Annotated in this window: 56 protein-coding genes and 3 pseudogenes (2 of these 59 cut by a window edge); 16 read left to right on the forward strand and 43 right to left on the reverse strand. The window is 71.8% G+C overall.

What is annotated here, in order from left to right; translation table 11 throughout:
* From ACYVMZ_RS16680 to ACYVMZ_RS16695, 4 genes are all read right to left on the reverse strand, one after another.
* Positions 1-328: the 5' portion of a hypothetical protein gene (locus tag ACYVMZ_RS16680; RefSeq protein WP_461080242.1), read on the reverse strand. 152 nt of this gene lie to the left of the window's left edge; the window shows 328 of its 480 coding nt (coding positions 1-328); it begins with the start codon at positions 326-328; its stop codon lies beyond the left edge, outside the window.
* 114 nt (positions 329-442) lie between these two features.
* The gene (locus ACYVMZ_RS16685; protein WP_461080244.1) at positions 443-1,150 is read right to left on the reverse strand and encodes a TIGR03943 family putative permease subunit; all 708 of its coding nucleotides are present in this window, start codon (positions 1,148-1,150) and stop codon (positions 443-445) included.
* Positions 1,147-2,163, reverse strand: a complete 1,017-nt coding sequence (locus ACYVMZ_RS16690; RefSeq protein WP_461080246.1) for a permease — start codon at positions 2,161-2,163, stop codon at positions 1,147-1,149. Before ACYVMZ_RS16690 ends, ACYVMZ_RS16685 begins: the two co-directional genes overlap by 4 nt.
* A gap of 439 nt (positions 2,164-2,602) precedes the next feature.
* Positions 2,603-4,483 (reverse strand): S9 family peptidase, encoded by a 1,881-nt coding sequence (locus tag ACYVMZ_RS16695; protein WP_461080248.1) that lies wholly within the window; start codon positions 4,481-4,483, stop codon positions 2,603-2,605.
* A 190-nt stretch (positions 4,484-4,673) separates the two neighbouring features.
* On the opposite strand from ACYVMZ_RS16695, the gene ACYVMZ_RS16700 reads away from it, so the two are divergent.
* The gene (locus tag ACYVMZ_RS16700; RefSeq protein ID WP_461080250.1) at positions 4,674-5,471 is read left to right on the forward strand and encodes an SURF1 family protein; all 798 of its coding nucleotides are present in this window, start codon (positions 4,674-4,676) and stop codon (positions 5,469-5,471) included.
* 89 nt (positions 5,472-5,560) lie between these two features.
* On the opposite strand, the gene ACYVMZ_RS16705 is transcribed toward ACYVMZ_RS16700, so the two are convergent.
* The 4 genes from ACYVMZ_RS16705 to ACYVMZ_RS16720 form a co-directional block, all read right to left on the reverse strand.
* Entirely contained in the window at positions 5,561-6,613 is a 1,053-nt protein-coding gene (locus ACYVMZ_RS16705) for a hypothetical protein (protein ID WP_461080252.1), read from the reverse strand.
* Positions 6,614-6,759: 146 nt separating this feature from the next.
* Entirely contained in the window at positions 6,760-7,443 is a 684-nt protein-coding gene (locus tag ACYVMZ_RS16710; RefSeq protein WP_461080254.1) for a SigE family RNA polymerase sigma factor, read from the reverse strand.
* A 404-nt stretch (positions 7,444-7,847) separates the two neighbouring features.
* Positions 7,848-8,918 carry an aspartate-semialdehyde dehydrogenase gene (locus tag ACYVMZ_RS16715; protein ID WP_461080256.1) on the reverse strand — a complete coding sequence of 357 codons (1,071 nt, stop codon included), beginning with the start codon at positions 8,916-8,918 and terminating at the stop codon, positions 7,848-7,850.
* Positions 8,918-10,195 (reverse strand): aspartate kinase, encoded by a 1,278-nt coding sequence (locus tag ACYVMZ_RS16720; protein WP_461080258.1) that lies wholly within the window; start codon positions 10,193-10,195, stop codon positions 8,918-8,920. Before ACYVMZ_RS16720 ends, ACYVMZ_RS16715 begins: the two co-directional genes overlap by 1 nt.
* Before the next feature lie 259 nt (positions 10,196-10,454).
* Between ACYVMZ_RS16720 and ACYVMZ_RS16725 the strand changes: the two genes are divergently transcribed.
* Positions 10,455-11,156, forward strand: coding sequence for a response regulator transcription factor (locus ACYVMZ_RS16725; protein ID WP_461080260.1), 702 nt, complete (start codon positions 10,455-10,457; stop codon positions 11,154-11,156).
* Positions 11,153-12,514: a HAMP domain-containing sensor histidine kinase gene (locus ACYVMZ_RS16730; protein ID WP_461080262.1), complete on the forward strand. Its 1,362-nt coding sequence runs from the start codon at positions 11,153-11,155 to the stop codon at positions 12,512-12,514. The genes ACYVMZ_RS16725 and ACYVMZ_RS16730 overlap by 4 nt, the downstream gene beginning before the upstream one ends.
* A 12-nt stretch (positions 12,515-12,526) precedes the next feature.
* Here the strand turns inward: ACYVMZ_RS16730 and ACYVMZ_RS16735 are convergent, their stop codons facing one another.
* From ACYVMZ_RS16735 to ACYVMZ_RS16780, 10 genes and pseudogenes are all read right to left on the reverse strand, one after another.
* A complete protein-coding gene (locus ACYVMZ_RS16735; protein ID WP_461080264.1) occupies positions 12,527-13,066 on the reverse strand; it encodes an SgcJ/EcaC family oxidoreductase in 540 nt (179 codons plus the stop codon).
* Between the two features lie 173 nt (positions 13,067-13,239).
* A complete protein-coding gene (locus ACYVMZ_RS16740) occupies positions 13,240-13,818 on the reverse strand; it encodes a Uma2 family endonuclease (RefSeq protein ID WP_461080266.1) in 579 nt (192 codons plus the stop codon).
* Between the two features lie 50 nt (positions 13,819-13,868).
* Positions 13,869-14,864: a hypothetical protein gene (locus ACYVMZ_RS16745; protein ID WP_461080268.1), complete on the reverse strand. Its 996-nt coding sequence runs from the start codon at positions 14,862-14,864 to the stop codon at positions 13,869-13,871.
* Positions 14,865-15,116: 252 nt separating this feature from the next.
* Positions 15,117-15,317, reverse strand: coding sequence for a DUF397 domain-containing protein (locus ACYVMZ_RS16750; protein WP_461080270.1), 201 nt, complete (start codon positions 15,315-15,317; stop codon positions 15,117-15,119).
* On the reverse strand, positions 15,310-15,561 hold the full coding sequence (locus tag ACYVMZ_RS16755; RefSeq protein ID WP_461080554.1) for a Scr1 family TA system antitoxin-like transcriptional regulator: 252 nt from the start codon (positions 15,559-15,561) through the stop codon (positions 15,310-15,312). Before ACYVMZ_RS16755 ends, ACYVMZ_RS16750 begins: the two co-directional genes overlap by 8 nt.
* An 18-nt stretch (positions 15,562-15,579) precedes the next feature.
* Positions 15,580-15,912: a helix-turn-helix domain-containing protein gene (locus ACYVMZ_RS16760; protein ID WP_461080272.1), complete on the reverse strand. Its 333-nt coding sequence runs from the start codon at positions 15,910-15,912 to the stop codon at positions 15,580-15,582.
* Positions 15,909-16,305: pseudogene (locus tag ACYVMZ_RS16765) on the reverse strand (type II toxin-antitoxin system RelE/ParE family toxin). Before ACYVMZ_RS16765 ends, ACYVMZ_RS16760 begins: the two are co-directional and overlap by 4 nt.
* Before the next feature lie 94 nt (positions 16,306-16,399).
* Positions 16,400-17,059: a DUF5063 domain-containing protein gene (locus ACYVMZ_RS16770; protein ID WP_461080274.1), complete on the reverse strand. Its 660-nt coding sequence runs from the start codon at positions 17,057-17,059 to the stop codon at positions 16,400-16,402.
* Positions 17,052-17,651, reverse strand: a complete 600-nt coding sequence (gene recR / locus ACYVMZ_RS16775) for a recombination mediator RecR (RefSeq protein ID WP_461080276.1) — start codon at positions 17,649-17,651, stop codon at positions 17,052-17,054. The genes ACYVMZ_RS16770 and recR overlap by 8 nt, the downstream gene beginning before the upstream one ends.
* A gap of 59 nt (positions 17,652-17,710) precedes the next feature.
* Positions 17,711-18,052 carry a YbaB/EbfC family nucleoid-associated protein gene (locus ACYVMZ_RS16780; RefSeq protein ID WP_461080278.1) on the reverse strand — a complete coding sequence of 114 codons (342 nt, stop codon included), beginning with the start codon at positions 18,050-18,052 and terminating at the stop codon, positions 17,711-17,713.
* 308 nt (positions 18,053-18,360) lie between these two features.
* Here ACYVMZ_RS16780 and ACYVMZ_RS16785 point away from each other — a divergent pair, with 308 nt between their 5' ends.
* Positions 18,361-19,110, forward strand: a complete 750-nt coding sequence (locus ACYVMZ_RS16785; protein WP_461080280.1) for an SLATT domain-containing protein — start codon at positions 18,361-18,363, stop codon at positions 19,108-19,110.
* Between the two features lie 93 nt (positions 19,111-19,203).
* On the opposite strand, the gene ACYVMZ_RS16790 is transcribed toward ACYVMZ_RS16785, so the two are convergent.
* Both ACYVMZ_RS16790 and ACYVMZ_RS16795 read right to left on the reverse strand, forming a co-directional pair.
* Entirely contained in the window at positions 19,204-20,805 is a 1,602-nt protein-coding gene (locus ACYVMZ_RS16790; protein WP_461080282.1) for a PstS family phosphate ABC transporter substrate-binding protein, read from the reverse strand.
* 193 nt (positions 20,806-20,998) lie between these two features.
* Entirely contained in the window at positions 20,999-22,957 is a 1,959-nt protein-coding gene (locus tag ACYVMZ_RS16795; protein WP_461080284.1) for a serine/threonine-protein kinase, read from the reverse strand.
* 235 nt (positions 22,958-23,192) lie between these two features.
* Between ACYVMZ_RS16795 and ACYVMZ_RS16800 the strand changes: the two genes are divergently transcribed.
* Entirely contained in the window at positions 23,193-23,324 is a 132-nt protein-coding gene (locus ACYVMZ_RS16800) for a hypothetical protein (RefSeq protein ID WP_461080286.1), read from the forward strand.
* A gap of 79 nt (positions 23,325-23,403) precedes the next feature.
* Here the strand turns inward: ACYVMZ_RS16800 and ACYVMZ_RS16805 are convergent, their stop codons facing one another.
* Together ACYVMZ_RS16805 and ACYVMZ_RS16810 are read right to left on the reverse strand one after the other, a co-directional pair.
* Positions 23,404-23,961: a DUF6415 family natural product biosynthesis protein gene (locus ACYVMZ_RS16805; protein ID WP_461080288.1), complete on the reverse strand. Its 558-nt coding sequence runs from the start codon at positions 23,959-23,961 to the stop codon at positions 23,404-23,406.
* Positions 23,958-24,168, reverse strand: a pseudogene (locus ACYVMZ_RS16810) (hypothetical protein). The gene ACYVMZ_RS16805 and the pseudogene ACYVMZ_RS16810 overlap by 4 nt, the downstream one beginning before the upstream one ends.
* 169 nt (positions 24,169-24,337) lie before the next feature.
* Here ACYVMZ_RS16810 and ACYVMZ_RS16815 point away from each other — a divergent pair.
* The 3 genes and pseudogenes from ACYVMZ_RS16815 to ACYVMZ_RS16825 all read left to right on the forward strand — a co-directional run bounded on the left by ACYVMZ_RS16815 (position 24,338) and on the right by ACYVMZ_RS16825 (position 27,021).
* A pseudogene (locus tag ACYVMZ_RS16815) lies at positions 24,338-25,098 on the forward strand (DUF6879 family protein).
* Positions 25,088-25,945, forward strand: coding sequence for a helix-turn-helix domain-containing protein (locus ACYVMZ_RS16820; protein WP_461080290.1), 858 nt, complete (start codon positions 25,088-25,090; stop codon positions 25,943-25,945). Before ACYVMZ_RS16815 ends, ACYVMZ_RS16820 begins: the two are co-directional and overlap by 11 nt.
* A 404-nt stretch (positions 25,946-26,349) precedes the next feature.
* Entirely contained in the window at positions 26,350-27,021 is a 672-nt protein-coding gene (locus tag ACYVMZ_RS16825) for a DUF4352 domain-containing protein (RefSeq protein ID WP_461080292.1), read from the forward strand.
* Positions 27,022-27,234: 213 nt separating this feature from the next.
* Here the strand turns inward: ACYVMZ_RS16825 and ACYVMZ_RS16830 are convergent, their stop codons facing one another.
* Positions 27,235-27,693 carry a MarR family winged helix-turn-helix transcriptional regulator gene (locus ACYVMZ_RS16830; protein ID WP_461080294.1) on the reverse strand — a complete coding sequence of 153 codons (459 nt, stop codon included), beginning with the start codon at positions 27,691-27,693 and terminating at the stop codon, positions 27,235-27,237.
* On the reverse strand, positions 27,690-28,322 hold the full coding sequence (locus ACYVMZ_RS16835; protein WP_461080296.1) for a type 1 glutamine amidotransferase family protein: 633 nt from the start codon (positions 28,320-28,322) through the stop codon (positions 27,690-27,692). Before ACYVMZ_RS16835 ends, ACYVMZ_RS16830 begins: the two co-directional genes overlap by 4 nt.
* 154 nt (positions 28,323-28,476) lie before the next feature.
* Here ACYVMZ_RS16835 and ACYVMZ_RS16840 point away from each other — a divergent pair, with 154 nt between their 5' ends.
* The 3 genes from ACYVMZ_RS16840 (at position 28,477) to ACYVMZ_RS16850 (ending at position 31,439) form a co-directional block, all read left to right on the forward strand.
* On the forward strand, positions 28,477-29,838 hold the full coding sequence (locus ACYVMZ_RS16840) for an aminotransferase class III-fold pyridoxal phosphate-dependent enzyme (protein WP_461080298.1): 1,362 nt from the start codon (positions 28,477-28,479) through the stop codon (positions 29,836-29,838).
* Between the two features lie 128 nt (positions 29,839-29,966).
* Entirely contained in the window at positions 29,967-30,671 is a 705-nt protein-coding gene (locus tag ACYVMZ_RS16845; protein ID WP_461080301.1) for a GntR family transcriptional regulator, read from the forward strand.
* Between the two features lie 117 nt (positions 30,672-30,788).
* Entirely contained in the window at positions 30,789-31,439 is a 651-nt protein-coding gene (locus tag ACYVMZ_RS16850; protein ID WP_461080303.1) for a hypothetical protein, read from the forward strand.
* A gap of 85 nt (positions 31,440-31,524) precedes the next feature.
* Here the strand turns inward: ACYVMZ_RS16850 and ACYVMZ_RS16855 are convergent, their stop codons facing one another.
* Complete coding sequence (locus ACYVMZ_RS16855) at positions 31,525-32,808, reverse strand: adenylosuccinate synthase (RefSeq protein ID WP_461080305.1); 1,284 nt, start codon at positions 32,806-32,808, stop codon at positions 31,525-31,527.
* A 190-nt stretch (positions 32,809-32,998) separates the two neighbouring features.
* Here ACYVMZ_RS16855 and ACYVMZ_RS16860 point away from each other — a divergent pair, with 190 nt between their 5' ends.
* On the forward strand, positions 32,999-33,862 hold the full coding sequence (locus tag ACYVMZ_RS16860; RefSeq protein ID WP_461080307.1) for a diacylglycerol kinase family protein: 864 nt from the start codon (positions 32,999-33,001) through the stop codon (positions 33,860-33,862).
* 46 nt (positions 33,863-33,908) lie between these two features.
* Here the strand turns inward: ACYVMZ_RS16860 and ACYVMZ_RS16865 are convergent, their stop codons facing one another.
* On the reverse strand, positions 33,909-34,415 hold the full coding sequence (locus ACYVMZ_RS16865) for a GbsR/MarR family transcriptional regulator (protein WP_461080309.1): 507 nt from the start codon (positions 34,413-34,415) through the stop codon (positions 33,909-33,911).
* Between the two features lie 103 nt (positions 34,416-34,518).
* Here ACYVMZ_RS16865 and ACYVMZ_RS16870 point away from each other — a divergent pair, with 103 nt between their 5' ends.
* Together ACYVMZ_RS16870 and ACYVMZ_RS16875 are read left to right on the forward strand one after the other, a co-directional pair.
* The gene (locus ACYVMZ_RS16870; protein WP_461080311.1) at positions 34,519-35,448 is read left to right on the forward strand and encodes an ABC transporter ATP-binding protein; all 930 of its coding nucleotides are present in this window, start codon (positions 34,519-34,521) and stop codon (positions 35,446-35,448) included.
* Entirely contained in the window at positions 35,445-37,049 is a 1,605-nt protein-coding gene (locus tag ACYVMZ_RS16875; RefSeq protein ID WP_461080313.1) for an ABC transporter permease, read from the forward strand. The genes ACYVMZ_RS16870 and ACYVMZ_RS16875 overlap by 4 nt, the downstream gene beginning before the upstream one ends.
* A gap of 11 nt (positions 37,050-37,060) precedes the next feature.
* Here ACYVMZ_RS16875 and ACYVMZ_RS16880 read toward each other — a convergent pair whose 3' ends face one another.
* From ACYVMZ_RS16880 to ACYVMZ_RS16905, 6 genes are all read right to left on the reverse strand, one after another.
* A complete protein-coding gene (locus ACYVMZ_RS16880) occupies positions 37,061-37,657 on the reverse strand; it encodes a Uma2 family endonuclease (RefSeq protein WP_461080315.1) in 597 nt (198 codons plus the stop codon).
* An 88-nt stretch (positions 37,658-37,745) separates the two neighbouring features.
* On the reverse strand, positions 37,746-38,966 hold the full coding sequence (locus tag ACYVMZ_RS16885) for a cytochrome P450 (RefSeq protein ID WP_461080317.1): 1,221 nt from the start codon (positions 38,964-38,966) through the stop codon (positions 37,746-37,748).
* A gap of 38 nt (positions 38,967-39,004) precedes the next feature.
* Entirely contained in the window at positions 39,005-39,670 is a 666-nt protein-coding gene (locus ACYVMZ_RS16890; protein ID WP_461080319.1) for a response regulator, read from the reverse strand.
* A complete protein-coding gene (locus ACYVMZ_RS16895) occupies positions 39,667-41,007 on the reverse strand; it encodes a sensor histidine kinase (protein WP_461080321.1) in 1,341 nt (446 codons plus the stop codon). Before ACYVMZ_RS16895 ends, ACYVMZ_RS16890 begins: the two co-directional genes overlap by 4 nt.
* A 100-nt stretch (positions 41,008-41,107) precedes the next feature.
* On the reverse strand, positions 41,108-41,239 hold the full coding sequence (locus tag ACYVMZ_RS16900; RefSeq protein WP_461080323.1) for a hypothetical protein: 132 nt from the start codon (positions 41,237-41,239) through the stop codon (positions 41,108-41,110).
* The gene (locus ACYVMZ_RS16905) at positions 41,233-42,099 is read right to left on the reverse strand and encodes an alpha/beta hydrolase (protein WP_461080325.1); all 867 of its coding nucleotides are present in this window, start codon (positions 42,097-42,099) and stop codon (positions 41,233-41,235) included. Before ACYVMZ_RS16905 ends, ACYVMZ_RS16900 begins: the two co-directional genes overlap by 7 nt.
* A 227-nt stretch (positions 42,100-42,326) precedes the next feature.
* Here ACYVMZ_RS16905 and ACYVMZ_RS16910 point away from each other — a divergent pair, with 227 nt between their 5' ends.
* A complete protein-coding gene (locus tag ACYVMZ_RS16910) occupies positions 42,327-42,944 on the forward strand; it encodes a TetR/AcrR family transcriptional regulator (RefSeq protein ID WP_461080327.1) in 618 nt (205 codons plus the stop codon).
* 3 nt (positions 42,945-42,947) lie between these two features.
* Here the strand turns inward: ACYVMZ_RS16910 and kynU are convergent, their stop codons facing one another.
* From kynU to ACYVMZ_RS16965, 11 genes are all read right to left on the reverse strand, one after another.
* Positions 42,948-44,132 (reverse strand): kynureninase, encoded by a 1,185-nt coding sequence (kynU, locus tag ACYVMZ_RS16915; protein ID WP_461080329.1) that lies wholly within the window; start codon positions 44,130-44,132, stop codon positions 42,948-42,950.
* A complete protein-coding gene (locus ACYVMZ_RS16920) occupies positions 44,125-44,964 on the reverse strand; it encodes a tryptophan 2,3-dioxygenase family protein (protein WP_461080331.1) in 840 nt (279 codons plus the stop codon). Before ACYVMZ_RS16920 ends, kynU begins: the two co-directional genes overlap by 8 nt.
* 142 nt (positions 44,965-45,106) lie before the next feature.
* A complete protein-coding gene (locus tag ACYVMZ_RS16925; protein WP_461080333.1) occupies positions 45,107-45,520 on the reverse strand; it encodes a DUF3151 domain-containing protein in 414 nt (137 codons plus the stop codon).
* 93 nt (positions 45,521-45,613) lie between these two features.
* A complete protein-coding gene (locus ACYVMZ_RS16930; protein WP_461080335.1) occupies positions 45,614-47,119 on the reverse strand; it encodes an MFS transporter in 1,506 nt (501 codons plus the stop codon).
* Between the two features lie 99 nt (positions 47,120-47,218).
* Entirely contained in the window at positions 47,219-48,241 is a 1,023-nt protein-coding gene (gene fbaA, locus ACYVMZ_RS16935) for a class II fructose-bisphosphate aldolase (protein ID WP_461080337.1), read from the reverse strand.
* A gap of 147 nt (positions 48,242-48,388) precedes the next feature.
* Complete coding sequence (gene pyrE, locus ACYVMZ_RS16940) at positions 48,389-48,961, reverse strand: orotate phosphoribosyltransferase (protein WP_461080339.1); 573 nt, start codon at positions 48,959-48,961, stop codon at positions 48,389-48,391.
* A 10-nt stretch (positions 48,962-48,971) separates the two neighbouring features.
* Entirely contained in the window at positions 48,972-49,769 is a 798-nt protein-coding gene (locus tag ACYVMZ_RS16945) for an aldose epimerase family protein (RefSeq protein WP_461080341.1), read from the reverse strand.
* Positions 49,770-49,818: 49 nt separating this feature from the next.
* Positions 49,819-50,763, reverse strand: coding sequence for an SRPBCC domain-containing protein (locus ACYVMZ_RS16950; RefSeq protein ID WP_461080343.1), 945 nt, complete (start codon positions 50,761-50,763; stop codon positions 49,819-49,821).
* Between the two features lie 181 nt (positions 50,764-50,944).
* Positions 50,945-52,600 (reverse strand): polyamine aminopropyltransferase, encoded by a 1,656-nt coding sequence (locus ACYVMZ_RS16955; RefSeq protein ID WP_461080345.1) that lies wholly within the window; start codon positions 52,598-52,600, stop codon positions 50,945-50,947.
* A gap of 77 nt (positions 52,601-52,677) precedes the next feature.
* Positions 52,678-53,196 carry a DUF2617 family protein gene (locus ACYVMZ_RS16960; RefSeq protein WP_461080347.1) on the reverse strand — a complete coding sequence of 173 codons (519 nt, stop codon included), beginning with the start codon at positions 53,194-53,196 and terminating at the stop codon, positions 52,678-52,680.
* Between the two features lie 437 nt (positions 53,197-53,633).
* Positions 53,634-53,912, reverse strand: a complete 279-nt coding sequence (locus tag ACYVMZ_RS16965) for a hypothetical protein (RefSeq protein ID WP_461080349.1) — start codon at positions 53,910-53,912, stop codon at positions 53,634-53,636.
* A 127-nt stretch (positions 53,913-54,039) separates the two neighbouring features.
* On the opposite strand from ACYVMZ_RS16965, the gene ACYVMZ_RS16970 reads away from it, so the two are divergent.
* On the forward strand, positions 54,040-54,889 hold the 5' portion of the coding sequence (locus tag ACYVMZ_RS16970; protein WP_461080351.1) for a pyridoxal phosphate-dependent aminotransferase. The gene runs 344 nt beyond the window's last position; only the first 850 of its 1,194 coding nucleotides appear in the window; the start codon lies at positions 54,040-54,042; the stop codon falls past the right edge of the window.

The raw sequence follows: 54,889 nt of genomic DNA on the forward strand, positions 1-54,889 counted from the left end.
GGCGTCGGTCATGCATGCGTTCCGCGAGCTTGCTCGGCTCCTCCGTGCCGCCGGCCGGCCGGTCGGGTGCCGCCGGGGTCGCGGGAGCCGCCGGGGCGGCGGCCGGGTCGAAGCGCTGCCAGGCGCCGTCCCGCGGACCCCAGAGGGCGACCGTCAGCTCGTCCCCGCGGGCCCGCACCGTCTGCGCCATCTCCCCGAGCGCGTACAGCACGGCAGAGCGGTGCGGCGACTGGGCGGCCACGCGCCAGGAGTCCGAGGACGGTGGGCGGACCATGGCGACCCAGCGTGGTTCGCCGGGCGGCTGCGGGCTCTGCGGACGTGTCTCCACTGCACTCACCCCTTTGGACGCGGCACCGCAGATGGGCGCGGCACCGCAGACCTTAACTGACGGGCCGTCAGATCTCCAGAGGGGCGCTGTGGTTGCTGACCCCGGTGCCGTGCGTCAGCTGTTCCAGGTCTCGTCGTACGGATCACGCGGTGTGGGGACGGGCCTGGCCTCCGTGACCCGGAGGTAGGGGATCGGGCCGTTGTTGACCGGGTCGGTGGCCCGCCGGGGGGTGTAGGTGCCGGTGACCTCCAGCCAGGTGTCCGGTTGCAGGACCGGCGGGATCGCGCCGGTCAGGGCGATCTTGACCGGCTGGGCGTCGGCGGCACAGCAGTTGAGGGCCATGCGGACCAGGTAGGGGGCGCCGGAGCGGTCCAGGGCGACGAAGCCGGTGACCTTGACGGTGCGGTCGCGCAGGGAGCGGCCGTGGTCGTAGACCGCGCGGCCCGCGTAGTCGGCCACGCCGAGGCGGAGCGGGCCGGTGGCGGGCAGGTCGGGGAAACCGAACGGCTTCTGCAGGGCCGTACCCGTGTGGGTCGCGCTGTAGGAGCCGAGGGCCGGTGGGGCGACCAGGATGAGGGCGAAGACGGGGAGGGCGAGGAGCCAGGAGACGCGGGGTTCGTGGTGGTGGTGGCCGCCGCCGGGCGGGCGACGGCGCTCGTACCACACCGTCGCCAGCGCCGTCGCGATCAGCACCGCGCCCGCCAGCAGGAGCAGCGGGCGCAGACCCGCCTTGACGTAGCGCAGGTACAGGTCGGTCAGGCCCGCGTGCAGCACGGTGGCCCCGAGCAGGAACAGCAGGGCCGCCTGCGCCTGCCGGTTCACAGCAGCACCGCCCCGGTCAGGGCCGACACCACGACGGCCAGGGCGAAGGTCGCCGGGGCGAAGCGCAGCGCGAAGGCGCGGCCGAAGGTGCCCGCCTGCATGGCGAAGAGTTTCAGGTCGATCATGGGGCCCACCACCAGGAAGGTCAGCCGTGCCGTCAGCGAGAACTGGGTGAGCGACGCCGCCACGAACGCGTCCGCCTCCGAGCAGATCGACAGGAGGACGGCGAGGACCGCCAGGGCCAGGACCGACAGCACCGGGTGGTCGGCGGTCGCGCGCAGCCAGTCGGCCGGCACGACCGCCTTGAGCGTGGCAGCGGCCATCGCGCCGACCACCAGGAACCCGCCCGCGTGCAGCACGTCGTGCCGGACCGAGCCCCAGAACGCCGCGCCCCTGCCCTGCCCTTCGTACGACGTCCGGGCCGGTGGCCGCAGCCAGTCGGTGCGGCCCAGGCGGTGCCACAGCCAGCCCATCGCGCACGCCACCAGCAGGCTCGCGACGAAGCGGGCGAGGACCATCTCCGGGTTGCGGGGGAAGGCGACGGCCGTCGCCGTCAGCACGATCGGGTTGATCGCGGGCGCGGACAGCAGGAACGCCAGCGCCGCGGCCGGGGTCACGCCCCGGCGCACCAGCGCCCCGGCCACGGGCACGGACGCGCACTCGCAGCCCGGCAGCACCGCGCCCGCCGCCCCCGCGACCGGCACCGCCAGGACCGGACGCTTCGGCAGGGCGCGGGCGAAGAAGGACGGCGGTACGAACACCGCGATCGCCGCCGACAGCAGAACTCCGAGCACCAGGAACGGCAGGGCCTGCACCAGCACGGCGACGAACACCGTCATCCAGCTCTGCATCACCGGCGCGGACAGCGCCCGGCGCACCGGGTCCTGCAGCATCACCGCCGTCAGCAGCACCAGGGTGAGCAGGAGGGGCGAGTTGAGGTGGCGGCCGTCCTCCGCCCGCCGCGGCTCCCCGCGCTCGCCGGTCCCCTGCGGGGGTGCTTTGGTGGTGGCCACGGGCGGGGTCCTCCGGTGGTGCGCGGGGCGGGGTCGCTGGGTTCCCTCCCCTCCCCTACGGCCGGAACGGCACGGCCGTTCAACGCGGCGGTGCTCTCTTCTGGAACCAGCCGTCACGGTGCGGCAGTCTCCTCCCTCGTGGGGAGCGTTCCGCATCAGAGTCTGCCGGGTGATCCGGCCACGCACATGGGGCGCCGGCGGCGGGAGCGGGCGGGGGCGTGAACGCCGGGTGTCGTGCGCGGCGTCGCAGGGTGCCCGGCGCTGCTGCCGGCGGGGGTGGGTGCGCCACCCAGCGCAGCGGGGTGCCTCCCCCCGAGCTCTCGGCTCCGCTCGAGCAGGGGGGATCCCCGTCGCCCCGGCGGCACGACCGCCCGCAGCCAGGCGGGCACAGCCCCCCGCACCCGCACCCGCACCCGCACCCGCACCCGCACCCGCAGCCTCAGCCCGCCGCGCCCTTGAGGTGTCTCTCCGCGAAGTCCAGTTCCAGCCTCACCTGCTTGATCCGCTCGTCCACGACCAGCGAACCGTGCCCGGCGTCATAGCGGTACACCTCGTGGACCGCGCCCCGGGCCTCCAGCCGTTTGACGTAGTTCTCGATCTGGCGGATCGGGCAGCGCGGGTCGTTGACGCCGGCCGAGATGTAGACCGGGGCCTTCACCTGGTCGACGTACGTGATCGGCGACGACGCCTCGAAGCGTTCCGGGACCTCCTCCGGGGTGCCGCCGAGCAGCGTGCGGTCCATCGCCTTCAGCGCTTCCATCTCGTCGTGGTACGCCGTGACGTAGTCGGCCACGGGAACCGCCGCGATCCCCAGCGTCCACGCGTCCGGCTGCGTGCCGAGCCCGAGGAGCGTGAGGTAGCCGCCCCAGGAACCGCCGGTCAGGATCAGGCGGTCGGGGTCCGCCAGCCCCGAGGTGATCGCCCAGTCGCGGACCGCCGCGATGTCCTCCAGCTCGATGAGGCCGACGCGGTGCTTCAGCGCGTCGGTCCAGGCGCGGCCGTAGCCCGTCGAGCCGCGGTAGTTGACCCGCACCACCGCGTACCCGTGGTCCACCCACGCCGCCGGGCCCGCCGCGAACGAGTCGCTGTCGTGCCAGGTCGGCCCACCGTGGATGTCGAAGACCGTCGGGAGCGGGCCGGTCGCGCCCGCCGGCTTCTGGACGAGCGCGTGGATGCGCCCGCCGGGCCCCTCCACCCACACGTCCTCCACCGGCACCGACCCCGGCGACTTCATCCCCGGCGGATCCAGGACGACCCCGCCCGCCGTCGAGCGCACCGCCGACGGCTCCGCGGCCGACGACCACAGGTACTCCACGCTGCCGTCGGGGCGGGCCGTCGCGCCGGACACCGTGCCCGGCGGGGTCGGGATGCTCACCAGCTCCCGCCGCGCCAGGTCGTACCGGAACAGCTCACTGCGCGCTTCGAAGCTGTGCGCGATCAGCAGGCCCGAACCGTCCGGACACCACTCGGCGCTCACGTCCCCGGGCAGTTCCAGGGCCAGGTCCGTCTCCTCCCCGGACGCCACGTCCCAGACCAGCGGCTCCCAGCGGCCGCGCCGCTGGTGGCCGATCAGCAGACGCGTGTCCCCGTCGACCGGCGCGAAGCCCAGCACCTCCAGGCCCAGCTCCCGCGTGCCCCCCTTGGTGTCGTCGAGCTCGGCGACCGGCGTGCCGTCGGGGCGCAGGACGCGCAGCGCGGAGTGCATCGCGTCGCCGTGCTCGGTGTGCTCTATGGCGATCAGTGAGCCGTCGTGGGAGAGGTCGCCGACGCCCGCCGACTCGCGGTGCCGGTAGATCTCCACCGGGGGCTCGCCGGTCCGCACCAGATGGATGGTCGTCCCGTCCTCGTCCGTGGAGCGGCCCACCACCGCCGTACGCCCGTCCCTGCCCAGTGCCAGGCCCGCCGGGTACGACGGGTCCAGGCCGGGTGCCGCGAGCTCGTCCTCGCCGCCCTGGAACGGCTGGCGGCGCCACACGCCGAACTCGTCGCCGTCCTTGTCGTCGAACCACCAGATCCACTGGCCGTCCGGGGAGAGCACGCCGTCCGTCGTGCCGTTCGGCCGGTCCGTCACCTGGCGCTGCTCGCCCGTCGACCGGTCCCAGGCGTACAGCTCGTACGTCCCCGTCGCGTTCGACACGAACAGAGAGCGGTCGGGTGCGTCCTGCGCCCAGTCCGGAAGGGAGACTCTCGGCGCCCGGAAGCGCTTCTCCCAGTCCGGCATCTCCTCGACCTGCTCCATGTGCCCACCTTGCTCGTCCTGGTCCCGCCGGTCCGGCTGCTCCCGCTGATCCCGTGCGTCGGACCCGTTGCGCTCAGTCATGGCCCCATACTGCCCGCCCCGTCCGACAATGCGCCGGTGAGGTCCTCAGCCTGTGGACAACCTCCACGGATCCCCCCACTCCTGCAGGTCAGGAAGTCGAGATCCGGTACTCCCCCAGCCCTGCCGACCGGCGCGAGACACGGCCACCCCGCGGCCGGGCGCCCCGCCGCGGCACCGTACCGTGGAGGGCGTGTACCGGTTTCTGCTGACGCCCCGCTGGTGGGGGATCAACGTCTTCGTGCTGCTCGCCATCCCCTTCTGCGTCTTCATGGGGTCCTGGCAGCTGGGCCGGTTCGAGGACCGGGTGCAGGAGGACCGCAGCGCGAGCGAGCAGGCCGCGTCGGCCCGCGGGGAGGCGGCCCGTCCGCTGGCTCAGCTGCTGCCCGTGGACAAGGCGACGTCCGGCAGGCAGACCACCGCGACCGGCCGGTACGGCAAGCAGCTGCTCGTGCCGGACCGGGAGCTGGACGGCAAGCAGGGCTACTACGTCCTGACGCTGCTGCGCACCAGCTCCGGCAAGGCGCTGCCCGTCGTGCGGGGCTGGCTGCCCGGCACGCCCGACCCGGCGAAGGCGCCCGCGCCGCCGACCGGTCAGGTCACGGTGACCGGGGCCCTGCAGGCGTCCGAGACGCCGGGCGAGAACGGCGTCACCGCGCGCGGCGGGCTGCCGGCCGGGCAGACCGCGGCGATCAGCGCGGCGTCGCTGGTGAACCTCGTGCCGTACGACGTGTACGACGCGTGGGTCACGCTCAACCAGGGCGACTCGGGGATGAAGGCGGTACCGGCGACCGCGCCGCAGAACACCGGGCTGGACCTGAAGGCGTTCCAGAACCTGGGCTACACCGCCGAGTGGTTCGCCTTCGTCGGATTCGTGATCTTCATGTGGTTCCGGTTGCTGCGGCGCGAGGTCGAGTTCGCGCGGGACGCGGAGCTGGGATTGGCTCCTCAGGAGGAGGACCGGCAGCAGCCCAGCCCGTCCGGGGTGTGAGGCCGAGGCCGTCCAGGCCGCTCGCCGGGGCCCCGGCGTCGGGACTCCGCGTCGGACTCCGCGTCGGGACTCCGCGTGGGGACTCCGCGTCAGGCCCCCGGAAGCAGCCCCGTCCAGTACACGGTTCCCGCACACGCGTTGGACACCGTGACCGTCGCCGAGCCCGCGCCCGTCTCCGGTGTGTACGTCACCGCCACGCTCCCGTCGACCGTGCCGTCCTCCCGGACCAGCTGGGGGGCCGTGCCCGAGTCGCCCTCGGTCGTGGTGCCGCCGGTCGTGGTGCCCGGGTCCGCGGTGGGGGTCGGGTCGGGGGTGGGCTCACCGCCGCCCGTGCCGCCCCCGGTGGTGCCGCCGGTGGTGGGGCAGGTTTCGGTGGGCACCCAGGCGAACTTCACCTCGTACGCAGCGCCCGGCGCGAGCACGAGCTGGGCGGACTCCAGCGACGGGTCGGGCAGCCCGGCGGCCGCGTCCCCGGCCACATGCCGGGCCGAGCCGACCTTCGCGGGGTCGGCCGCGCCCTGCGGGAGCGCGCTCACCCCGCCGGGGCCGGTGACCGTACAGCCGGCGGCGGAGACGTTGGTGACCCGGAAGGAGCCGTAGACCGCTCCCGTGGAGTCGGGGGCGGCGCTGCCGGCGACCGCGGGGCCGAGCTGCGCGGCCGTGCACACGGGCACACCGGCCGTGCTGCTGGACGAGGGTCCGGTGCCCTGGGACGTGCCTGTGCCGGCGGTCCCGGTGCCCGTGCCCTTGTCGTTCTCCTTCTTCTCGTCCTTGTCCTTGCCCTCGGGCTTGCCCGCGGTGCCGCCGGAGGTGCTCTCGCCGCCGTCCGGGTCCTTGCCCTGGCCGGTGCCGCCCTGGGCCTGCGAGGCGTGGCCGACGGCGGACGGGTTGGCGTCGGAACCGCCGACGTCGGAGACGTGCAGGAGCGCGGGGATCGCCGTGCCGACGAAGAGGGCGGCGGCGGCCATGCCGACGGCGGCCTGCCGTTTGCGCGCCCGTCGGGCGGGCACCGCCCGCCGCAGATACTCCAGGGTGCCGTCGCGCGGCTCCACTTCCTGCACCGCGTGGTGCAGCATCGTGCGCAGGTCCAGCTCGTCCGATTCGAGCCCGTTCGGGCCCTGGTCGTCGGGGCCGTGGTTCACAGTTCCGTTCCCAGCGTGCGATTGGTTCGGCTCTTGTCCGTCCGGCCTCGGCCGCTCCGGCCCTCGCCCGGGCGGCTTCGTCGGCTCGTGCCACTCGAAGGGTTCGTGGCGGTCGCGTCCGTCGCGCCGCGCATCGTTGCCGTCGCTCATGCCGGCGCCCCCATGGCCAGCCTGAGCGCCGCGATCCCGCGCGAGCCGTACGCCTTGACCGAGCCCAGCGATATGCCGAGCGTCTCGGCGACCTGCGCCTCGGTCATGTCCGCGAAGTAGCGCAGGACCAGCACCTCGCGCTGGCGGCGCTGCAGGCCCTTCATCGCCTTGATGAGGGAGTCGCGCTCCAGCTGGTCGTAGGCGCCTTCCTCGGCGCTGGCCATGTCGGGCATGGGCTTGGACAGCAGCTTCAGGCCGAGGATGCGGCGGCGCAGCGCCGAGCGCGAGAGGTTGACGACCGTCTGACGCAGATACGCCAGGGTCTTCTCGGGGTCACGGACGCGTTTGCGTGCCGAGTGGACACGGATGAAGGCCTCCTGGACGACGTCCTCGCAGGAGGCCGTGTCGTCGAGGAGGAGCGCGGCGAGACCCAGCAGCGAGCGGTAGTGCGCGCGGTAGGTCTCGGTGAGGTGGTCGACGGTGGTGCCGGCCGCCGTGGTGTCGTCGGCGCACTCGGCGCCGTCGCGCTGGTTCGGTATGCGGGCCGGCCGCGCTGCGGGCACGGGCGCGATCACCGGCATGCCACCGGGCGTACCGGGCATGCGGGGTCGAAGAGCCGCCGGGCGGGGCCGTAGGGCCGTGCCGCGCGCTGCCACAGTGAAGTCGAGAACCTCTGCCACGCCTGTTGGACACGCGTCCCCCCGTCAGGGTTGTACGTGCCGGGCGTCACGTTCGCGCCGACCGTCGCCGTCGACGGTCTGACCGCGTCAGGCAGCACAACCGACGGTGCATCAAATGCCCTCATGCGTCCCGCTCTTCCCCTATGTCCAGATGTGAACGGACGTCCCCACGCCCGGTTCGCGGCGTCCCCACGCCGCATGAACGCGCTCCCACGCCCCAAAGGGCGCTCGCAAAGACGCTCCCCGCCCTCCGCGCGGTTGCGGAGGGCGGGGAGGAAATCCTCTGAGGCCGAAGGGCCGGGTACAACGGGTACAAGTAGTCCGGACCATCGACGCGCTCACATGTCGTGCATCCTACAAACATTTACTGCGTCGGCCGGGAGTTTTCCGTCACACGTGACGTCTCACGACAACTCCGCCGCCACCAGTTCGGCGATCTGCGCGGTGTTGAGCGCGGCCCCCTTGCGCAGGTTGTCCCCGCACACGAAGAGCTCCAGCGCCGTCGGGTCGTCCAGCGCGCGCCGTACCCGGCCGACCCACGTCGGGTCGGTGCCGACCACGTCGGCGGGTGTGGGGAACTCTCCGGCCGCCGGGTTGTCGAACAGGACGACACCGGGCGCGGTGGCGAGGATCTCGCGGGCCTTGTCGACGGTGACCTCGTCCTCGAAGCGGGCGTGCACGGTCAGCGCGTGCGCGGTGACCACCGGCACCCGTACGCAGGTCACCGCCACGGGCAGGGCGGGCAGGCCGAGGATCTTGCGGGACTCGTCCCGCACCTTCATCTCCTCCGACGACCAGCCGTCCTCGCGCGGCGACCCGGCCCACGGTACGACGTTCAGCGCGACCGGCTCCGGGAACGGCCCGGTGTTGTCCCCGACGGCCCGCCGTACGTCTCCGGGGCTGGTCCCCAGCTCCGTACCGGCGACCAGGGACAGCTGCTGGCGCAGTGTCTCCACACCGGCGCGCCCGGCCCCGCTCACCGCCTGGTACGAGGAGACGACCAGCTCGCGCAGCCCGAACTCGGCGTGCAGCGCGCCCAGCGCCACGATCATGGACAGTGTCGTGCAGTTGGGGTTGGCGATGATCCCGCGCGGCCGCATCCGTACGGCGTGCGGGTTGACCTCGGGCACGACGAGCGGCACGTCCTCGTCCATCCGGAACGTGCCGGAGTTGTCGACCACCACCACGCCCTTGGCGGCGGCGACGGGCGCCCACCGCGCGGCGAGCTCGTCGGGTACGTCGAACATCGCGACGTCGACCCCGTCGAAGGCCTCCTCGGTGAGCGCGACCACCTCGACCTGCTCGCCGCGCAGGGCCAGCTTGCGGCCGGCCGAGCGCGGCGAGGCGATCAGCCGGATCTCGCCCCAGATGTCCGCCCGCTGGGACAGGATCTGGAGCATGACCGTGCCGACGGCCCCGGTCGCACCCACGACCGCGAGCGTCGGCCTGCCGGTGCGCCCGGCCTCTCCGGTCATCAGCGTCCGGTGCCTCCGTAGACGACGGCCTCGTCGCTGTCGGAGTCCAGGCCGAAGGCGGAGTGGACGGCGCGGACGGCCTCGGGCACGTCGTCGGCCCGGGTGACGACCGAGATGCGGATCTCGGAGGTCGAGATCAGCTCGATGTTGACGCCGGCGTCGGACAGCGCGGTGAAGAAGTCGGCGGTGACACCCGGGTTGGTCTTCATCCCGGCGCCGACCAGCGAGATCTTCCCGATCTGGTCGTCGTAGCGCAGCGACTCGAAGCCGATGCCCGCCTTGTTCTTCTCCAGCGCGTCGATGGCCTTGCGGCCCTCGGTCTTCGGCAGCGTGAAGGAGATGTCCGTCAGGCCCGTGGAGGCGGCGGACACGTTCTGCACGATCATGTCGAGGTTGATCCCCGCGTCGGCGACCGTGCGGAAGATCGAGGCTGCCTCGCCCGGCTTGTCCGGCACGCCGACGACCGTGATCTTGGCCTCGGAGGTGTCGTGCGCGACACCGGAGATGATGGCCTGCTCCACCTGCTTGTCCCCTTGCTGAATCGGCTCGCTGCTGACCCACGTGCCCCGCAGCCCACTGAAGGAGGAGCGGACGTGGATCGGGATGTTGTACCGGCGGGCGTACTCCACACACCGGTGGAGCAGCACCTTCGACCCGGACGAGGCCAGCTCCAGCATGTCCTCGAAGGAGATCCAGTCGATCTTCCGGGCCTTCTTCACCACACGCGGGTCGGCGGTGAACACGCCGTCGACGTCGGTGTAGATCTCGCACACCTCGGCGTCGAGGGCCGCCGCGAGGGCGACAGCCGTCGTGTCCGAGCCGCCGCGGCCGAGGGTGGTGATGTCCTTGGTGTCCTGGCTGACGCCCTGGAATCCGGCGACGATGGCGATGTTGCCCTCGTCCAGCGAGTCCCGGATCCGGCCCGGCGTGACGTCGATGATCCGGGCTTTGTTGTGGACCGAGTCGGTGATGACACCTGCCTGGCTGCCGGTGAAGGACTGGGCCGAGTGGCCCAGGTTTTTGATCGCCATCGCCAGCAGGGCCATGGAGATCCGCTCTCCGGCGGTCAGCAGCATGTCGAGCTCGCGCCCGGCAGGCATCGGGGAAACCTGCTCGGCGAGATCGATCAGCTCGTCCGTCGTGTCGCCCATCGCGGAAACCACCGCCACCACCTGGTGGCCGTTCTTCTTGGCTTCCACGATCCGCTTGGCGACGCGCTTGATGCCTTCGGCATCGGCTACGGAGGAGCCTCCGTACTTCTGCACGACAAGGCCCACGTGCGCTCCTCGCTCAGTCCGTGTCTTTCCGCCCGTACGCATATGTACTGCGGTCGGCTCAGTCTAACGAGCGTCCGAAAAACCCTTCCGCGGTATCGCATGGTGAGATCTCCCGGCCGCTCGCCCAGACGTCTCCTGCCCAAGCGGGCGCACGCCACGCGAAAAGTGCCCCGCATCACAACCGCGGCCCCGGTGCGACCTGCGAAAACGAGACAACAGCGATAGGTGTGAATTAATATTCAAGCACTATCGTGCGGCTGTGCGCGTACTTCTGGTGGAAGACGATGAACCGGTCGCCGAGTCCCTCCGTCGCGGCCTGAAGCGGTACGGCTTCGAGGTCGAGTGGGTCACCACCGGCCAGGCGGCCCTCGCCCATGACGGCCCCTACGAGGTCGTCCTGCTGGACCTGGGTCTGCCCGACACCGACGGGCTGGACGTCTGCAAGGCGCTGCGGGAGCGCAGTGACGTGCCGATCATCGTGATCAGCGCCCGCAGCGAGGAGACGGACCGGGTGGTCGGCCTGGAGCTCGGCGCCGACGACTACGTCTCCAAGCCGTTCGGCGTGCGGGAGGTCATCGCCCGGATACGTGCGGTGATGCGGCGCATGCAGCCGCGCACGGCCGCGCCGGGCGCCCCGGAGAACGGCCCCGACCACTACGGCACGCGCCTGACCATCGACCGCAAGGCGGCCCGGGTACGGCTGGACGGCGAGGAGGTGAACCTCGCGCCCAAGGAGTACGACCTGCTGGCCTTCCTCACCGAGGAGCCCGGGGCGCTGATGTCGCGTGAGCAGATCATGGAAGCGGTCTGGGACGCGAACTGGTTCGGGCCGACGAAGACGCTGGACGTGCACGTGGCCGCGCTGCGCCGGAAGCTGAAGGGCGCGATCACCATCGAGGCGGTGCGCGGTGTCGGCTTCCGCCTGGAGATCGTCCGCGCCGACGGCGGCGACCCGTCATGATCCGCCAGCTCGTCCGCAGCTACGTCCTGCTCGTCGCGGTCGCCATCGCCCTGTTCACCGTGCCGGTGGCCTTCACCCTCACCAACCAGCTGCGGGGCGACACCAGGGCGGCCGTCCTGCGCGAGGCCGACGCCATGGCCCTGCTGCTGGGCAACGGCCGCGCCGACTCCTGCCGGGCCCTGGAGGAGATGGCCTGGGCCTACGAGGACCAGATCCAGGTGACCCCCGTCCAGGACTGCACACCGGCCCTGCCGCCCCCCGCGCGGGACGCGGCACTGGCCAGGGCCCTCCAGCGCGGGCAGCCCACGGTCGACTGGGGCTCCGACTTCATCTGGGGAGACCACCTGGTCGTCACGGTCCCCGCCCACCAGCAGGCCGCGGCCGGCGACAACGAAAAGGGCCCCGTCGTCGGCGCCGTACGCATCCGGTACTCGACCGGCGAGATGACCTCCCGCCTGTGGCAGATCTGGGGCTTCCGGGCGGTCCTCGCCGTGCTCGTCCTCGGGGTGGCCGCCCTGCTCGGTGTGGTCGCGGCCCGCCGCATCACGCGCCCGCTGCGTCAGCTCAACGACGTGGCGAGCAAGTTCAGCGAGGGCGATCTGACCGCCCGCTCCCCCGTGACCGGCCCGCCGGAGACCCAGACGCTGGCACGCACCCTCAACCAGGCCGGCGAACGCCTCGACACGCTCATCGCGTCCCAGCGGATCTTCGTGGCGGACGCGTCCCACCAGCTGAGGACCCCGCTGACGGCGTTGCGCCTGTCCCTGGACAACATCGCGGACGGCGTGGACGACGAGTTCGTCCGCGAGGACGTGGAGCAGGCCACCTCCGAGGTGGTCCGGATGAGCCGCCTGGTCAGCGGCCTGCTCGTGCTGGCCCGGGCCGAGGCCAAGGTGTCGGTCGCGGAGCCGCTCCCGCTGACGGACATCGTGCGGGAGCGGCTCGCGGTGTGGAGACCGGCCGCCGACGAGCGCGGAGTCACCATCGCGCTCGGGGGGAGTGCCGACGGCCGGCCGCTCGTGCTGGCCAGCCCCGGTCATCTGGATCAGGTGCTGGACAACGTGCTCTCCAACGCCCTGGAGGTCTCACCGGACGGTGGGACGATCACGGTCCGGGTGGAACCCAGGGGTGGCAAGGTGGCGATTTCCGTCCTGGACGAGGGCCCCGGCATGTCGGACGCCGAGAAGTCCCGCGCCTTCGACCGCTTCTGGCGCGGCCAGGGCCTGACCGGGAAGTCCGGTTCCGGCCTCGGCCTCGCCGTCGTCAAGCAGTTGGTGACCGACGACGGCGGGACCGTGACCCTCAAGGACGCGCCCGGGGGCGGGTTGTGCGTGACGATCACCCTGCGGGCGGGCTGACGGAGCTGAGGGTCAGCTCTCCGGCATCTTCGAGGAGTGGTGGTTGACGATCAGCCACTTGCCGTTGGCCTGCTTCTCGTACGCGTAGGTGTAGCGGGCCTTGACGGTGCTCTTGTTGCCCGTCTTGGGGTCGGTGAGCGCGAACTCGTATACCCCGGTGTCGATGACGGTGTCCTCGGCCAGGACGTTGACGCGCGAGTCGATCTTCGTGCCGAACGGCTTGTTCTGCAGGAAGTGCTCGAAGTAGTCGACGATCTCTGCTCTGTTGGTGCGGACCTGGTTGGAGACGGTGGGCAGCAGCACCGCGTCGCTCGCGTACAGGTCGGCCACCTTCTGCGGGTCACCGGTCTGCAGCGCGGCGTTCCAGTTGTCGAACAGCCCGAGGACCTGCGCCTTGGTCGCCATCGTGGCCGACCTCTTCTCCGCCTTGGCGGTGGGCTCGGCCCCGGCGACACCGACACCGGCGGCGAAGGTGCCGGCGGCGACGGCGGCGGCGACGGTGACGAGGGCGGCGCGCTTGCCTATGGACGGGCCTGCGGTACGACGGGTCATCGCTGTCTCCAGTGCGAGTGAGGGGAGTTGCTTCCTCCGGTTGCTCCGGGGAGGAAGTGACTCCAGACTCGCGGGACAGCGGTTAGGGGCCGTCCAATGGACGTACAGCCCGCGTCAAGGACTGATGCAAACCACGGAAAGTAGCCTTCCGTTCACTTTCCGCTCTTTCCCTCTCAGTCGACGAACTCCTTCAGCGGCTCGGTGTCGAGGGTGATGTTCACGGGGTCGGGGAGCTGGACGGTGTCGCCGAAGGGCCTGTTCACCTGCTGGCGGTAACGGCCGTCCTCGGGATCGGTGAAGACGGTCACCGTGCCGTCCTCCCGGTCGATGAGGAGGTAGACGGGGACACCCGCGGCCGCGTAACCGTCAGGCTTCTCGACGCGGTCGCGCTGAGCAGCATCGGAGTCCCACGAAGTGACCTCCACCGCCATCAAGGCCCGGGAGGTCTCCGACCACTCACCGTGTCCTTTCAAGGCGCCCGCGGGGAGCAGAACTCCGTCCGCCCGCGCTCGCCCCTTGCGGTAACGCTCCGTCTTGAGCCCGCGCTCCCCGTGCAGCCACAGGTCAGGGCGGTGCTGCATACACTGCCTCTGAAGCCAGGCGACGATCTCACTGTGGTTGCCGTCCGGCACGGGCTTGACCACGACCTTCCCGTTGATGAACTCCAGCCGCACGGTCTCCGGGGCATGGCGTTCCAGTTCCTCGAACTCCTCGACGGTCATCTGCGGCCGGTGCTCGGTCCTGGGGGTCATGGCGTCGCCTCCTCGACTCCATGGTGCCCTGACCGGCACGTCCTGCACGCTCACAGCAGCCCCGCCGCACGGCGGAGTGCGTTGACCTTCTCCGTCACGTCGATGACCTCGTCCGCGCCGGGCAGGCCGCCGCCGTCGCGCGGGCCGGGCAGGAACGTCTCCGGCACGTACGCGTGGACCGGTCCTTCCGCCTCGATCTCCGCCAAGCACTCACGGCACAGTCCGCCCACAATCTGGGCCGTCCGCTCGTCCGCGTCGCACAGTCCGCAGGCCATGACCACGCGGGTCACCTGGGCACGGCGTGCGGCCTTCTGCCGGACCTTGGCCTTCTTCGGGGGCATCTTGTTCTCCAATCGGTTGCGGGCGAATCCGCCCGGGTTGGCCACGGCCGACGGGAGCCCGTCGGTCAGAGCCCTGGTGATGTCGCCGGGGGTCGCGCCACGGGACAGCCACTCGGCGACGAGGGGTTCGAGGGAACGGCAGTCGCTGTCGGACAGGGGCATGCGGGGGTCTGCGCCACGGACCTCGGCAAGGGTCAGGTAGGCGGTGCTGTGCCGGTCGTCCGGCTCGGGCTCATCGGGCTCGGGTGCGGGTTCCTCGGCCTGCTCAGCACGGGCCAGGCCCGGCATGTGGTCCTCGGTCACGTCCCTGCCGTGCCGCTCCCGCGCGAACTCCTCCCACCACTCCGCAGACCTGCGCGTACGCGACCAGTACGTGCGCGTCACCCACCGCATCGAGTTGTCCTCGACGGTGATGTGCTCCTTGATCCAGCGCAGGTGGCCGGCGAGGGTGATGCGGCCCATCGAGGTGCGCACGGCCTGCTGGCCGTAGCGGGGATGCTCGGCCGCGATCGCCTTGTAGCCCATCGCGTGGCCCTCTTCGAGGTGGTCCACGAAGACGGCGATCTCGCGGTCACGAGGGCTCAGATGTGCGAAGTCCGGGTCCGCGTGCGGGTCTTCGTCACCCGCGAAGCGTTTGCCGTAGCCCGTTTTGGCCATCGGGTGGGACGGGGACGGCAGGGCGGGGCTAGGGTAGGAGCAAGCCACGATCGAACCTCTTCTTCGATCCGTAGGTCCAGGCCCCGGAGCCGGTGTTGGCGCACCGACCGGGGCCGATCTTTTGCCGCGAACCTAGAGCGGCTTTACGTTCCGACGCAAGCCGATCACGGAACGTCACTCATTCGGAGTACGCCGCCTCAACTCACGTACAGACAGGGTTGGTTGGGTTGGTTTTCAACCATCCCAAAAAACCAGAAACCCATGGGAGAGGCTCGAAGCCCGAAGCTCGGGCCCCGGGACTCAAGCTCCGGGCCGACCTGCGGAAACTTCGGCGAGAAAGGCCGTCCAGGCGGACGCAGTGAGGTGGAGCCGGGGCCCTGCGGGGACCTTGGAGTCGCGGACGTGGACGGTGGTGCGGGGGGCGGCGAGGGCGACCTCGACGCAGGCGCCGCCCTCGTCGTCGCTGTAGCTCGACTTGAACCACTTCAGCTGGTCACTCACGGCTGTCCACCATCCGCTCGACTCGGCTGACAACCCCCGGATCGGCCGAAAGCTCGCTGGCGAACTGCCCCTCCATGAAGGCGAAACGCTCGCGGTCACGGGTCTCCAGCAGCACCATGGGGCCCATGAGCGCGGCGGGGATGGCCCGCTCGAAGGGGAGCACTTGCAACACGACGTTCCGCAACTGCCCCACCTCCAGCAGGTGGCGCAGTTGTTCCGAAAGGCCGCCTTGCCCAGCCCTGATCGGCGTCCAAGGCGCTCGTCAGGCTGCGCCGGCCGTCCGATCTCCGTACTCGATGGTCACCGTGATCCTGGCGCCGAGCGCCTCCGCGTAGGTGCGCATGGTCTCGAGGTTGTGGATCTCTCCACGCTCGATCTGGGAGACCCGGGCCTGCGAGATCCCTGCCGACGCGGCCACCTGGGCCTGCGTCAGACCCTGCTCCTCACGGATCTCGCGTAGATGGTGACCGACCACATACGCCTCCGTCGCGGTACGCGCCGCCTGCTTGCGGGACTCCCACTCGGCGTCGGACACCTGGGGCTGGTGCTCCCGGACCCGGCGCTTGACCGCGGACCAGCTGCTGTACTGGCTCATCGGGACTCCCCGTCCATTCCTGCCTTGTCTGCGGCGGCCAGGTACTCGTCATAGCGGGCCTCGGCGAGAGGGATCGACTCTCGATACCAGTCCTGCCAACGACCGGACTTGTCCCCGGCAACCAACAGGATCGCCTCCCGCTTGGGATCGAAGACGAACAGAATCCGGATCTCCGTACGCCTCGAACTGCCCGGTCGTAGCTCCTTGAGGTTGTGGCTACGGCCGCCGGTGATCCGGTCGACGAGCGGGGCGCCCCGGCGCGGGTCCGCTCTCCGCCAGCATGTCGATCGCCGCTTCGACGAGGTCCGCTGACATCGGATCCTCCTCCGCGAGCTTGAGCAGCCACGACTCCACCGAGGCGTGGAGGTTGATCTCCCAGTTCATGCTCCGCATCCGAGCATACGACTCGGCCTCGCAAAAGGGAAACCTTATAACCCCAGCTCAACGAGTGAACCGGCTCATCCCGTACGCCTCGCGAAAGTCCTGGTCAGTTCGCCGGGCGCAGGCCCAGGGGCCGCGCGATCTCCTGGGCCATGACCCTGCCCGCCTCGATCTCCAGGGTGTCGTCGCCCATGCCCTGGTCGGTGTCCAGGCCGTCGAGTTCTTCGAGGGGCTGGTTGAGGCGGACGTGGGCCACCACCGACTGGAGGGCGCGCAGGGTCGCGGACGCCGTGGAGCCCCAGTTGGAGAAGTACGAGAACTGCCACCACCACAGGGCCTCTGTCGTGCGGCCGGCGCGGTAGTGGACCATGCCGTGGCGGAGGTTGGTGATGACGTCGGCGAGGTCGTCGGAGATGCGGGCCGGGACCGGGGCCTTGCGGGGCTCGTACGGGTCGAAGACCTCCGAGTAGACGTCGATCGGGTCCAGGAGGCGGGCCAGGTTCTCGCGGAGGTCGTCGACGTCCGGTTCCGGGCCCGGGTCGGGCTCGTAGCGCTCGTCGGGGACGATGTCCTCGTGGGCGCCCAGGCGGCCGCCGGCCAGGAGGAGTTGGGAGACCTCCAGCAGGAGGAAGGGGACCGCCGAGTCCGGCTCGTCGCCCTTCGCGACCTCCGTGACGGCGACCAGGAAACTCTCGATCTGGTCCGCGATCTGGACCGCGAAGTCGTCCGGGTTCTGGTGCGTCGCGTGCAGCGTGGCGTCAGACATCTAGGAGTCGTCTCCCCTCGAAGGCGCGGCCGAGTGTGACCTCGTCCGCGTATTCCAGGTCGCCACCCACCGGGAGGCCGCTGGCCAGGCGGGTGACCTTCAGGCCCATGGGCTTGATCATGCGGGCGAGGTACGTCGCTGTCGCCTCGCCTTCGAGATTCGGGTCCGTGGCCAGGATGAGCTCCGTGACCGTCCCGTCGGCCAACCGCGCGAGAAGTTCTCGTATACGCAGGTCGTCCGGGCCGACTCCGTCGATCGGGCTGATCGCGCCGCCGAGGACGTGGTAGCGGCCCCGGAACTCCCGGGTGCGTTCGATCGCCACGACGTCCTTCGGCTCCTCGACCACGCAGATGATCGCCGGGTCACGGCGGGGGTCGCGGCAGATGGAGCAGTGCTCCTCCTGCGCGACGTTGCCGCAGGCCGCGCAGAAGCGGACCTTGGCCTTGACCTCCATCAGGGCCTGCGCGAGCCGCCGTACGTCCGTCGGTTCCGCCTGCAGGATGTGGAAGGCGATCCGCTGGGCGCTCTTGGGACCGACGCCGGGCAGCCGCCCCAGCTCGTCGATCAGGTCCTGGACCACGCCTTCATACAACGGACTGCCGTCCTTCCTGGGGTTCCTTCAGTACGTACGGTAGAGGCCCGCCACCCGTCTTAGAAAGGCAAGCCGGGGAAGCCGCCGCCGCCGAGGCCCTGGGCGAGCGGGCCGAGCTTCTGCTGCTGGAGGTTCTGCGCGTTCTCGTTGGCCGCCTGCACGGCCGCCACGATCAGGTCGGCGAGGGTCTCGGTGTCCTCAGGGTCCACCGCCTTCGGGTCGATCTTCAGCGCCCGCAGCTCGCCGGCGCCGGTGACGGTGGCCTTCACCAGGCCGCCGCCCGCCTGTCCGTCGACCTCCGTCTGCGCCAGTTCCTCCTGCGCCCGCTGCAGGTCCTGCTGCATCTTCTGGGCCTGCTGGAGCAGCTGCTGCATGTTGGGCTGGCCACCACCGGGGATCACGATCAGCTCCTGTGTCGTACGGCTGTCCGGGCGAGGTTTTCCCGCCTGGCACGAGCCTACGTGGTCCAGGCAGCCGTCGCCCCAGCACTCTTTCGAGTGAGTCCGAGTCGCGCCCTATACCTGATCAAGACCTACTTCCGGGCGGAAAAGTGGCGAAACCTTCCCCTTCGCCACCCATTGGGCGGTAGGAAGGGTCCGGCGCGTCAGCATCAGCATCAGCAGGGCCATCGGATGTCACGCAGCGTGATCGTGCGAGGTCGGCGTGATCAGCGGAGTCGGTCGGGTCAGTCGTCAGTAGGGAGTGCCGGGTGGGTCAGCCGGAGATGCAGCCCGAGGGGCCGCCTCAGGACAGGCGGGGCGAGGGGGCGGCCGGGCTGCGGCCGGGCGATCTGACCGGGCGGGCCTTCCCGCTCGGGGACTGGGGTGAGCCGGCGGCCCGGCTGGACGAGCTGTACCGGTGGGTGGAGCGCGGGGCGCTGGACACGGCGGCCTGGTACCTCGCCGATCGGGTGTGGAAGCGGCGGGGGGCGCGGGCGCTGCGGTGTGGAGCGGCCTTGGGGGCCGTGGCCGGGGCCGCGCTGCCGCTGCTGGATCTGACGGGGGTCGTCGGCGGGGTCGCGCCCTGGGGGTATCTCGCGCTGCTGATGGGGGTGGCGTGTGTGGCCGGGGACCGGTTCTTCGGAGTGACGTCCGGGTGGATAAGGGACGTGGCGACCGCGCAGGCCGTGCAGCGGCGGTTGCAGGCGTTGCAGTTCGACTGGGCGTCGGAGAGTGTGCGGGAGGTTCTCGGGCCGACGGAGGGGACCGCGGCGGAGGCTGCCGAGCGGTGTCTTGGGGTGTTGCGGCGGTTCTCGGAGGACGTGACGGAACTGGTGCGGGTGGAGACGGCCGACTGGATGGTGGAGTTCCGGACGGGTGGGGCTCCGTTGGGGATCCAGTCGGCGGTCGCGCACGGGGTGGGGCGGCAGGATGCGGGTGCTGTGAACGGGCGGTTTCCCATGCCGCCAGGTCCCGCCCGGCCGAACATGCCTCGGCAGCGGCCGCCCGAGCCGCGGTGAGGTTGCCCGGTTCTACGGGGTTCACTGGTGCTCGGCGTTGGTGCTGGGGCCGCGCCGCAGCCAGGCCCTGGACACGTCAGGCTGCGGCAAGGGTCACTCCCGCGCCACGGGCTCCCTGCACAGGTCCTCCCGTTCCGCGCACGGCAGATGGCCGTGTCTGCGGATCGCGCCTCGGCTCGTGCCCTCGTCGAGGTAGGCGAGGAAGCTGTCGGCGAGGGAGCCGAGCCGGGTGCCGCCGTAGGTGTAGGCGTACTCGACGCCGCGGTAGGGGTACGCGCTGCCGTCCTGTTCGATGCGGTCCACGTCGCCGGCCTGCCCGTTGATCGTCACCAGCCGCAGGCCCCGCTTGTCCCGCGGGTCCTTGGCGAACGCGCGTTCGCTCTCCTCGGCGAGGTTGAGCTCGCTGTAGCCGATGGCGCCCGGCTGCTCGGCGACCTTCTTCAGGACGTCCTCGGTGGAGCCGAGTTCGCAGCGTGTGACGGGGGTGTCGGTGGTCGTGCCGCCGGGCGGGCGGCAGTCCAGGGACGTCGTGGGGGCCATCTCCCACTTCTTGTCCAGGAGCTTGTTCTGGAGGATCTGCCGGGTGCCCGAGTAGGCGTCCCGGCTGACGAGGACGACGGGCAGATCGTCCAGCCCTCTGCCTTTCAGCCGGCTCCAGCGGGTGATCGTGCCGTCGTAGAGGGCGTTGAGTTCGGCCCTGGTCAGGCCCTTGGGGCCGAGGTCGATCCGCTCGTTGACGACGAGGGTGAACACGGACAGCGCGATCGGTTCGCGCCACTGCTTCATGCCCAGGCGGTCGCCCATGGGGCCGTCCGAGAAGGCGATCATGGAGCGGGCCTCGTCGGGCGACCGGGTGCCCGTGTCGTGCAGTTCCTTGACGCCGGCCTCGCTGCCGCGTGCCTCGATCGTGATGTCGGCGCCCTCGCAGTCCTTCTCGTACTCCCGGGCCAGCGTCTCGACCACCGGGGCGAAGGCGGTCGAGCCGACCACCGTCAACTCGCCCTGCTCGCAGCCGATCGGCGGCCGGGTGTCGTCGCGCAGCAGGATGATGCCCGCGAGCACCATGACGGAGACGGTGAGCAGGGCGGTGAACACCCGGGCGGGAAAGCTGAACAGCGGTGGTTTGTCGTCCGCGGTCACGCCCCGGTTGGGGCGCACCTCGCCGTCGCGGAGGCCGCCGGTCAGCCGGATGTCGCGGCCCACGTCGCCGCCGGACAGCAGCACCAGCAGCTTGAAGTGGTCGCCTCGGTTGAGCGGGACGCGCGGGATGCGCAGGGTGTTGCCGTCGTAGCCGAAGCCGCGGGCCGCCGTGAAGTGGTCCATGAGGTGGTCGGTGTGCGAGGGCTGGGTGACGGAGACGCCGCGGATGACGCGGTCGGTGAACACCGCGGTCAGGCCGTGCGGTTCGGGGCCCGTGTAGTCGTCACGGCCGATGCCCAGCGAGCCGTCGTTCTCGACGCGCAGCAGGACGAGGGTCGCGTCGGCCATCACCGGGGCCTCGTCGAAGAGACCGAGCCGTACGTTGGCCCGGCCCGAGCGCACGTCGTCGCCGATCGGGTTGTCCATCTGCACGCGGTAGCCGATCCGCTTGCGGCGCGGCACCCGGCGCTCGTACCAGACCATGACGCCCGAGGCGACGATGCCGAGGATCGCCGTACCCACGGCGACGAGGTTCTCCGCGCTCAACCACTCCACTGTGGTGCCCCCGCGACTGCCCAGAGTTCGACCGGGTGAACACCGTACGGCCGTGCGAGAGCGCATTCCGGACTCGTCGGCGGAAGTTCGCCCGACGTTCAACGGCCGCCTGAGAGAGGGGGACTTGGCCACACCCCCGGTCCCTCCGCCCTGTCCCTCCCCCGTGTCACTCCCCCGTCTCCCTCTCCCCGCGTCACTCCCTCGTGTACGTCAGCTTCTCCCCGGTGCTGGTGTTCACCCGCTGGAGCGTGCCGTCCGGGAGGACGGTGATCTCGGTGGCCTCGCCCGGTGAGCAGGCACTGCGCGGCCGGCCGACGGTGACGCTGGACGGGCCCATCCGCAGCGGGCCGTCGGCGCCCGGGGAGGCCGTGAGTTCGGCCTCGAACACGCAGTGGTAGGTGCCGCTCGCGGTGGGCCCGTCGGCGACGAGGGACAGGACCGTGTCGCCCACCTCGCCCTGCTGGATGGTCAGCCGGCGGGTGTGCTCGCCGTCCGCGTTGTCGATGGCCGCGGTCCAGGTGCCGAGGTACGCCGTCGGGATCGTGCCGTCCGCCGCCGGAGTGGTCGGCTGCGTGGTCGTCGGGGACGGTCCGGGGGTGGTGGGTCCGGTGGCCGTGGGCGCGCTGGTGGTCTGCGTGGTACTCGGGTCGCCGCCGGCCCGGTCGCCGTTGCCGCCGCCTTCCATCAGCGCGTAGACCGTGCCGCCCGCGGCGAGCGCGACGACCAGCGCTATCACGACCAGCAGCGCGGTGGAACGGCCGTCTCTTCGCGGCGGCTCCTGCTGCGGGCCGTACGGCGGCGTCGGGCCGAAGGGCGGCGGGCCGTACGGCGGGGTGGAGCCGAGAGCGCCGTGCGCGGGGTACGGCGGCGGGGTGCCTGGGGCGTAACCGTAGGCCGGCGGCTGGGGGTGCTGGAGGGCGTGGCCGTACGCGGGAGCCTGGGGGTGACCCGGCGTGGCCGGGGCCGGGCTCGGCGGGGGTGTCGTCGGGGACTGACCCGCGACGAGGGTGGGGAGGTGGTCGAGGGGCGCGGCGCTGCCCGGCCGGCCCGGCGGGGGCGGGCCGGGGGTGCCGAAGGGCGTCGCCGCCGGGGCCGGGGTCGGCGACGCGTCGTCGGCGGCGGGGGCGTGCTCGGGCGTGGGGCCGGGGCCGGGTCGATCGGGCCCGTCGGCCTGACCGGCCCGGTCGGTGTGGTCGGCGCGGTGGGTCCGGTCGGCCGTCCCCGGCTGCCCCTCCGGGTTCTCCGTGTCCAGCAACCGCACCGCATGGCGCCCGAGTTGGGCCACCAGGGCGCTCGGCAGCCAGGGGTCGCGGGAGCGGCCGTCGGCGACCGTGTCGTCGGCGCCGGTGCGCTCCAGGACGCGGTCGAGCGTGGGACGCGCGGCCGGGTCCTTGCGCAGGCACTCCCGGACCAGGTCGGCGATGCCCTCGGGGACGCCCTCCAGGTCGGGCTCCTCCTGGGCGATGCGGAACATCAGGGCGTGCACGCCGCTGTTGGCGGTGCCGAAGGGCAGCCGGCCGGTCGCGGCGTAGGCGAGGACCGAGCCGAGGCAGAAGACGTCGCAGGCGGGGGTGATCCGGTCGCCCCGGACCTGCTCGGGCGCCATGAAGCCGGGCGATCCGACGAGCGCGCCGGTCCGGGTCAGTCCCCCGTCGGTCACGGTCTGCAGGGCCCGCGCGATGCCGAAGTCGATGACCCGCGGGCCGTCGATGGTCACCAGCACGTTGGACGGCTTGAGGTCGCGGTGCACGATCCCGGCGGCGTGGATGTCCTTCAGCGCGTGCGCGAGCCCGGCCGCGAGGATGCGCACCGACCGCTCGGGCAGGGCCCCGTGGTCCTGGCCCACGACCTGCTGCAGGCTGGGCCCGGCGACATACCCGGTGGCGACCCACGGGACGCCGGCCTCGGTGTCGGCGTCCAGCACCGGAGCCGTCCAGTGGCCGCCGACCCGCCGCGCGGCCCGCACCTCCTGCCGGAACCGCTCCCGGAACTCCTCCTGCCGCGCCAGCTCCTCGCGCACCAGCTTCACGGCGACGGTGCGCCCGCGCTCCGACCGGGCCAGATAGACGTACCCCATGCCGCCCGCACCGAGCCGCCCCAGCAGCCGATACGCGCCGATCCGCTGCGGATCCCCGGGCCCCAGCTTCTCCATCGCCCAGCCGCCTTCCCCCCGTACGTGAGCAACAGAGTGAGGATTTCATTCCGCGTTCGTGACGTCCATCAGGTTCCACGAGGTCCATGGAATGCCAAGGTCAGAGGCTGGGTGATTGTCGTACCCCACTCAGGTCTGTGAGACATGTGTGCGATGGCGGCGCCCCCCGCCGGGCGGTTGGAGCACCATCGGGGCACGCATCCGCGAGGCACGCCGCGCCGCCGACCTCTCACAGGTGACGCTTGGCGAGCGCTTCCGTGACCACAAGACCATCCACCGCCAGGAGTACGCCGAACGCGCCCCATTCAGCGATCTGCTCCACCTGGCCGACGCTCTCCATACCTCGCTCGCCGACCGGGTCCGCTGAGCGGCCGCCCCCGACGGGGGAACGCAGGGGCGCGCCGCCGTCCGCTACCGACGCGAGCGACGGCGGCCGGTGGCGGGGATCAGTGTGTCGCGGCAACGCCGCGCCGTGCCTGCCGGTACTCCTCGTACAGCTGGTCACCGGTTTCGCACGGGACGCCAGCGTTCCCCCCGTCCTCGTTCACGCTCATGCAGCTCGGGCAGGAGGCGCAGTGCTCCCCCAGGCGCCGGAGCGCGTCCTGCTCGGGTGTCTCCCGTCCGGCGTGGATGTGCTGGTAGTGGTCACACAGGGCATTCAAGACGTGGGCGAGTTTCCGGGCGTACACCACGCCGCCGCTCAGTCCAGGAGCAGCGCGCAGCTTCCCGCGTGCCTCCCCTGCACACGCCAGCGCGCAGTACCGCGGGACGCTCTCCTCCGGCAACTTCTTGGCCAGTTGCTCGATCTCGGGAGCGAGCAGCTCGATATGCCCGCGCAGCGTGGCGGTGAGGGTGTCCAGCTCTGCGGCGGTCGACGGCAGGACGTCCGGCCCGTCGTCCGGTCCGAGCAGACGGCGCACGGTCGCGCGCATCGTCGAGAGGTCGACCGGGCGCGGATCCATCGCGCCGTAGCCCGGGGTTTCGATCAGTTGCTTCGTGCTCATGCCGTGAGGTCCCCTCGCCGGAGTGCGTCCGCCAGTCGCATGGCCACATCCGCACGTACGCGCCCGGAGTTCCACCAGGCCGAGGGCCGGTGGTCCCGCGTCGACCGCGAGCGACGGCAGCACGATCCCCGCCCGATCGAGAGCCGACCTCAGCGACTCCACGGCCTCGCATGGATCGACGTCTTGCGACTCGTGTGCTTTGACCATGAACAGGACGGTAGAAAAGGTGAGTTGCTCACCGCACCATAGGTTTCTCAGAGTTTCTTGACTGCCTGGCAGAGTTGCGTCATGTTTCTCAGAAAGGCCAACTGTTCCAGGTGCCCGTGGCGTTGGCTTCGGGGAGGCTGGCCACGCCAAGTCCCCGACGGGAGGGAAGATGATGCGGCGGATTCGGTTCAACGGTACGGGCTCAGGAGGCGGCGGCTGCCCCGGTGTGCACGAGGACTTGGACTCGGGTGAGGTGATCGTGCACGGGCCGCCGCTCACGGACCCCGCGGACCTGGAACAGCTGCAGCACTTCGACGAAGGTGAAGTCGCTGTTGTCGTACCGCGCAACACGCTGGTCGACTTCGGGCCGCGCGACGAGACCCCACTGCTCATCAACGCCGAGGAAGAGTTCGACCGCCTCTTCACAGCCTTCCACCACACCGCCTGGCGGCTGGAGACCAGGCGACGCTACGCCAGTGACGAACAACCGAAGAGTGGGCGCAGTTCGTGAAGGGACGGCCCATCGACTGGAACTACGACGACGCCTGGTGCCGCAACGTACGAGCGCAGACAGCGCAGGGCAAACGGTTCGAGCGCGTGCGCCTGGTCGACACCCCGCCCACCCCCGGGCAGCTCTACCTGCGCAGCAACGCCGTGCGGAACTGCGCCGTCGGCGAGGACATCCGAAACCTCACACGCGCCGAGGCCGAGAAGCTGCACCTGCCCGCCGAGGACTTCTGGCTGTTCGACCCCCGGCTGGTGGCCCGGCTGATCTTCGACGGGGAAGACAACCTCACCGGTGCGGAGCTCACCACCGAGCCGGCCGCGGTGAACCGCTACTGCCAGGTGCGGGATGCGGCCTGGCACTATGCGGTCCCGTTCGCACAGTTCGAGATCGACGGCACTGATGTGAGGTCCGGTGAGCACTGACTATCAGCAGGCACGCGAGGCACTGGGACTACGCCTCCGCGAACTCAGGCTCACATGCCCTGATGGTCGGCTCACCGGCACGCAGTTGGCCGAGCGCCTCGGGCCGGGCTGGACGAAGTCGAAGGTGAGCAAGCTCGAGAACGGCCGCCAGACGGCCGAGGCGGAGGAACTCCGGGCGTGGGCTGAGGCCACCGGGCATCCGGACGCGTACGACGGGCTGCTGGCCCAGCTGCGCGGCTTCGAATCCCACATCCGATCGTGGCGCCGGCAACTGGCGTCCGGCCATCGGCCTGTGCAGGACGCCATCACCGCCGAGCACGACCGCACGCGGGTGCTGACCATCTGGGAGAACAACCTCATCCCGGGGATGCTCCAGACGGCCGACTACGCCCGCCACGTCCTCACCAGGCACGCCAACCTCATGCAGTCGCCGCGGGACACCGAGGACGCCGTACGCGCTCGCATCAGGCGCCAGGAGGGGCTGTATGAGCCGGGCCGGAAGTACCGGATCATGATGTGGGAAGGGGCGCTGTACTCCCTGGTGTGCCCGCCCTCCGTGCTGGCCGCGCAGCTTGACCGCCTCGTCAGCGTCATCGGGCTGGACACGCTGGAGCTCGGAGTTGTCCCGTTCGCCGCGTCCCTCAAGATCTATCCGGGTAACGGCTTCTGGGTCTACGACGAGCGTCGTGTGGTCGTCGAGGACTGGCACGCGGAACTGTGGCTCGACGACTCGGACACCGTTGCGACCTACCTGCGGGTCTGGAACATGCTGCGGGAGTCCGCGGTGCACGGGCCAGATGCTCAGAACGTGATCAACCGGGCTCGGCGCGCCACGGGTCCCCGATAACGACGAAAAGGCAGGGGCCGGCGGTCTCGGCGCGGACCCCAGAGCGGGCCTTCTCGGTGTCGGTCCGCAGCTGCTGCACGTCCGCGTCGGTGCGGTTCGTGCGGCGCTGCCAGGCAGCATACGCGTCGCCGGTCGCCGAGAAGTCGACGATTGGCCGCGCCGGGCTCGGTTTCGAAGCCGTTGGCTTCCCGCCCGGGCGGGGCGCGTTCGCCTACACCCAGGCATAGAGGTCCGGTCCCGGGCACTGGGTGCTGCAGCCCTCCGTGTGGCTGAGGGCGAATGACCGCGGCGGCTCTCTTCATCACCGTTGTTCATCCGATCGGGTGAACGTCCCCGAGCTGAGGCAACCGCACAGCACGTTCACAAGTCACACACTGCCAACGCACAACATCCCAGGGGGGACAATGAGCCAGCAATACCCGCAGCAGCCGAACCAGCCCAACCCGCCCCAGCAGCCGCAGCAGCAGCCCGGCTACGGATACCCCGCCCCCGGCTACGGCGCCCCGGTACCCCAGCCGCCGAAGAAGCGCAGCTTCGCGAAGATCGCTGGCCTCGGTTGCGGCGGCATCCTGGCCCTCTTCGTCATCATCGGCGTCGCGGCCAGCGGCGGGAGCGACGGCTCCAGCGACAGCAAGAGCAGCGACAAGTCCGTCACTGCCAAGGAGCCTCAACGCGAGGAGAAGATCGAAGGCCCCGCCGAGAAGGCTCCCGCGGAAGACAAGCCCGCCAAGGAGGAGCCCGCGGCCCAGGGCCCAGTGAAGGTCACCGCGAAGAAGACAGGGTTCTCCAAGAGCATCCTCGCCGACAGCAGCGATTACACCAGCGTGCTGATCACCATCACGAACAACGGCGACGAGCAGCTCGACGTGAACCCGCTGTACTTCTCCATCACCGACGCCGACGGCACCAAGCACACTGCCGAGCTGGCCGTCGACGAGAACCAGATCGACACCGTGAAACTGGCGCCAGGCGAGAACATCTCCGGCACCATCACCGGCAAGGGGAAGTTCAGCCCGAAATACGTGACCTACACCGATGGGCTCCTCGGCGACTCGATCCGCGCCGACGTGTCCTGACGCTGCGCATTCGCCAGCTGCGCGCTGGGGCCCGGCGGTGTCCCCGCCCACCGGTTACTGCGGCATGACCGGCACCGTCGTCTGGTTGGCCCAGCCGTCCTACGACGACGTCGTCGAGGGCTGCGTGAAGGCTCTCGCGAGCAGCCGAAGGCTGGGGGACTCTGACGCTCCCCCCGTCTCCGCGCAGGCACGGCGCGGTGAGCTGGGCGTTGTCTACGGTTCCGCGACAGGCGGGCCCACTTGTTCGAGCACCGCCGACAGCCGTTCCAGTACGCGCACCGCCTCGGCGAGTTCCGCCTCGCCGTACGCCTTCGCCAGCCGGTCGGCGAAGGCCGCGTGCCCGGGGTCGATGCGGGCGATGGCCGCGCGGCCCTCCTCGGTGGGGGCGAGGAGCTTGGCGCGGCGGTGGGCCGGGTTGGGCCGGTACTCGGCGAGACCGCGCTCCACCAGCAGGTCGGCGATGCGCTGCACGCTCTGCCGGGTGATGCCCATGGCCCGGGCGATCCCGGAGACCGGCAGGGGCTCGCGCAGTACGGCCCCGAGGACCTGCCACCAGGCGGCGGTGAGCCCGGCGGGCCGGGCCAGCTCCTCGGCCACGGCGAGGAACTGGCCATTGAGCCGGAAGACGCCGAGGGCGCTCCGGCTCAGCAGCTCCTGACGCTCCCGGCTCATGCCGCCCCGGCCTCCTCGAGCACGGCGTAGGCCGCCGGGTCGGAGTCGTGGAACAGCCGGTACCAGGCGTCGAGCACCTCGCCCTCGTACACGCCGAGGAGGCGGAAGACCTCCCGGGCGAGGGCGACGGGCTCGGTGGGGCCGGCGGTGACCAGCTTTCCGTCGGTGACGGCGTCGGTCTCGACGTACCGCTCGCCGCCCGCGTAGCCGGTCGCGGCCAGGTAGAAGGAGACCGCGCTGGTGTGGGCCCGGTCGTCGAGCAGACCCTCCCGGGCCAGTCCGGCCGTGGCCCCGCAGATCGCGGCGACGGGCACACCCGCGTCGAGGAACTCCCGGGCCTTGCGGGCGAACGGGGCGAGGTCGTCACTCGTGTCCCAGAGGTCCGCGCCCGGGAGGATCAGCAGGGAGCTGTCCTCCGGTCGTACGTCGTCCAAGGCGAGGTCGGGCTGGACGCGCAGTCCACCGATGCTCCTGACGGGGGCGGTGGACGGGCCGACGGTGCGGATCCCGTACCCGGCGCGGGCGAGGAAGGCGGTGGTGTGGCCGGTCTCCCAGTCGGCGAGGGTGTCGTACACGGCGAGGTGGACGGGCTTGCGGTCGTGGCCGGTGCTGCCGGTGCTGCCGTTCATGGCTCCTCCTCGGGCCCGAATGATTATGACAACATGCTGTCACTAACGCAGCATGCTGTCAATGCAGGCCATCGACAACCTGTCGCGGAAAGCCCCCAACCCCAGACAGGACGCCGATGTCGCCCCCGCCGTGGGCGCGCCTACGCTCACCCGCATGACCCCTCATCCTCAGCCGGATCCGCAGGTCGGCGCGGCCGTGAAGGCCGCGGACCGCGCGCATGTGTTCCACTCCTGGTCCGCCCAGGAGCTCATCGACCCGCTCGCCGTCGCCGGCGCGGAGGGGTCGTACTTCTGGGACTACGACGGCAGGCGCTACCTCGACTTCAGCAGCGGGCTCGTCTACACGAACATCGGCTACCAGCACCCGAAGGTCGTCGCCGCGATCCAGGAGCAGGCGGCACGGATGACGACGTTCGCGCCCGCCTTCGCGATCGAGGCGCGGTCGGAGGCGGCGCGGCTCATCGCCGAGCGGACGCCGGGCCACCTGGACAAGATCTTCTTCACCAACGGGGGCGCCGACGCCGTCGAGCACGCCGTGCGCATGGCGCGGCTGCACACCGGGCGGCCGAAGGTGCTGTCGGCGTACCGCTCGTACCACGGCGGTACGCAGCAGGCCGTGAACATCACCGGCGACCCGCGCCGCTGGGCCAGCGACAGCGGCTCGGCGGGCGTCGTGCACTTCTGGGCGCCCTTCCTCTACCGCTCCCGGTTCTACGCCGAGACCGAGGAGCAGGAGTGCGCCCGGGCCCTCGAACACCTGGAGACGACGATCGCCTTCGAGGGGCCCGCGACCGTCGCGGCGATCGTCCTGGAGACGATCCCGGGCACGGCCGGGATCATGGTGCCGCCGGCCGGGTATCTCGCCGGGGTCCGGGAGATCTGCGACAAGTACGGGATCGTCTTCGTCCTGGACGAGGTCATGGCGGGCTTCGGGCGGACGGGCGAGTGGTTCGCGGCGGACCTGTTCGGGGTCGTGCCGGACCTGATGACCTTCGCCAAGGGCGTCAACTCGGGGTACGTGCCGCTGGGCGGGGTCGCGATCTCGGGGCGGATCGCGGAGACGTTCGCCCGGCGGCCCTACCCGGGCGGTCTGACGTACTCCGGGCATCCTCTGGCGTGCGCGGCGGCCGTGGCCACCATCAACGTGATGACGCAGGAGGGGGTCGTGGAGAACGCGGCCCGGCTGGGGGCCGAGCTGATCGGGCCCGGGCTGCGCGAGCTGGCCGAGCGGCACCCGTCGGTGGGCGAGGTGCGCGGGACCGGCATGTTCTGGGCGCTGGAGCTGGTGCGGAACCGGGAGACCCGCCAGCCGCTGGTCCCCTACAACGCGACCGGCGAGGCGAACGCCCCGATGGCCGCGTTCGGCGCCGCCGCGAAGGCACACGGCCTGTGGCCGTTCATCAACATGAACCGCACGCATGTGGTGCCGCCCTGCAACCTCACCGAGGCCGAGGCCAAGGAGGGCCTGGCGGCACTGGACGCGGCGCTGTCGGTGGCGGACGAGTACACGGAGTGAAGGCGAGCACACAGAAGTAAACCCGTCAGTAAGGGACGGGGCCGCGCGGAGCCCGAACGCGTAAGGTGGCGTGCCCGTACACATGTACGTGCACGCCCCCCGAACGCGACGAGGGAGACGCTCCGACCATGCCCGCCCCCCGCACCAGCGGAAACGGCTCCGTGACACGCAGCACCCTGCGGCAGCAGATCGCCGACGCGCTGCGCGACGAGGTGCTGGCGGGGCGGCTGCAACCCGGGCAGGAGTTCACGGTGAAGGAGATCGCCGAGCAGTACGGCGTCTCCGCGACCCCCGTGCGCGAGGCGCTGGTCGACCTGTCCGCGCAGGGGCTGCTCGACGCCGACCAGCACCGCGGCTTCCGGGTGCACGAGTACTCGGCCGACGACTTCCGCGGCATGATCGAGGCCCGCAGCCTGGTCATCGACGGCATGTTCCACGCCCTCGCCGACGGCCGCAGGTACATACAGCCCGACGACCCCCGGGTCGCCGCCGCGCTCGCCGGGGTCCGGCGCCGCGGCGAGGAGGCCCAGCGCGCCGCCACCGCCGGGGACCTCACCGTGCTGATCGGCTACGACCTGCGCTTCTGGCGCGAGCTCGGCGCCCTGTTCGGCAACCCCTACCTCTCCGACTTCCTGCACCGGCTGCGCGTCCAGACCTGGGTGTGCGCGGTGCAGCATCTGCGGCGGCTGCGCGACCTGCGCGGGCAGCTGTGGTGCGGCCACACCGAACTGGTCGACGCCCTGTCGCGCCGCGACACCGCCGCCGCCCGGTCGATCGTCGACGCGTACGACACCCACTCCCTCGCCCTGATCGAACGGCTGGCGGGGGCCTGAGGACCATCAGTTCGGGTATGGGACGAGCACGCACCGATTACCCTGCTTGACCAGCGTTCCCGTTCGGACAGCTGCCGTGCTGCCGCGCTTGCCGTGCTGCGTGTGAGGAGTCCTCTTTTGGCCTGTGACCTGTGGCTGGTACCGCTCGTCGACGTGTTGTGCCACACGCCCGACAACCCGTTCGCCGAGGAACTCGCGCAATACAACAAGGTGCTGGCCGAGGCCGGGCTGCCGCCGGTGCCGGTGTACCAGTACATGCCGGGGCTGTCCGGCGACGTCGCCCCGGTCGCCGGCTTCGACTACGACGCGCTGCACTTCCTGCGCCGCGTGTACCTGCTCCAGGTCCGCGGCCTGCCGGTGACCCCGGTCGACGACCTGGGCGGCGACTACGAACAGCTCCTGGAGATGTTCGAGTCCACGGCCCAGCAGTCGCACCTCGTCTGGCACTACGACCACGCGGGCGCGTACGTCCCCGTCGACTTCCCGCAGCCGCTCGCCAACGACGACCTGATGGCGGCGGGCGGTCCGCTGGGCTCCTCCCAGGCCCTCCTGCGGGAGCTGGAGTACGTCGCCCCCTCGATCGGCATCGATCCGGCCAACCCCCCGGCGCCCCCGCATCCCCCGCTCGCCCCGACCGAGTTGGAGGAACCGGCCGTCCCCGCCCCGTACGACCCGAGCCCCTTCGCCCGCGAACGCCACGTCTGGCTGGGGCTGCACGCGGCGGCGACGCGGAGTCTGGCGCAGGGGTCGATGATCGTCTTCAGCTGACGGCCGGGCTGGGGAAGTACGCGCAACGCACGCAAACGGCTGCCTCCCGCGGGTGCGGAAGGCAGCCGTCGGTCCGGCAGGCGGCTCAGAGGAACGAGTTGACCTGGATCGTCTCGTCGCGGCCCGGCCCCACGCCGATCGCCGAGATCGGTGCGCCGGACATCTCCTCCAGCGCCTTGACGTAGTTCTGCGCGTTCTTCGGCAGGTCGGAGAAGGACTTCGCCTTGCTGATGTCCTCGCTCCAGCCCGGCATCATCTCGTAGACCGGCTTGGCGTGGTGGAAGTCCGTCTGGGAGTACGGGAGTTCCTCGACGCGCTTGCCGTCGATCTCGTACGCCACGCAGACCGGGATCTGCTCCCAGCCGGTGAGGACGTCGAGCTTGGTGAGGAAGAAGTCGGTCAGGCCGTTCACGCGGGTCGCGTAGCGGGCGATCACCGCGTCGAACCAGCCGCAGCGGCGGTCCCGGCCCGTCGTCACACCCCGCTCGCCGCCGATGCGGCGCAGCGCCTCGCCGTCCTCGTCGAACAGCTCCGTCGGGAACGGACCGGCGCCGACGCGGGTCGTGTACGCCTTCAGGATGCCGATCACGCGGCTGATCTTCGTCGGGCCGACACCCGCGCCGGTGCAGGCGCCGCCCGCGGTGGGGTTGCTGGACGTCACGAACGGATACGTACCGTGGTCGATGTCCAGCAGGGTGCCCTGGCCGCCCTCGAAGAGGACGACCTTGTCCTCCTCCAGCGCCTGGTTCAGGATCAGGACCGTGTCGGCGACGTACGGCCTGATCTTCTCCGCGTAGCCCAGCAGCTCCTCGACGACCTGCTCGACGGCGATCGCGCGCCGGTTGTAGAGCTTGGTGAGGATCTGGTTCTTGACGTCGAGGGCCGCCTCGACCTTCTGGGTCAGGATCGACTCGTCGTACAGGTCCTGCACCCGGATGCCGACGCGGTTGATCTTGTCGGCGTACGTCGGGCCGATGCCGCGCCCGGTCGTGCCGATCTTGCGCTTGCCGAGGAAGCGCTCGGTCACCTTGTCGACCGTGACGTTGTACGGCGTGATGATGTGCGCGTTTCCGCTGATGAGGAGCTTGGAGGTGTCGACGCCGCGCTCGTTCAGTCCGCTCAGCTCGGAGAGCAGGACCGACGGGTCGACGACGACGCCGTTTCCGATGACCGGCGTGCAGCCGGGGGACAGGATTCCGGAAGGGAGCAGGTGGAGGGCGTACTTCTGGTCGCCCACGACTACCGTGTGGCCGGCGTTGTTGCCGCCCTGGTAGCGCACCACATAGTCGACGGAACCACCGAGGAGGTCCGTCGCCTTTCCCTTGCCTTCGTCACCCCACTGAGCACCGAGCAGCACAAGTGCGGGCACGCGCGTACACCCCTTCCGGGCGGGGCATGTCCATGGTCAGGGGCGTACGCGGTGGGATTCCGCCGCGTGCACCGCGACCGCCGTTGGCCGCCAACCGTCGGACCGGATGCCCCGGAATAGACGAAGCCCCTGGCGCGTCAGCGCAGCGCAAGGGGCTCTTGCACAAAGATGCTACCCGAGGAAGCGAGGCATGGCCGAGGTGGCGACTCCTCCGACGTCCGATCAGCTGCTGGTAGTCATCGATCCGGTCGCCCGCAGGACGGACGGAGAATCCGTACGCATCGCGAAAGACGTGCTCAGCGCGGGTGCCGCCATCAAGGTCTGCCTGCCGGACGGGCCGGAGGAATTCGCCCGGGCCCTGGAGCGGCGGGGGTCGCGGCGGCCGGTGGTGGTCGGCGACGACCGGGCGCTGGTGCGCGCGGTGTCGCTGCTGCACCGGCATCGGGAGCTGGCGGCGTGCGCGCTGTCGGTGGTGCCGGTGGGCCCGGTACTCGGGCTCGTCCGGTCGCTGGGGGTGCCGACGGGGACGGTGGCGGCGGCGCGGGCCGTGCTCGACGGGGAGGAGCGGCGGATGGATCTGCTGGTCGACGACAGTGACGGGGTCGTGCTGGGCGCACTGCGGATCCCGCCGGTCTCGGCGGTGCCGGGGCAGGAGGCCGAGGTGACCGAGCCGGGGCGGCCGTGGCTGCGGACCTGCCAGTCCCTGGTACGGACGCTCGTACCGACCCGCCCGTCCCGCGGCGTCAGATCCGCACCCGCGCCCGGGCCCTCGCGGCTGCGGGTCGAGGTCGACGGCGAGACCCTCGTCGACCTGCGCCAGCCGGTGGAGGCGGTGTCGGTCACACCGGGGGACTCGGGCGTGGCCTCGGTCGAGGTGCGGCCGGTGTCGGTGGGGGCGGAGGCGTCACCGCTGCTGGCCGAGGGCCGGACGGTGACCGTGTCCGGGGCGCACTTCCGCTACCGGGCGGACGCGGTGGTGTCGGGGCCGGTGCGGACGCGGACGTGGGTGGTGCGGGAGGGGGCTTGGGGGCTTACGGTGCCGGGGGTGTCGTGAGTCAGGCTTCGGTTTCCTCTCGGGCGGGGGCCTGGAAGCCGGTGCGTCAGAGCCGGCCCTGCCCGAAGCGCTTCTCCCGGTGCACACGCCAGCGCTCGATCATCTCCGCGACGTCCTTCTCGACGAACTCGAAGAAGGCGAGCGTCTCGGCCAGCCTGCGCCCCGCCGGGGTCTCGGCGCCGAGGCTGGTGACGCCCTCGCGCACGGCGTCCTGCCAGCGCTTGAGGATGGCCTCGCGGTTGGCGAGGGCCTCGTACCACTGGTCGCTGTGCACCCGGTACCGCTCCCGGCGTGAACCGGGCTCCCGCTCGCGCGACAGCATGTGGACCTGCGCCAGGTAGCGCACCGCCCCGGAGACGGCCGCGGGGCTGATCTTGAGCTGTTCGCCCAGCTCCGCGGAGGTCAGGGCGCCGGTGTCGGAGGCGAGCAGGGCGGCGAAGACGCGGGCGGGCATGCGCGGCAGCCCGGCCTCGACGAGCTGGGCCGCGAAGTGCTCCACGAAGCGCGAGACCGCCTCCGGGTCCCGGCCCGCCGCCGCCTTCCGTTCCGTCATGCCTCGCATCATCTCCCCTGATCGCACACGCCCTGAAAGTCTACGTCGATTTATACGCTTCCTTAACTTCACAAATTTCTGAATGACGCGTACGTTCTGAAGCATGACGAAGGCAATCACCGTCGCCGGTCTGCACAAGTCGTTCGGCCGGACGCACGCGCTCGACGGCCTCGACCTGGAGGTCGAGTCCGGTGAGGTCCACGGCTTCCTCGGCCCGAACGGCGCCGGCAAGTCCACCACCATCCGCGTCCTGCTCGGCCTGCTGCGCGCCGACTCGGGTGCCGCGCAGGTGCTCGGCCGCGATCCGTGGACGGACGCGGTGGAGGTGCACCGCCGGATCGCGTACGTCCCCGGGGACGTGACGCTGTGGCGCAACCTCTCCGGCGGCGAGGTCATCGACCTGTACGGCCGCTTGCGCGGCGGGCTGGATCCCCGGCGCCGGGCCGAGCTGATCGAGCGGTTCGAACTCGACCCGGCCAAGAAGGGCCGGACGTACTCCAAGGGCAACCGGCAGAAGGTCGCCCTGGTCGCCGCGTTCGCCTCGGACGTCGACCTGCTGATCCTGGACGAGCCGACCAGCGGCCTGGACCCGCTGATGGAGGAGGTCTTCCAGCGCTGCGTCGCCGAGGAGCGGGACCGGGGCCGGACGATCCTGCTGTCGTCCCACATCCTCAGCGAGGTCGAGGAGCTCTGCGACCGGGTCAGCATCATCCGCAAGGGCCGCACGGTGGAGAGCGGTTCGCTCGCCGACCTGCGCCATCTGACCCGGACGAGCGTGACGGCCGAGCTCGCGGCACCGCCGAACGGCCTGTCCCGCCTGCCCGGCGTCCACGACCTCGACGTCCAGGGCCGCCGGGTCCGTCTCCAGGTCGACACCGACCGGCTGGACGCGGTGCTGCGCGCGCTGACCGAGTCGGGCGTCAAGTCGCTGACGTCCTCGCCGCCGACGCTGGAGGAGCTGTTCCTGCGGCACTACCAGGACGAGATCGGGACGACGGAGACGGCCGGGGCGACGGGGGTGGCCGCCCGATGACCGGGGCGGCCTTCGCCGTACGGTCCGGCGGTTCGCGCCAGCTGGCCGGTACGGCGGTCCTGTTGCGCTTCGCACTGCGCCGCGACCGCCTGATGATCCCGGTGTGGATCGCCGTGAACGCGCTCATGGTGCTGTCCATGCCGAACTCGCTGCAGGCCCTGTACGACACCCCGGCCGACCGCGCCGGCCTGATCCGCCAGATGGAGACCAACTCCTCGCTGCGCGCGCTGATCGGCCCGGTCTTCGACGACTCCCTCGGCGCGCTGACGGCCTGGCGCGTCGGCGTCTACGCGGCCGCCCTGGCCGCCGTGATGAGCCTGCTCGTCGTCGTACGGCACACCCGCGACGAGGAGGAGAGCGGCCGCCAGGAGCTGCTGGCGTCCGGGATGGTGGGCCGCCGGGCCTCCCTGACGGCGGCCCTGCTGGCGGCGGCGGTCGCCAACGCGGTCCTGGCGCTGCTGGTGACGGCCGGGCTGGCCGGTCACGGCACGACGGGTGCGCTCGCGTTCGGGCTCGGGATCGCGGGCGTGGGGATGGTGTTCGCCACGATGGCGGCGATCGTGGCGCAGCTGACCGAGAGCGCACGGCTGGCGCGGGGCCTGACGGCGGGTGTGCTGGGCGCCGCCTTCGTCCTGCGGGCGGCGGGCGACTCGGCGACGGACGACGGTTCCTCGCCGCTGACGTGGCTGTCGCCGCTGGGCTGGCTGGAGAACCTGCGCCCGTTCGCGGACGAACGCTGGTGGGTGCCGGCGCTGTTCGCGGCCGCGGCCGTGCTCCAGGGGGTGATCGCCTACGGTCTGGCCGGCCGCCGGGACGTCGGCATGAGCTTTCTGCCGACGCGGCCCGGACCGGCCGCCGGGCGCCTGGGCAGCGCGGGGGCGCTGGCGTGGCGGCTGCAGCGGGGCAGCGTGCTGGGCTGGAGCATCGGCTTCTTCCTCGCCGGAGTGGTGTACGGCGCGATGACGGAAGGGGCGGCCGACCTGGTCGGCGACAACGACAACGCCCGGCAGATCATGGAACGGATGGGCGGACAGGCCGGCCTCACGGACGCGTTCCTCTCCGCGATGATCGGCATGCTCGGGCTCGTCGCGGCCCTGTACATCGTCGCGTCGGTGCTGCGGCTGCACGGCGAGGAGTCCTCGGGCCGGGCGGAGCCGGTGCTGGCGAACGCGGTGGGGCGGCTGCGGTGGGCCGCGGGTCATCTGGCGGTGGCGTTCGGCGGCTCGGTGCTGATCATGCTGCTGGCCGGGCTGGGCTTCGCCGTCGGCCACGGCGAGGAGGCCGGCCCGATCCTCGGGGCGTGCCTGGTGCAGCTCCCGGCGGTGTGGGTGATCGGCGGGGTGGCGGTGCTGCTGTACGGGATGGCGCCCCGGGTGGCGATGGCGGCATGGGGTGTCGCCGGGGCGGTGCTGCTGATCGGCTGGGTCGGGCCCGCGCTGGACGTACCGGAGGCGGTGCTGGACGTGTCACCGTTCGGGCATCTGCCGAAGCTGCCGGGTGGAGAGATGGAGTGGGGGGCGGTGCTGGTCCTGACGGCGACTGCGGTGGTGCTGGTGGCTGGGGGGCTGGTGGGGTTGCGGAGGCGGGACCTGACCACGTGACGTGGGTCTGGTCAGTCGACGTACTGCTTAAGCTCCTCGGTGTCGAGTTCGATACCGAGGGGCTCGGGGAGCGAGAGCTTCGCGCCGAAGGCCTTCCTGACCGCGCTGCGGTATCCCTCGTTCGGGGCCGGATCGCTGTACAGCGTGACCGAGCAGTCGTCCCGATCGATCAGCAGGTAGTACGGGATCCCGGCCTCGGCGTACCCCACGGGCTTCTCCTCACGATCCCGCCGATGGGTGTCCGCGTCGTACGAGGTGACCTCAACCGTCATCACCACGCCCTGGGTGTCGGCCCAGTCCCCTTTCCCCGCGAACGTTCCCCGAGGTGCGAGCACGGCGTCCGGTAGCGCTCGGCCCTTGCGGTACTTCTCGATCCGCAGGCCCAGCTCCCCGCCCCCGTACAGCCACAGCCCGGTTCCCGCGATCAGAAAGCACTCCTGCAGCCACCGGATGACCTCACTGTGGTTGCCGTCCGTCCTGCCCTTGACTCCGACCCGTCCGTTGATGAACTCCAACCTGACGGCGTCGAACCTCTTGGCGACGAGTGCGGCGAGCTCCTCGAACTCCTCCACGGACATCTGAGACGTGTGCTGCGCCATAACCGTCATGGTGCCCTCCTCCACAGGCGCACACCAGCGTGCCGAGCCACCGGTGATCCCCGGACGGCATCGCCCACACGATCGTCCGAACGGGTGATTACACCACCTCCACGGGCAACCCCTTCAACCCGCGCATCACAAAGTTCGGCTTCCGCTCCGGCTCCGCCGCCGGCCGCAGCGTCGGCGCCTTCTCCAGCAACGCCGTCATCGACGCCGCCAGCTCGATACGGGCCAGCGGGGCGCCGATGCAGTAGTGGATGCCGGCGCTGAAGGAGATGTGGGGGTTGTCCTCGCGGGTCAGATCCAGCCGGGCCGGGTCGGTGAAGACCGCCGGGTCGTGATTGGCGGAACCGAAGAGCATCGCGATCTCCGCACCCCGCGGGATGGTCGTACCGTCGATCTCGATCTCGTCCAGCACCCAGCGTTCGAAGAGCTGGAGCGGGGTGTCGTAGCGCATCAGCTCCTCGACGGCGGACGGGACGAGGGAGTGGTCCGCGCGCAGGGCCGCCAGCTGGTCGGGGTTGCGGAACAGGGCCCACCAGCCGTTGACCGTGGCGTTCACGGTCGCCTCGTGGCCCGCGTTCAGCAGCAGGACACAGGTCGAGATCATTTCCTGTTCGGTCAGGCGGTCGTCCTCGTCGTGGGCCGCGATCAGGCCCGAGATCAGGTCGTCCCCGGGCTCCTTGCGGCGCGCCGCGATCAGCTCGCGCAGGTACTCCGAGAACTCGACCGACGCCCGGACCGCCTTGGCCGCCGTCTCCTGCGACGGGTTCAGCTCGTACATCCCGCAGATGTCCGCCGACCAGGGCCGCAGCGGCGCACGGTCGGATTCGGGGATGCCGAGCATCTCGGCGATCACCGCCACCGGCAGCGGCTCGGCCACGTCCGTCAGCAGGTCACCGCCGCCCGCCGCCACCAGGGCCGCGGCCAGCTCGTCCGCCAGCCCCCGCACATACGGCCTCAGCCGCTCCACCGTGCGCGGCGTGAACGCCTTCGACACCAGGCGCCGGATCCGGGTGTGGTCCGGCGGCTCCAGGTCGAGCATCCCGTGGTCGTTGAGCGTGTGGAACGGCTCGTGCTCCGGCGGGGGCGGGGTCCGGCCGAACTCCTCGTGCGAGAAGCGGTGCTGGTACGTCCGCCCCAGCCGCCGGTCCCGCAGCAGCGCCGACACGTCCGCGTGGTGCGGCACCAGCCACTGGTCGGTGGGCTCGAAGTAGAGCACCCGGCCCCGCGCCCGCAGGTCGGCATAGGCGGGGTAGGGGTCGGCGAGGAAGGCCGGGTCCCAGGGGTCGAAGGCGAGGTCGGAACGCGCTGACATGCCCGGACGCTAACCGTTTCCGGCCTTGTTGACCAGGGTCAGCCGGGAGTGACCAGCCGTGCCTCGTACGCGAACACCGCCGCCTGCGTGCGGTCCCTGAGGCCCAGCTTCACCAGGATGCGGCTCACATGGGTTTTGATCGTGGACTCGGCGACCACCAGGCGTTCGGCGATCTCCGCGTTCGACAGGCCCTGGGCGATGAGGACCAGGACCTCCGTCTCGCGCTCGGTGAGGTCGCCGTAGGCCGCCTGTGCGGAGGGCATGAGGCGCGGGGTGTCGGAGAGCTTGGAGAACTCCGTGATCAGGCGCTTGGTGACCGAGGGGGCGAGCAGGGCCTCGCCCGACGCCACGACCCTTACGCCGTCGGCTAGTTGGCGGGCCGAGGCGTCCTTCAGGAGGAAGCCGGAGGCTCCCGCGCGCAGCGCCTGGTACACGTACTCGTCGAGGTCGAACGTGGTCAGCACCAGCACCTTCGCCGTACCGTCCGCGGCGACGATCTCCCGGGTCGCCTCGATGCCGTTCAGCTCGGGCATGCGGATGTCCATCAGGACGACGTCGGGGGCGAGTTCGCGGACCTTCGCGACGGCCTCCCGGCCGTTGACGGCCTCGCCGACGACCTCGATGTCCGGCATCGCGTTCAGCAGGACGGAGAAGCCCTCGCGCACCATCATCTGGTCGTCCGCGACCAGGACCCGGATGGTCATACGGCACCGTCCTCGAGCGCTGCCGGGACCGGCAGGAACACCGTCACCTCGTAGCCCCCGTCGTCCGTCGCGCCCGCCGTCATCTCGCCGCCCAGCATGGAGACGCGTTCCCGCATGCCGGTGATGCCGTGCCCCGCGCCGGGCGATGGCTTGACCAGGTGGGGCCTGGGCGGCGGGCCGTTGACTATGCGCAGGCCCAGGCCGCCGAGGACGTACCCGATCTCGACGCGGGCGGTCGCGCCGGGTGCGTGCCGCAGGGTGTTGCTCAGCGCCTCCTGCACGATGCGGTACGCCGACAGCTCCACGCCCTGCGGCAGCTCGCGCACCGCCCCGGTCGCGGCCTTCTCGACGGTCAGGCCGGCGTCCCGCACGTTGTCGAGCAGCCCGTCCAGGTCGGCGAGCGTGGGCTGGGGGGCGTCCGGGACCTCGTAGTCCTCGGCGCGGACCACACCCAGGACTCGGCGCAGCTCGGTGAGGGCCGCCACCGCGTTCTCCCGGATGGTGGCGAAGGCGCGCTCCAGCTCCGGCGGCGGGTTCTCCACTCGGTAGGGCGCGGCCTCGGCCTGGATGGCGACCACCGACATGTGGTGGGCGACGACGTCGTGCAGCTCGCGGGCGATCGTCGTGCGCTCCTCCAGCAGCGTGCGCCGGGACCGCTCGTGGGCGGTGACCGTCTGCTGGGCGGTGACCTCCTGCTCGGCCTCGCGGCGGATGTGCCAGACGGCGACGCTCAGCAGGACGAGGGCGGAGACGACCAGCATGGGCCCGGTGTTGGTGCCGTAGTAGTGGCCCGAGCCGAACAGCGTCTCCGCGCCGATGCCGTATGCCGCGGTCAACGCCCACATCCACGCGGCCGTGCGCGGCCTGGTGCGCACGGCCACGACCGTCAGCACCGTCAGGTGGCAGGCGAAGCTGCCCGGCAGCCACGGCCACTCGCCCCAGGAGTCGCCGAACGGCAGAGCGATCGGCGTGGCCACCATGGACAGCCAGAACGCTCCGACCGGCCGGGCCATGGTCAGCAGGATCGGGATCACGGCGAGCGGGCCGAGCAGCAGGGCCAGGCCCTGGTCGACGGTGGCGATGGCCAGGGTGAGCAGGGCCGCCGCGCCGATCACGGCGTGCGGTGCCCAGACCGCGTACTCCCGCAGGCGCGGAGGAAGCCGCCTGGTCAGCGGGCCGTCGACGCGCATGCGTGGCAGCAGGCGGTAGGCGAAGGCGTCGTGGAACAGGTCCTGCCGCAGCCCGCGCAGGGCGTCCGCGGCCAGCCGGAACTCCGGGCTGCGCGGCTTGGCCCCGTCCCCCGGCGGTGTCAGATGCGTCTGGGTCGTCTCGGTCACGTACAGAACGGTAGGTGCGGGCAGGGGTATCGGTCGTCACCAGTGAGACGGGTCCTTCGCCGTCCATCTCAGGTACTACGGGGCCGACCGGCACCGCGGCTCAGTCGTACGTGTCGAGGCTGGTGTCGGAGCCGGGGACCAGTACGGCGATGCTCTCGGCTTCTCGCGTCCGCCGCCCGGCCCCGGTACGACGGGGCCCACCGGCCGCGCCCTGCTCGCGCCTCCTCACCAAGCCAACTGCGCGATCTCCTCCGCCACCACCGCACACGCGTCCGCCGCCGGGTCGATCAGCGGAAAGTGGCCGACGTCCTCGAGCAGCGTCAGCCCGACCACCTCACCGGCCTTCGCCGCCGCGTCCGCGTACGACTCGGCCACCGCCTGCGGCACGTCCAGGTCCGTGCGCCCCTGGACGAGGGTGGTCGCGATGCCGGTGGGCAGCAGCAGCGCCGGGTCGGCGTACGGCTGGCGTTCGGCGAACCGCTCGTCACCGCCGAGGAGTTGCCGTACGGCCCCGCCGCACACGTCCAGCTTGTCGGCGACCGCGAAGTCGGCGATCGGGGCGAGGGCGACGACGCCGCGCAGCGGTGCCGGGCGGTCGGTGCGCCAGGGGGCGTCGGCGGGCAGGACGTGCCGGGCGGCGGCCCACAGGGCGAGCTGGCCGCCGGCGGAGTGGCCGGTGACCACGGTGCGGCGCGGGTCGGCCTGCGGCAGCCTCTCCCGTACGAGCGCCGGAAGGGCGTCCAGCGCGGCGGCGACGTCGTCGAGGGTGTCGGGCCAGCGGCCGGCCACGGACTCGACGTCACCGCCGCGCCGGTACTCGACACTGGCGACTCCGAAGCCCCGGCGGGCCAGGAAGGCCGCGAACGGGCTGACGTGCCGGCGGTCGTACGGAGCCCGCCAGGCACCGCCGTGCAGGACCACGACCAGCGGAGCGAGCCCCCCGGGACCGGCCTGGACACGCGGGGCGTAGAAGTCGATCACCTGGTCCGGGTGGTCGCCGTAGGACACGGTGGTGTCGGGGTCGACGGGCGGGTGCGAGAAAGCCGACTCCTCTTCGGCGGCGGCCCGGGCTGCTGCGACGTCGTCCGTCATGCTCCAACCTCTCAGCGATCAAACGTACTTGGCGGACCAGGGGAGATATGCGGCCGTTGGCGGGGACGGTATCAGGCCCATGACGTGCGCGAACACGGGGCTGTCACGCTCGGTGAGGATCAAACGGTTCTGCGGTTCCGTTACGCTGTCGGCATGGGCCGCGAGCAGCCCCTACGCATCTCGCACCCCGTCCACACCCGGCCCGTACGCCCCAAAGGAGGCCCGCCATGCCCGCCGAACCCGGCACCGTCCGTCCCGGAGGGCGTACCGCCCGTGTCCGTGCGGCCGTGCTGCGGGCGGCCGGGGACGTGCTGGCCGAGCAGGGGTTCGCGCACCTCGACCTCGCGGACGTCGCCCGGCGGGCGGAGGTCGGCAAGACGACCGTGTACCGGCGCTGGGGGTCGGTGACGGGCCTGGTGGCCGACCTGCTCGCGGACATGGCCGAGCAGTCGCTGCCCCGCACGGAGACCGGCTCGGTCCTCGGCGACCTGCGCGCCAACGCCTCCCTCGTCCAGCGCACCCTCGCCGACCCCCGCCAGGGCGCCCTGCTGCGCGCGGTCATCGCCGCGGCGGCCTGCGACGGGCGTACGGCCGAGGCGCTGCGGCGGTTCTACGACGTACGGGTCGCCGAGTGGGCGCCCTGCGTCGAACAGGGCGTGGCGCGGGGGGAGTTGCCGCACGGGACGGATGCGGCGGCGGTGGTCCGGGCGGTGTCGGCGCCGCTGTACTACGCGCTGCTGACGACCGGGACGCCGCCCGGCCCCGCCGCCGCCGACCGCGCGGCCCGCGCCGCGTTCGCCGCGGCGGCGGCGGGGGTGTACGTCATCCGGGAACAGGACGCCTGAGCGTCACGCCAGGGTCTCCGCCAGCGTCCGCGCCGCCCGCTCCACGTCCGCGAACCCGACGTACAGCGGGGTGAAGCCGAAGCGCAGCACGTCCGGTGCCCGGAAGTCGCCGACCACGCCCCGCTCGATCAGCCGCTTCATCACGTCGCCGGCGTCGTCGCAGCGCAGCGCCACCTGGCTGCCCCGTTCGGCGTGGGCCACCGGCGTCAGCGACCCGACCCGCCCCTCGGGCACGTACTCCGCCACGCACTCCAGGAAGAAGTCCGTCAGCGCCAGCGACTTGGCCCGCACCGCCTCGATCGACACCCCGTCCCACACCTCCAGGGCCGCCTCCAGGGCGAGCATGGAGAGGATGTCCGGTGTGCCGACCCGGCCGCGCAGGGCGCCGGAGGCCGGTTCGTACGCGGTACGCATGCCGAAGGGCTCGGCGTGGGAGTTCCAGCCGGGCAGCGGGGAGTCGAAGCGGTCCTGCAGTTCCCGGCGCACGTACAGGTACGCCGGCGCGCCCGGGCCGCCGTTCAGGTACTTGTACGTGCAGCCGACCGCAAGGTCGACGCCGTGCTCGTCCAGCCCGACCGGCAGCGCGCCCGCGCTGTGGCACAGGTCCCAGACGACGTACGCCCCCGCCGCGTGCACCGCGGCCGTCAGCGACGGCAGGTCGTGCAGCCGGCCCGTGCGGTAGTCGACGTGGTTGAGCAGCACCGCCGCCGTCCGGCCGCCGAGGGCCCCCGGGACCTCTGCCGGGGTCACCGGCCGCAGCGTGCGGCCCGTCATCCGGGCCGCCGACTCGGCGATGTACCCGTCCGTGGGGAACGTCGTCGCGTCGACGAGGATCTCGTCACGATCGTCGCCGGCCAGCCGCACCGCCCCCACAAGTGCCTTGAACACATTGACACTGGTCGAGTCGCCCACGACGATCTGCCCGCTCGCCGCCCCCACCAGCGGGGCGATCCGGTCACCGATCCGCTCCGGCGCCGTCCACCAGCCGCTCTCCTCCCAGGAGCGGATGCGCAGCTCACCCCACTGGCGGCGTACGACGTCCGCCATACGGCCCGGGACGACGGCCGGGAGGGCGCCCAGCGAGTTGCCGTCCAGGTAGATCACGTCGTCCAGCACGAACTCGGCGCGCTTGGCGCCCAGTTCGTCGGCCGCGTCCAGCTTCTCCGCCTTGCTCGTCAGCTCAGACATACGACCGCGCCGTCCACAGCTCGGGGAACACGTTCTTCTGCGCGCGCTTCTCCAGCCAGGCCACCCCGGCGGAGCCGCCCGTACCGGGCTTGGCGCCCATGGCGCGGCGGGTGGCGACGAGATGGTCGTTGCGCCAGCGCCACACCAGCTCGGCGACATCGGTCAGCGCCTCGCCCAGCCGGGCGAGCTGGTCGCTCTCGTCCCCGGAGTAGACGGCCGCCCAGGCTGCCTCCACCTCCGGCGACGGCTCGTAGCGCCGCGACACGTCCCGCCGCAGTACGGCCTCCGGGATGTCGTGCCCGCGCCGCGCCAGCAGCCGCAGCACTTCGTCGTACAGGCTCGGCTCGTGCAGCGCCTTCTCCAGCTCGGCGTGCACGCGCGGCGCGCCCCGGTGCGGGACCAGCATCGACGCGGACTTCTCGCCGAGCAGGAACTCCATCCGGCGGTACATCGCCGACTGGAAGCCGGAGCCCTCGCCGAGGGCGCTGCGGTACGAGTTGAACTGGGCCGGGGTGAGCTGGCCCAGCGGCTTCCAGGAGGCGTTCAGCGCCTCCAGCTCCCGTACGGACCGCTTCAGCGCGGCGATCGCGGTCGGTACGTCGTCGCCGCGCAGCGCCCGCGCGGCCGTCTCCCACTCGTGGACGATGACGGTGAACCACAGCTCCATCACCTGGGTCGTGACCAGGAAGACCATCTCTCCGGGATCGTCGGAGAGGGTGTGCTGGAGGTGGGTGAGCACGTCCGCCTTGACGTAGTCCTCGTACGGCGTCGTGCCCTGGAAGTCGAGATGCGGGGTCTCGGGCTCGTGCGTGTCGTGAGCCTCTTGGGACATCGCTGTCTCCTGCATGCACTCCGGGTAGCGGTCCGCCCTGCCGTTACCGGCACGGGGCCCCGGTCCCCACCCGCATCCTGCGCAGTCCCGCCGGGAAACCGCAAGGCCCGCCCGATCACAGACGGGCCGTGCGGGTGACGGCTCAGCCCAGGACCTGCGCCGCCGTCGGCGAGGAGTCCTTCAGGAACTGGGTGCAGCGCTCGTACTCCTCCTGCTCGCCGATCGCCTGCGCGGCGCGGGCGAGGGCGTGCAGGGCGCGCAGGAAGCCCCGGTTCGGCTCGTGCTCCCAGGGCACCGGGCCGTGCCCCTTCCAGCCGTTGCGGCGCAGGGAGTCCAGGCCGCGGTGGTAACCGGTACGGGCGTACGCGTACGACTCCACGACACTGCCCCGCTCGAACGCCTCGTCGGCCAGCTGGGCCCAGGCCAGCGAGGAGGTCGGGTGCTGCCCGGCGACCTCGGCGGGCGTGGTGCCCTTCGCGAGCAGCTCACGCGGCTCCGGGTCGTCGGGGAGGTGGGTCGGGGGCGGGCCCCCGAGGAGGTTCTCGTGAATGGACATGAGGTCCAGTCTGCGCCATCCCTCCCGCAGTTGCGCCGAGGTGGGGGCCGCCACACCCCCCGAGCCCCCGCTGCGGCCCGACCGGTCTCGTCCTCAGTGGCCGGACGGGCTGCCTGTGTCCTCCCCTTCCAGCGGCGGCACCGTCACAGCCCCGTGCGTCCGGCACTCCGGCCGCCGGCAGCCCGGCCCCGGACGCCGCACCGTCGCGAAGGCGACCAGCGCCCCCACCACCAGCACCCCCGCACACCACACCATCGCCCGCCGGAACGCGTCGTCGAACGCCGCCGGCACCCGGTACGCCTCCGCCCCCATCCCCGCCAGCAACGGCAACGCCGCCACCGCCACCAGCCCCGCCGCCCGGGCCGCCGCGTTGTTGATCCCGCTGGCCAGGCCCGCCCGGGCCGTGTCCACGGAACCGAGCACCGTGGCGGTCAGCGGCGCCACCAGGGCGACCATGCCCAGCCCGAGCACCAGCAGCGCGGGAAGTACGTCACCCACGTACGACGCGCCCGAGCCCACCCGCAGCATCAGCAGCATCCCGCCCGCACACAGCAGCGGCCCCACCGTCAGCGGAATCCGCGGCCCGATACGGTCCGCCAGCTCACCGGACCGGGCGGACAGGAACAGCATCAGGACGGTCGTCGGCAGCAGCGCCGTCCCGGCGGCGAGGGCCGAGTAGCCGACGACGACCTGGAGCTGGAGCGCGCCGAGGAAGAAGAAGCCGCCGAAGGCGGCGTACACGCACAGCGTGACGAGGTTGACCGCCGTGAACTGGCGGGACGCGAAGATGTCGAGCGGCATCATCGGATCCGGCCGGCGCCGCTCGACGTACCCGAAGGCGACGGCGGCCACCAGCCCGGCCACCGCCGAGCCCACGACGAGCAGGGAGCCGTCCTGGGCCTCGATCAGGGCGTACGTCACCAGGGCGAGCGCGAGGGCGCCCAGGGCCGCGCCCAGCACGTCGAAACGCCCGTGCGCCCGCCCTCCCCCGCTCTCGGCTTCGCGCGCGAGGGAGGTGCCCGCATCCGACTCGGGAACGTGCCGGAGCGCCACCGGCACGCACAGCAGCGCCAGCGGCACGTTGAGCAGGAACACCCACCGCCAGCCCGGCCCGTCCACCAGCCAGCCGCCGACGAACGGCCCGACGGCCGCGCCGATCCCGCCGAACCCGGACCACAGGCCGACCGCCCGTCCCCGGTCGTCGGGGTGGAAGGAGGCCTGGATGAGGGCCAGGGAGCCCGGGGTGAGCAGCGCACCGCCGACCCCCTGCAGCGCACGGGCGGCGACCAGCACCCCGGCGTTCGGGGCGAGCCCGCACAGCAGCGAGGCGACCGCGAACCACACCACCCCGACGACGAAGACCCTGCGGCGGCCGAAACGGTCCCCCAGCGCCCCGCCGAGCAGGATCAGCCCGGCCAGCGTGACCAGGTACGCGTTGACCGTCCACTGCAGGGCGGCCAGGTCCGCGTCGAGGTCACGGCCGATACGGGGCAGGGCGACGTTGACGACCGTGGAGTCCACCAGGACCATGCCGGAGCCGAGGACCGTGGTGAGCAGGATCCACCTGCCCTGGGGTGAGGCCAGCCGGACATCGGGCATGCAGGGAGCATACGGAAGAGCCCGGCACCACAGGAGGTGCCGGGCTCGACGCGTGCGAACCGGGCTTACCCGATCCCCGTGCTCGTGCGCGAACCGGAGTTACTTGATCTTCGTGCCGGTGGAGCGCAGGTGCTGGCAGGCCTCGGTGACCCGCTTGGCCATGGACGCCTCGGCGAGCTTGCCCCAGGTGCGCGGGTCGTAGGTCTTCTTGGAGCCGACCTCGCCGTCGACCTTCAGGACGCCGTCGTAGTTCTTGAACATGTGGTCGGCGACCGGGCGCGTGAAGGCGTACTGCGTGTCCGTGTCGATGTTCATCTTGACCACGCCGTTCTCCAGGGCGGTCAGGATCTCCTCCTCCGACGAGCCGGAGCCGCCGTGGAAGACGAAGTCGAACGGGGACGCCTTGCCGAACTTGGCGGCGACGCCCTCGTTGAGCTCCTTCAGCAGCTCGGGACGCAGGACGACGTTGCCCGGCTTGTACACGCCGTGCACGTTGCCGAAGGACGCGGCGAGCAGGTAGCGGCCCTTCTCGCCCAGTCCCAGGGCCTCGGCGGTGCGGATCGCGTCGTCGACCGTCGTGTAGAGGGAGTCGTTGATCTCGTGGGAGACGCCGTCCTCCTCGCCGCCGGTCGGGGTGATCTCGACCTCGAGGATGATCTTCGCGGCGCGGGTGCGCTCCAGCAGCTCCTGGGCGATGGACAGGTTGTCGGCCAGGGTCTCGGCGGAACCGTCCCACATGTGGGACTGGAACAGCGGGTTCTGACCGGCCTTGACGCGCTCCTCGGAGATCGCCAGCAGCGGACGTACGTACCCGTCGAGCTTGTCCTTCGGGCAGTGGTCGGTGTGCAGGGCGACGTTGATGTCGTACTTCTTGGCGACGATGTGCGCGAACTCGGCCAGGGCGACGGCGCCGGTCACCATGTCCTTGTTGTACTGGCCGCCCAGGAACTCGGCGCCACCGGTCGAGATCTGGATGATGCCGTCGCTCTCCGCCTCAGCGAAACCGCGCAGGGCCGCGTGCAGGGTCTGGGTGGAGGTCACGTTGATGGCCGGGTAGGCGAACTTTCCTGCCTTCGCCCGGTCCAGCATCTCGTTGTAGACCTCGGGAGTTGCGATGGGCATCTGTCCGCTCCTTGTATGTGCGGGTTGGCGTTCTGCGTACTGACGGCCCTGACCTAGAACCTTGGGTGCGACGTCATCGTCGGCCCCATCTTTCCAGACTTGGCCGGAAGGTCCATGCCGCGGTCCGGGTGCTGGTCAGGTGCCCGGTCAGTCCAGGCCCAGCTCGTCCTTCGAGTACGCGAACAGGTACGGCACCCCCGCGCCCTCCTGGATCTTCTCCGCGGCGCCGGTCGCCCGGTCGACGATGGTCGCCACGGCCACGACCTCCGCGCCGGCCTCCCGCACGGCCTCGACGGCGGTGAGCGGGGAGCCGCCGGTGGTGGAGGTGTCCTCGACGACCAGGACCCGGCGGCCCTTGATGTCCGGACCCTCGACGCGCCGCTGCAGCCCGTGCGCCTTGGCGGCCTTCCGTACGACGAAGGCGTCCAGGCGCTTCCCGCGCGCGGCGGCCGCGTGCAGCATGGCGGCGGCCACCGGGTCGGCACCCATGGTCAGCCCGCCGACCGCGTCGAAGTCCAAGTCGGCGGTCAGGTCCAGCAGCACCTGGCCGACCAGCGGGGCGGCCTCGCCGTCCAGGGTGATGCGGCGCAGGTCGACGTAGTAGTCGGCCTCCAGACCCGAGGAGAGGGTCACCTTGCCGTGCACCACGGCCTTGTCCTTGATCTGCTGCAGCAGCGCGCCGCGTGTGCCTCGCGGCACTACTTCGTTGACGTCCGTCATACCGGCCAGCTTAAAGGCGGCGCCAGCTCCAGGTCGTCGTGGCCTCCAGCGGCTCCAGGGGCGTGACCAGGCGTGGGAGGGTGTTCAGCCCGTTGGGCGGGCCGGTCTGCGGCTCCACGCACACGGCCTCGGCCTGCTGGTCGTAGATCACGACCCACTGCTCGGGGCTGGTCACCCTCAGCTCCAGCTGCCCGGGCCAGGTGAGGGTGACGTCGACGCCGCCCGGCATGCCGAAGCAGTCGTCCCAGGGGCCGGGCCCGGGCTCGGTCCGGTTGCCGGTGGGCAGATGGTCCTCGCCGCGCTCCTCCTGCCAGGCGGGGTCGAAGTCGATCCGCACCTCCTGGGCGCCCTCGCCGCCGAGGTTCCGGTTGAACCACGGGTGCCAGCCGATCTGCGCCGGGAAGGAGGACTCGTACGTCTCCACGGACATGGTGAGCGTCAGGGCGTCCGGGGTGAGTGCGATCACCTGCGTGACCCGGCCCGGGTAGGGCCACGGGTCGGCCAGGTCGTACGTGAGGACGGCCTCGTCGGTGCTCGTGCGGGCGGTACGCCAGGCGCTGTCGCGGGCCGTGCCGTGGATGGCGTGCGGCGGAGCGTTGAGCGGCAGCTGGTGGACGGCGGCGCCGTCCCGGAAGCGGCCGTCGCGGATCCGGCCGCACCACGGAACCATCGGGAAGCACCCGAACCGCGCCCCCTGGCGGAGCAGTTCGACGCCGCCGAGACGCAGCCCTCCGACCCGGCCGCCGTTGCCCGGCTGCACGGTCACCTCCGCGTCACCCGCGGTCAGCGTGATGTCTTCGTTACTCACGGGACGACCCTACTGGGGTGATCAAGAGGGCCTCACCGGCGCGCGGCGCTCACCGCCGCCGGCGCAGTGCCCGGACCGCCACGACCGCCGAGGCCAGGGCCAGGGCAGCCGCGGGGGCCGCCCAGCGCAGGGGCGTGGGCTGACTGACGGTCTGGGGTGCGGGCACGGGGGCGTACCGGCCGCGCGGCGGGGCGTGGTCCACCTCCTCGGCGCTCCGGCCGATCATCGTCCGCCGCGCGTGCGCCGCCTCGGCGACGGGTCCGTCATCTCCACCGCCACCGGGCTCGCCGTCCTCCTGGCCCTGGGCGGGAACGTCGTCGCCGAATCCGGAGGGGGGCTGGGAGGGGGGCTCGGGGGTGTCCTCGGCAGGGGCGGAAGCAGAGCTTTCGCCGGCGGGCGGAGGGGGCGGGCCTTCACCGGCGGGCGCGGCGGGCCGGGGGCCCTCGCCGGGCGGGGGGACCGGGGTGTCGTCGGCGTCCGGGGTGGTCTCGAAGTCGTCGGTGGCCCGGGGCTCGAAGTCGCCCGCGGCCAGGTACTGGTCCGCGTCCGGCTCCTGCGGGGTCCCGGTCTCCCCCTGCGCCGCCCCCAGATGCTCCGCGAAGCGGTTCAGCAGCCGGCCCACGGCCGCCTCCACCTGCTCCGCCGGGAACTCCGTGACCCGGCCGTCCGCGTCGGCCGTCCCCTCGAACGTCAGGGTCGTGCCGCCCTCCGCGTCGCGCAGGCGCAGCCGCAGTGCGAGCTTGACCGAGCCGGTGCCGCGCGACTCGGTGGCGTCGCCCTCGACGGCGTACGCCCCGTCGTCCTGACGGGACAGCCGTACGGATCCCCGGTAGGTGATGGAGTGGCTGCCGATACGGACCTTCAGCCGCCCCGCGACGGGCTCGGCTCCGGCGTCCTGCTGGAGCCCGGGAACCGCCCGGGCGACCCGCGCGGGATCGTCCAGCACCTCCCTGAGCCGCTCGGCCGCGACCGGAACGAACACCTCGTGCTCCATGTCGACGCAGCCTACCCAGCGGACGCCGTCTCGCACCCCCGTCGCCCCGAAGTCACCCCACACCGGTGCCGGCCGTGCTTCACTGCCCCGGCGTAGGCCCGGTGGCCGGGCAGCGACGTAAAGATCCACCCCGCGCGGGAGCCGGGACCGCCGTGCGGGTCCAGCAGGCGGATCTCAGAGCTCAGTCGGCGTACCGCGGATGCACCAGCGTGGACGGCGGCAGGCCCGTGACGCGGGTGCGGTGCGCGGCGCGGGCGTCGGCGGTGAGGGACGTGTCGGTGAGCGTGCGCGGGCGCGGGCCGTCCGGGGCGAGGCGCAGCTCGGGGGTGCCGCGGGCGGCCAGGACGAAACCCCAGTCACGGGGGGCGTGGGAGTGGTCGGCGGGGGTGCGGTCGGGGTCGGCGCCGAAACCGGCGTGCCCGCCGCTCGTGCGGTACGGGGCGGTGCGGAAACCGGCCGCGCGGAGTGTCGACTCGACCGTCCAGAACACGTGGGGGCGGATCGGGACCGGCCCGGCGTGCACCACGAGGCGGCCACCGGGCGCCAGCACGCGCCGCGCCAGCCCGTAGAACTCCTGCGAGTACAGCTTGGTGCTGGCCGTGATGCCCGGGTCCGGCAGGTCCGAGACCACCACGTCGTACGCCGCCGTGGGCGCCCCGCGCAGCCAGCCGAAGGCGTCCGCGGTCACCACGCGCACGCGGGGGTCGTCGAAGGCGTGCCTGTTGAGCCCGGCCAGGGCCGGGTCGCGGCGGGCCAACCGCACCACGTCCGCGTCGTGTTCGACGACGTCGACCCCGCGCACGTCCGGGTGCCGCAGCACCTCGCGGGCGGCCAGTCCGTCGCCGCCGCCGAGGACGAGCACGCGCGCGTGCGGCCCGTTCATCGCGGGGTGGACGAGCGCCTCGTGGTAGCGGAGTTCGTCACGGCCGCTGACCCGCAGCCGGCCGTCGAGGAACAGGTCGAGGGGGCGGCCGTGGGTGCCGCCGGTGAGGACGACCTCCTGGATGTCGGTCTGCAGGGCCACGCGGATGTCCGCGCCGTACACCGCGTGCCGGGCGGCCCGTTCGAAGTCGTCGACGAGGACGGCGGCCGAGGCGAGGACCGCGAGCACGGCGGCGTTGGCGGCCAGCAGCAGCCAGCGGGCGCGGCGGGTCAGATCGCGGCGGAACAGGCCGAGGACCAGGGCGCCGCCGACGACCGTGTTGACGGCGCCGGTGAGCAGGGCGCCGGTCAACTGGCCGAGGAACGGCAGCAGAAGGAAGGGAAAGGCCAGCCCGCCGACCAGGCCGCCGACGTAGTCCGCCGCGGACAGGTCGGCGACCGCGCCGCCCGCGTCCTGGCGGCGGATCCGCTGGATCAGCTCCATCAGCAGCGGGATCTCGGCACCGATGAGCAGGCCGGTGACCAGGGAGAACGCGACCAGGAGGAAGCGGGTGCCGAGCGCCCACGGGCCGCCCCAGTCGCCGGTCCAGGCGAAGACGGCGTACAGAGCCAGCGCGCTGCAGCCGCCGACGAGGGCGAGGGTGGCCTCGACGGCGCCGAAACCGGCCGCCGCGTGCCAGCGCAGCCGCTTCGCGGCGAGGGAGCCGATGCCCATCGCGAAGACCATGACGGACAGCACGACCGAGGCCTGGGTGACCGAGTCGCCCATCAAGTACGAGGCGAGGGCGACGAGTTCGAGTTCGTACACGAGTCCGCAGGCCGCGCAGACGAAGACGCACGCGAGGACCAGAAACCTTCCCGTGCCCGGCCGGACGGGCAGCCGCGCCGGAGCGCCGGGGCCGCCGGGGCCGCCCGAGGGCGGCGGCGGGGAGCCGGGCGCGTGCTGTTCGATCACCTTGCGACGGTACGTCACGCCCCGGGTGCGGTACGTCACCCACACGCGTGATGTTCGTTTACGCGTGGCCATGTGCCTCACAGCGCCGCCGGCACCCGTGCTCCCACCCTCGTGCGGGTCGCCACCAACTGCCCGTCCTGTGGGTAGGCGTGCCAAGTCCGCCAGTGCACGTGCCCCTCGTGGCGCTGGGCCAGCATCGCCGTGAAGGCGTGCGGGCTGCCGGGGAAGACGCCCGCGAGGCCGTGGGGGTGGTCGGAGACCAGGGCCAGCAACTCCTGGGCGCGGCCCGCGAAGGAGCCGGGCGAGAGGACCTCGACCCGGGCCGCGAACTCGTACTCCCAGTCGCCGATCCGCCTGGCGACGCCCAGCGGAAGGGGTGTGCTGCTGCCCGCGATACACGCCACCGTCTCCGAACAACTGCCCTTCTCCTCCTCCAGGAGGACCTGGTGGGACGCGCCGAGGAGTCTCAACTGGAGCTTCACGCCCGTCAGTTCGAGGTCGAGCGTGGCCAGGGCGGGCAGCGGCTCGCGACCCAGTGCCCAGGCGAGATCGGCCGCGCGCGTGTCGGTGTAGGGGGTGTTCAGGGTTGTGAGCATGGATCGGCTCCGCAAGCACACAAGGAGAGGAAGGTGTGGGTCCTGAGTACTCCGGTCGCGCCGGAGGTCGCGGCCCGGTCAGCCCAGTCGGCCGGTCAGGAAGGAGTCCGCGGGACGTCCGAGGGGCTGTGTCGGTGAGGGAGAGGGAATCATGAACCGCGGCACCGCCACAGCGTTTTTACCCAACTTCGTGGGGTTTCCATCCCTCAGGGGGCCTCACAGCTCAATTGTTCAACTACGGCGTACGCCCGGATCACCGGGGCGTGCGCCGGAGCGCGACTGTGCTGCCATCACGCGCGACTGTGCTGCCATGACGCGCGGGACGCGGCCGTGTCCGAACGGAACGGCCGCTTCCGAAACGCGCAGCGGGGCCCGCCCCAGGCGCGGACCCCGCTCGTGCGGAGGCGGTTCCCCCGTGCGGAGGCCGCCGCCGGGTGTCAGCTGCCGCCTCCACCGCATCCGCCCCCGCCACCCCCGCAGGACGACCCGCCTCCGCAGGACGAGCCGCCGCCGGAGTGCCCCCCGCCGTCCCCCGAGGACGATCCGACGAAGCCCCCGCCGGCCCACCAGCTGCTCTCGCCGCTGTCACGCCGGCTGGAGGCCACCGAGGTCCGGCCGCGCGCCGGCCGCGTACGACCGCCGCCCCTGCGGGCGAGCGACACGAACGCCGCGACGAACAGCACACCGATCACTGCCAGGATGATGCCGAAGACCATGGCGTCACCCTCCTTCCGTTCCCCCGAAGCGGCCCCCCGTCGGGCCTCGCTCGTTGTGTGACCCGGAGATGCCCGGCCCCGTCACGGCCCAAAGCAGAGTTGAGGAACTCCAGAGCTTCGGCGCAGGATGACCGGCATGACCTCCAGCGCGCGCCCCCTCCTGAACCGCCGGCTCGCCGAGTTCGGGACGACGATCTTCGCCGAGATGTCCGCCCTGGCCCTGCGGACCGGATCCATCAACCTCGGCCAGGGCTTCCCGGACACCGACGGCCCGGAGGAGGTCAGGGAGGCGGCCGTACGGGCGCTGCGCGACGGCCGCGGCAACCAGTACCCGCCGGGCCCCGGCGTCCCGGAGCTGCGCACCGCCGTCGCCGCGCACCAGCAGCGGCGCTACGGCCTGTCCTACGACCCCGACACCGAGGTCCTCGTCACCGCCGGCGCCACCGAGGCCATCGCCGCCTCCCTGCTGGCCCTGCTGGAGCCGGGCGACGAGGTGATCGCCTTCGAGCCGTACTACGACTCGTACGCAGCCTGCATCGCGATGGCGGGCGGCACGCGCGTGCCGGTCACCCTGCGCCCGCACGAGGGGAGCTTCCGGCTCGACCTGGACGAGCTGCGCGACGCGGTCACCGACCGGACCCGCTTGCTGTGGATCAACACCCCGCACAACCCGACGGGCACCGTCCTCACCCGCGAGGAGCTGGCCGCGATCGCCGAGCTGGCGGTGGAGCGGGACCTGCTCGTGGTGACGGACGAGGTGTACGAGCACCTGGTCTTCGACGAGGCCGAGCACCTGCCGCTGGCGGCCTTCCCGGGGATGCGCGAGCGGACGGTCACCATCTCGAGCGGCGGCAAGACGTTCTCGTTCACGGGCTGGAAGGTCGGCTGGGTGACGGCGGCCCCCGGGCTGGTCACGGCGGTCCGCTCGGCGAAGCAGTTCCTGACGTACGTCTCCTCGGGCCCGTTCCAGTACGCGG

Source organism: Streptomyces deserti (assembly GCF_054782695.1).

Bases quoted from the DNA above. Each gene is read 5' to 3' on its own strand.
- ACYVMZ_RS16770 (WP_461080274.1), bottom strand. From the start codon at position 17,059: ATGTCTGACGCCACGCTGCACGCGACGCACCAGAACCCGGACGACTTC.
- ACYVMZ_RS16890 (WP_461080319.1), bottom strand. From the start codon at position 39,670: ATGACCATCCGGGTCCTGGTCGCGGACGACCAGATGATGGTGCGCGAG.
- ACYVMZ_RS16835 (WP_461080296.1), bottom strand. From the start codon at position 28,322: ATGAACGGCAGCACCGGCAGCACCGGCCACGACCGCAAGCCCGTCCAC.
- ACYVMZ_RS16840 (WP_461080298.1), top strand. From the start codon at position 28,477: ATGACCCCTCATCCTCAGCCGGATCCGCAGGTCGGCGCGGCCGTGAAG.
- kynU (WP_461080329.1), bottom strand. From the start codon at position 44,132: ATGTCTGAGCTGACGAGCAAGGCGGAGAAGCTGGACGCGGCCGACGAA.
- ACYVMZ_RS16885 (WP_461080317.1), bottom strand. From the start codon at position 38,966: ATGTCAGCGCGTTCCGACCTCGCCTTCGACCCCTGGGACCCGGCCTTC.
- ACYVMZ_RS16845 (WP_461080301.1), top strand. From the start codon at position 29,967: ATGCCCGCCCCCCGCACCAGCGGAAACGGCTCCGTGACACGCAGCACC.
- ACYVMZ_RS16730 (WP_461080262.1), top strand. From the start codon at position 11,153: ATGATCCGCCAGCTCGTCCGCAGCTACGTCCTGCTCGTCGCGGTCGCC.
- ACYVMZ_RS16965 (WP_461080349.1), bottom strand. From the start codon at position 53,912: ATGGTCTTCGGCATCATCCTGGCAGTGATCGGTGTGCTGTTCGTCGCG.
- ACYVMZ_RS16825 (WP_461080292.1), top strand. From the start codon at position 26,350: ATGAGCCAGCAATACCCGCAGCAGCCGAACCAGCCCAACCCGCCCCAG.
- fbaA (WP_461080337.1), bottom strand. From the start codon at position 48,241: ATGCCCATCGCAACTCCCGAGGTCTACAACGAGATGCTGGACCGGGCG.
- ACYVMZ_RS16695 (WP_461080248.1), bottom strand. From the start codon at position 4,483: ATGACTGAGCGCAACGGGTCCGACGCACGGGATCAGCGGGAGCAGCCG.
- ACYVMZ_RS16805 (WP_461080288.1), bottom strand. From the start codon at position 23,961: ATGAGCACGAAGCAACTGATCGAAACCCCGGGCTACGGCGCGATGGAT.
- ACYVMZ_RS16950 (WP_461080343.1), bottom strand. From the start codon at position 50,763: ATGGAGCACGAGGTGTTCGTTCCGGTCGCGGCCGAGCGGCTCAGGGAG.
- ACYVMZ_RS16760 (WP_461080272.1), bottom strand. From the start codon at position 15,912: ATGAGCCAGTACAGCAGCTGGTCCGCGGTCAAGCGCCGGGTCCGGGAG.
- ACYVMZ_RS16865 (WP_461080309.1), bottom strand. From the start codon at position 34,415: ATGACGGAACGGAAGGCGGCGGCGGGCCGGGACCCGGAGGCGGTCTCG.
- ACYVMZ_RS16960 (WP_461080347.1), bottom strand. From the start codon at position 53,196: ATGCTCACAACCCTGAACACCCCCTACACCGACACGCGCGCGGCCGAT.
- ACYVMZ_RS16870 (WP_461080311.1), top strand. From the start codon at position 34,519: ATGACGAAGGCAATCACCGTCGCCGGTCTGCACAAGTCGTTCGGCCGG.
- ACYVMZ_RS16880 (WP_461080315.1), bottom strand. From the start codon at position 37,657: ATGACGGTTATGGCGCAGCACACGTCTCAGATGTCCGTGGAGGAGTTC.
- ACYVMZ_RS16715 (WP_461080256.1), bottom strand. From the start codon at position 8,918: ATGACCGGAGAGGCCGGGCGCACCGGCAGGCCGACGCTCGCGGTCGTG.
- ACYVMZ_RS16910 (WP_461080327.1), top strand. From the start codon at position 42,327: ATGCCCGCCGAACCCGGCACCGTCCGTCCCGGAGGGCGTACCGCCCGT.
- ACYVMZ_RS16860 (WP_461080307.1), top strand. From the start codon at position 32,999: ATGGCCGAGGTGGCGACTCCTCCGACGTCCGATCAGCTGCTGGTAGTC.
- ACYVMZ_RS16735 (WP_461080264.1), bottom strand. From the start codon at position 13,066: ATGACCCGTCGTACCGCAGGCCCGTCCATAGGCAAGCGCGCCGCCCTC.
- ACYVMZ_RS16925 (WP_461080333.1), bottom strand. From the start codon at position 45,520: ATGTCCATTCACGAGAACCTCCTCGGGGGCCCGCCCCCGACCCACCTC.
- ACYVMZ_RS16830 (WP_461080294.1), bottom strand. From the start codon at position 27,693: ATGAGCCGGGAGCGTCAGGAGCTGCTGAGCCGGAGCGCCCTCGGCGTC.
- pyrE (WP_461080339.1), bottom strand. From the start codon at position 48,961: ATGACGGACGTCAACGAAGTAGTGCCGCGAGGCACACGCGGCGCGCTG.
- ACYVMZ_RS16920 (WP_461080331.1), bottom strand. From the start codon at position 44,964: ATGTCCCAAGAGGCTCACGACACGCACGAGCCCGAGACCCCGCATCTC.
- ACYVMZ_RS16795 (WP_461080284.1), bottom strand. From the start codon at position 22,957: ATGGAGAAGCTGGGGCCCGGGGATCCGCAGCGGATCGGCGCGTATCGG.
- ACYVMZ_RS16930 (WP_461080335.1), bottom strand. From the start codon at position 47,119: ATGCCCGATGTCCGGCTGGCCTCACCCCAGGGCAGGTGGATCCTGCTC.
- ACYVMZ_RS16740 (WP_461080266.1), bottom strand. From the start codon at position 13,818: ATGACCCCCAGGACCGAGCACCGGCCGCAGATGACCGTCGAGGAGTTC.
- ACYVMZ_RS16905 (WP_461080325.1), bottom strand. From the start codon at position 42,099: ATGACGGACGACGTCGCAGCAGCCCGGGCCGCCGCCGAAGAGGAGTCG.
- ACYVMZ_RS16875 (WP_461080313.1), top strand. From the start codon at position 35,445: ATGACCGGGGCGGCCTTCGCCGTACGGTCCGGCGGTTCGCGCCAGCTG.